The sequence below is a fragment of the Acetonema longum DSM 6540 genome, from assembly GCF_000219125.1.
GTDB lineage: Bacteria > Bacillota > Negativicutes > Sporomusales > Acetonemataceae > Acetonema > Acetonema longum.
The window spans coordinates 1-54,626 of sequence record NZ_AFGF01000005.1; the positions used below are offsets into that span (position 1 = coordinate 1).

The window sequence follows — 54,626 nt, forward strand, 5'->3', positions numbered from 1 at the left end:
ATTGAAAGTAACTATTTTGGCATAGATGAATTGCCAAAGTTAGCAACTGAAAAGAATAATGAGGAGCAAATAAAAATGTGTTTTGAAGCGTATCATTCTAAAAGCTGGAAAACACAGTTCGATTAAGGGGAGAGTATAGGGGACGGGGTTGTGCGCCTTTGGGCGTACAACCCCGTCCTGACATTCCGCGGCACTAGAGGAGAGAAAAAAGCCGGCCAGGCCGGCTATTTAAAATCCTTATACAACAGGCTGGGCTGAATAGAGGTATTGTTCTGATATTTTCCGCTTATATAACGATCATACTCACCTTCAATGGAATGATAATAGATTTGACAAATTTCAACTCCGGAATAGATCCAAACCGGTTGGATGCAGAATATTTCCAAAGTCCAATAGCCGCAAAAACCAACGTCGCCAAAACCGGCCGTTACGTGGATAAACAACCCCAGCCGCCCTACCGATGATCTGCCTTCCAGCATGGGAACATATTTGTCGGTTTTAGTATATTCCAGAGTGCGACCAAGATAAAGTCTGCCTGCTTCCAACATTAGGCCATCGGCAGGGATGGATAAGGTGCTGGTCTTATTAGGCTTTTTCATATCCAGCACCGCATCTTCATAGACGAGCAATTCATTATGCAATCTTAAGTTATAACTATTAGGGTTCAATTGTGACTCGCTATAAGGCTCAATGATAATTTCTTTGCCTAATTTATTACGAATTTCCCTACCTGACAAAATCATGATTTGCACTCCTCATCCCAATGTATTTGCTGTTGCCATTCAGACGATAAGACAAAAACAACTTGCATTCAACTATGTTATACCAGATGAATTTTCCAAAAGCAATCACTTTATCAGGGACAGTGAGCCTGTCCTCTTATGGTAAATCATGTTCACCCGTTAAGCAAAAAAGGAATAGAGCCATTGAAACAGAGGAACCAGGCGGGAAGCAGGGGGGCAGTGTTGGGGACAGGCCGGGTTTTGAGTGGGGACTGCCAACCTACGACAATCAGGACTTAAGCCTTGCGAAATAAACGTAAGAATGATATATAATACCTGTAATCAACGCAAAGCAGGACTTATATATATCTTGTTCTGTTTATATTTTTTCGACATCATATTACTAAGAGAGGTGCAGTAAAAATGGGGAATTTATTTTCAGCGGTAAACCGTCTTAGCCTGGTGCTGTTGGTGATGGGCGCCACGCTCATTAGCGTGAATTACGATGCATTTATTACTTCTTTCCGGCCGCCGGTCAGCTTTGAAGCTTTGCTGGAGGGGCAAGAGGTGAACCCAGGCAGTCATGTTGCAGGAAATGTAGTGAGTGCCTTCCCGCCGTTCGCTTCGGAAACCACCTATACAAAATATAAAAACGGCAGTCAAAGTAAGGAGCGGGCTTCGGGTAGTTTTTATGTCATTCCAACTGCCAAGGGCTTAATTGGCTTAAAAACCAACGAGAATCAGGTTGCCGCTATGGATCAGCTGGTTGAAGAGACATTACAGTATTCCGAAGAAGGCGGTGCGCCGCCGACAACGAAAGTGTACATAGAAGGAGAAGTTCTCCCGATGGAGCCGAAGCTGATCAAGTATTACAAGGAGTACTTGAAGGATAGCGGTTTTACAGCAACGGAAATTAAGGCTATGGGCGAGCCGTTGCTCATACAGTATACGGTATTTCGAAATGTCCAGCTTATGGTTGCCGGCGGCATTATCGTAATTCTGGCAGGCATTGGCTTGATAGTTAGAAGATACAAACAACTTTCCGCCGAGGAGTCGGAGGAATATAACGTTGTCTCCTAATTCCGGGCTATTGCCGATTGGTTCATCTTTAAAGCAGGGCTTTTTGCCTTGCTTATTTTTTCAGATAAGAGTCGACAATGCTGTAAGCAGGAATTTTGTGTATAAAGCAAAAAGGGTAACCCATGATTAATATTTTTATCAATATAAAGTATTGGCAGGCGTAAGTCTGCTTTTCAGGCAGTGCCTACTCGCTGCCGGACAATATCAAAAGGCGGGGAAAACATAGACGCTGGAAAGCATCATGATTCCCGCTGCGCTGGGGCCTTACGAAGCTGCTGAAAAGTTATGCTCCAAGTGCTGCGCATTCGTGAAGAAGAGGGTAAGCAAAAAAACCGGCGATTATTTTTCATGATTTTGAAATAATCGCCGGTTTTTTTTCAGGTTCAAGTGTAAGCGCACAAGAAACGGTTCAAAAATCACCAGTGCCGCTGCTATTATTCAAATAATCAGGAAATCTGTATTGTTTTTTGTTCCCGCTGACTTTGCATGGCGTATTCAATAATACGAATTGTATTCCGTGATTCCTCAGGCAAAACCGGAACCGCACTGCCCGCAGTAAGCGCGTGGCTTAACTGCTCGTAAAACACCTCATACCGTCCCGGCAAAGTTTCAACCGTACCCCGGAACGTCATGCCGCCAATATCGGCTGTTAGCAGGCCATATTGGCCCGGCTCGTCTTCTCCCCAGCCGGGGTCCCCCGGACTCATTCCTTTTTTCAGCTGATCTTCCTGGGAATCAAGGCCATATTTAATAAAACTGCCGCGTGTTCCATGCACCATAACCTTTGGCCCGGGCTCCCTGACGATAGAACCGGCATGCAAAATTACTTTTTTATCGTCGTACCCCAGAACCAGATGAAAATAATCAACGGCTTCGGCCCCCGTACGTTCCGCTTGTACATCAGCCCAAATTGTTTTGGGCATTTGAAACAAAGTCAGCGCCTGATCAATTAAATGTGCGCCCAAATCGTACAGGATACCGGAACCGGGAATATTTTGTTCCCGCCACCGCTGGCGGACATTGGGACGAAACCGGTCATAATGCGCTTCATACATTGATATTTTTCCCAATACTTCCGTTCTTAAAAGTTCCTGGACTGTCAGAAAGTCATTATCCCATCTTCTGTTTTGAAAAACCGTTAAAAGCACGCCCTTTTGCCTCGCCAGATCAATCAGCTCATCCGCCTGCGCGGAAGTCACGGTAAATGGCTTTTCTACTACGACATGCTTGCCGGCCGCTATTGCTTTTTTGGCAAGCTCATAATGAGTCATATTGGGCGTAACAACGACAATGACATCAATATCTTTACGGGATATTACTTCATTCACATCGGACACTACTGCCGCATGGGAATGATTGACCGCTTTGGAACTGTAAATTGCTTGCAACTGCAGACCGACTGCCTTATTAATGAGGGGAATATGGAAGGTCGCACTGGCATAACCATGCCCAATTAAACCAACATGCATCATACTAGTTTTCCTTTCCCGCCGCAATGAACTTGCGGTGCGGATGAGTCCGTGCTGCGAAAAATCAGCGTAAAGAGCAGCCCCGCCGCCTGATTGCTCTTTACGCATTTTACATTTTCATACAAGCTGTTTCTGGCGGCGCTCAGACAGAAAGGATACCCAACCCGTAGCCGACAATACCAATGGCGAACAGACCAAAGATGACCCAGATCGCATTAACCTTCTTTTTCAGTAAGTCCATACAAATAAAAGTCATGATCAGCGGAATTAAGCCCGGCATAAGCTGATCGAGAATATCCTGCACCGTGGTAGTTACCACCTGGCCGTCCTGCATGGTGATCGTGGAAACCACCAGCGGGATATTGACCGATGTCCATTTGCATACCAATGCTCCCAATACAAACAGTCCGAGGATGGCTGCTCCTTCCGTCAATTTTTGCAAACGGTTGCCGGCCACGTCTTTGACCACATCGGTGCCTTTTTTATAGCCGTATTCAATCCCGTACCAGCGAATGGCCAGCCTGACTACATTAAACAGCAGGAAAAAGAGGATGGGCCCGGTGATGCTGCCGCCAAGCGCGAGGGAAGCTCCCAAAGCCGCCACCAGGGGCCGTAAGGTTCCCCAGAAAACCGGATCACCGACGCCGGCCAGCGGCCCCATAAGCCCGACTTTCATTCCGTTAATGGCCCCATCGTCAATATCGGCGCCGTTCGCCCGTTCTTCCTCCATGGCTGCCGTGATTCCCAAAATGGGTGCGGTAACAAAAGGCTGGGTATTAAAAAACTCCAGATGCCGTTTTAAGGCTGTTACCCTGTCCTCTCCCTGATAGAGCCGTTTAATGACCGGCGCCATGCTGAAGCAGTACCCTAACGCCTGCATGCGTTCAAAATTCCAGGAACCCTGGTGGAAATTGGAACGGATAAACATTTTGAAAAGATCGCTCTTCGTTAGACTTTTTTCCTGTTTGGCTGTACTCATTTTCCGGATCCTCCTTTTTAATCCAATTCGTCGTCTAAATCGCCGGCCTGCGCTGATGCCGATTGTTGTGCCGCCAGTCCGCCGGCCGCATATTTCGGATGCAGCTGAATATACAGAATCGCTAATACAATACCAACGACACCGTAAGCCACCAGATTGAGAGTGGTAAATGCCGCTAAAACAAAGCCCAGGAAGAAAAAGGGCATTAAATATTTTGCTTCCATCATGTTAATGACCATGGCGTAACCGACCACCACGATAAACCCGCCTGCAACCTGCAGGCCGCCGGTTACGACCGGCGGGATGGCCGACAGCATGGCCTGGACGGCATGAGTGCCAATAAACACAGCCACCAGCACTGCCGGAATAGCTACCCGCAAAGCCTGCACGAACAAAGCCAGAATGTGGCAGGCATCAATGCCTCTGAAGCTGCCCTTTTGTGCATACCGGTCGGCCTGGTGCTGAAAGAAAACGGTCAGTGTCCTGGCGAAAATCGTCAGTACCTGGCCTGCTGCCGCCAAGGGCATAGCAACTGCAATCCCGGCGCCGACGCTCTGCTTGCCGGCAATCACCAGAATGGTGGAGACGACCGATGCTAATGCCGCGTCCGGCGCCATGGCCGCGCCGATGTTCATCCAGCCTAGCGCAATCATTTCCAGAGTGCCGCCAATGATAATTCCGGTTGTCACATCCCCCAGAATCAATCCAATTAAAGTACAAGCAATAAGCGGCCTGTGGGTTTGAAACTCATCCAGTACACTCCCCATGCCGCAAATGCAGGACACGATAAAAATGAGAACAATTTGGATACCGCTAAGTTCCATAACAAACTCCTCCTTTATATTGGTTGTGTTCTATTTAATGTCCGCCGCCTAAAACAGACATTAAATCCTCTTTGGAATCGGATGTCACCTTTCTGATTTCCAGTTCCACCCCACGGTTGTGCAGTGCCTGAAACGCCTGAACATCCTGTTCGTTAACCGAAATAGCCTTGGTGATCTGCCTTTTTCCCTCCCTGAAACTCATGCCGCCGATATTGACGCTTTTGATGCCGACGCCGCCCTCGACCAGCCGCAGGACATCGGTGGGGTTGGTGAATAACAGCAAAGCGCGGGTTTCGGCATATTTAGGATTCTTATAGACCCGGATCGCCTTGTCGATATCCACTACACTGGCCGTAATTCCGGGCGGGGCTACCTGAATAAGCAACGTTTTTCGAATGGGGTCCTGCGATATTTCATCATTGCAGACGATCATTCTTTCACACTTTGTTTCCTTAGCCCAGGTAGTCACCACCTGTCCATGGATTAATCGGTCGTCAATTCTGGCTAAAACAATGTTCATAATTATAATTCCTCCTTATCGCGATCCTCTGCACTGATCGGCTCAAACGCACGGACTCCTTCTTTGCCGGCTCTTTGTGCAACCTGTTTCGCCTCCTCCAGGGTAAGAGACGGTGAACTTAAAATCTCCAAAAGCATCGGCATATTCAGTCCGGCCACGATAGCGGCGTTTCCCGTTTCCAGGGAAAGACGGCAGGCTGCATTGTACGGACTTCCTGCAAACAGATCGGTCATAAAGATGACGCCATCCCTTAAATCCAGCATCTTTAAAACGGCTCTGTATTTATCCACTAATGTATCCGCACTTTCACCCACATCAAATGTCACGGCTGCAACATTGTCCCTGCTGCCGCAGATCATCTCACACGATTTGAGGATTGCCTGCGAAAAATGACCATGAGAACTTAGCACAACAGCTATCATATTTATCCTCCTAACACAAATGCATTGCTCTTCCTGCCAATACTTGTGCAAGCAGCATGCCAATAGCTTGTATCGAAAGCCGGCTTTCCGGTAATATCACAGTAAAATGCGCTAACATCGGTACGATTTGATACACTGTTTGTTTTTTTAATACACTTATCCGGAAAAATTACCAAGAAGAATATCCTCTTTTTAAAACAAAAAAGGCGATTCTTCCTGCACCAGGCACGAAGAATCGCTAAAATCCGTCATGAGATGTGTAATGACAATCCTATAATATCTCGGCAATAAACAATATCTCATCTTCCGTTAATTCAATACCGATCCTGTTTTTGAAGACCTGCGCCGACCGCTTTACACCTTGCACATGTTCGGGGGGTATACTGTCTTTATCGCCTCTATAAACCAGCCCGTCCTGAATGACCATCCGTTCCAGGGCACAACCGCAATGGATCATCAGCTTGATTTCCATGGTATTGGTAAATTCCCGCTTCAGGGATTTTTTTAATACACTTAAAAATTCTTCTAATACACTAATAATTTTAGCCGGATTCAAATAGGTTAAAAACTCTTTCATACTGTCTTCAGCTAGATTTTTCACAACAATGTTCTGTTTCTTTTCCACTACGGAAAAATGATTCCGGATAATATTCTTGAGAGTTGTTTCACCACGGCTGTTGATCAGGTTCTCCAGCGGCACGAATGGAGCATCAATCCCGGGATTGACAATTCCCACCGATGCCAGGATTTTATGCTTCTGCTGGATTTTTTCCGCATTCTCCCTGACATTTTTACTGCTTAGCGGAATGACTTCAATATGCTCGTCCACCATATTGTCCAAAATATCTTCTACCAGTTCCTTCAATCTGATCGCCGTACCTTCGCCGGAGGCGCAAATGGTTAAAATGACGCCTTCGTTTTTATGGGGGCAGTTCTTCTTCCGGCTGCCGTACCCCTGGAAATTCTGCAGCGAAGTATAGATATCATCCAAATCCTGGCCGAACTCGTTCACCTTCCGGGCCGCTTCCAGCAACAGCGGCGTCGATACCATATCCAGCGTACGCACTTTAACGCGACACTTTGCCGCAATCACATCTTCAAAATTGGTCAGGGAGCCCATATCCACAAGCAGCAATATTCCTTTGAGATCGTGATTAATTTCCTGGACGGACTGGATGATCTTGTCCAGTATATCCTTGGGGCTCGCCTCCAGCGGCATATCCACTGCCGCAATATTGTCATAGCCAAGCAATTTTTGCACTGCATCCACCATGGAACTGGCTGTACTGTTGCCGTGGGCGGCAACGATGACGGCAATTTGCCCGCTTTGGTCAATTTCATGGACCGAACTTAACAGCAGCGTGAAATACTCCAGCTCCTCCTTGGGGATTTCTACGCTATAGTTATCTTCAATGATACCCTTTATTTCCAGAGCCACTTGATACTCGTCGGGATAATCCCGGACAGCGCTTTCGATATTGGCATACTGCAGGGCCTGATTGCTTTCCAGCCTGCGCAGCAAAGCGCTCAGGTGCAGGCTTAACGCGTAGAGAAACCGGTCCTGATAATCCCGTTTTAGCCGCTGCTTGGCCAGCAGTTGGATTTCCTCCGCCAGTTCCAGCAGCTTGCGGTCCACTATTTTCAATATTCTCTGACGGGTGCTCAAATGGGTATTGAACTTATTATAGAATGATTTGATATGCAGATTGATATCAGCCATAATAAAATTTTTGATCAGCTCGTCCGGCACGCCCTCCGCCTTGAGCATGGCGGCCTTGCCTTCAATAATTTTATACAAATTAAACGGCGGTTCATATGGATCATCCTCGGCCAGCACCTTATATTCCTGATGGCTTACTATAATTTGTTCATCGATATACTGATCCAGTTCGATCATTTCCTGCCGCCTGGCTCCCAGGGTCAGCAAGCCGCTTTTAAAATGCTCCGGCAGCGACTTAAAATCAATCTCGATATAATTTCTATGGATTCCGTTTACAAACGCTGTGGCGCAAACCAACTGAATGTTGGATTTTAACTGTCCGATATTACCGTAGGATACACTGGCAATTAACGCTTTGACCGCTTCGGACATGATCCTGATCGGTTTATTCACCCGGTGCGCTTCATTGGTAAGCAGGAATTTAAGGATGTCCACCTGCTCCTGCGTAGGACGCTGCTGCAGGGGAGGAAGGGTAATCACAATCGGGATGCGCCGGACAAAGGTCTTAATCAATGACGAAGTATGTTCTTCCGTGGTTGCCCCGATGATCAGCACCCTGGCCCGGCGTTTGCGGTCCGTTTCCCCCAGTTTATTAAAAGTCCCGGTATCCATAAAGTAAAAGATCATTTCCTGGCCTTCCGGCGGCAGGCGATGGATTTCATCTAAAAATAAAATTCCGCCGTTTGCCTCTTCCACCAACCCCTGCTTGTCGGTGTCCGCTCCGGTAAAAGCTCCCTTGACGTGGCCAAAAATATGGGATACTAGCAGCTGCGGATTATGATAGTAATCGGCACAGTTGAATACCTTGAAGGGGGCATTCTCCTTGAGTCTTTCACAAAATTTTCCGTAGTTGTACATCATATTGACGAACAGGGTTTTGCCTACGCCGGTTTGCCCGACAATTAAAGTATGCAGCCCGTTGGGAGGATATAAGATCGCCGCTTTAGCCTGCTCCACCGGGCCCTTTAAGCTGCCATTGACTCCGATCAAATGCTTGAAGGGATTCGTGTCAAAAAAAACATCTTCATGATCACCAAAAATTTCTTTCAGACTGCCAACTTCCAGCGGTTCCGGCCCAAGCTTCTTCCCGCACAGCCGCTCCAGGGTTTCTTTATCAAAGTACAGAACCGGCCTGCCCTTGATTTTAATAATTTTGCCCATCTTAAACAACACATTCAGTTCCATGCTGACATTGTTCCGTAAAATGCCCAGCCGTTCAGAAATGCCGGAAGCATCCACCCCCGCCGCTCCTGCCAGTTGTTCCAGGGTATACTCGCCCGACCGTTCGCAAATATAGTTATAAATTTTCTCAATTCGCTTCATCCGGATTCACTTCCCTTCGAAAACACGGGGACAGGGATTCTGTTCCGTTAAATCGTGTCGCAGGCTCATGGATTTTATTCTTTATCAATATTCACATTTTGTCAACCGCTTTTGCAGGCGTGGCTAGGAGTACAACAAGCAGGGAGCGACAAATGACAAAAACTCCTGCACATACCAGACATTTTGCAGGAGCTTTGATATCCTGTTCACTCTGCTTGCGTACTAAGCCAGCTTCACCATTACCAATAAAGGCATCGGGAGAACGGCAGGCGATTACCAGTCCCGTCCGGGTGAGGTCCATGCCGGGATTAAATAGAGGAAGAGCCTGACCGTTAAAGCGATCAGGCCCTTTTATGATAGGAATTTACAAGCGAATTGTTAACAGTCCCCAAGCGTGAAATATACAATACGCATATAATCTTTATAGGCTTGAATATCCAGCGAGAGCCGCAGACAACCTTTATGTTCCCTGTGCTTTTGCAGCAGCTCATTCTGAAGAGAATACTGTTTGTTAATATTTTCTTTCTTTCCGTCCGGGTGCAACAGATTAACCGCTCCACTACACTCGTTTACTGTCTGTAAAAAGTTTTTCATGTTAAAAACACTTAGCTTTACCATTGCATACCCTCCATTCAAAAACGGTTATTGTGTGGTGATTGCAATAAGTTGTGCTTCTTTTCGATTGCTCCATCACCTTATGGATATCATTATAGTGCAATCTTTTCGGAATAAATATCCTGTTTCTGCCTTTATATATCACTATTCCGCCACTTTTTACGATACTCTATGGGGGTGCAGCCGATATGCTCCCGAAAAACTTGCCCAAAATAGCTGCTGCTTCCCAATCCGCAGGCATGGCTGATACCTGTAATGGATTCCCGGCTTTCTGCCAGCATACTACACGCCATTTGCAACCGGTAACTTTTTATATATTCCGCAGGCGTCATATGCAGACAGTGCCGGAATGCCCGAAAGCACTCACGTTCACTGGAAAAAGCAGCGGCGGCAATTTCCGCGATTGAGATTTTCTCTGCATAATGTTCGTGAATATAGATCATCATCAATTTTATCTTATCATTTATCTTGTTATAATGTCCCTTTTTCTCCAATGAAGAAAGAGACATAGTAAGAAGATGAAGCCATATGTCAGACAATATTGCACGAAGTTTCATTTCATATCCGAAATCACTTTCGGAAAGGTTGAAAGATTCATGAATTTTATTCAATAATTGAATCTGCGCCAAATGATCGGGATACAGTGCGATGATCTCTATCTGTGGAGCTGCAATGATTGGCGTTATATATCTTTGTTCCATCCGGCTTCCTTGCTTGCCTGCTATAAAAGAGGTATCAAATATATGTAGAAATTGGACCGTGTTCATACTATCCTGCGCCCTTGTCATATGCAGTATATTAGAATTGATAAGTCCACCCGAACCTGCCGGAAATACCGTTTTTCCCTTTGATGTATAGTATTCCAACACACCGCTTTGCAAATAGAACAATTCAACCTCTTTATGCCAGTGCCATGGTACAAAGCATCCTGTGAACTTATCTAATTCAACGCGGGATGCAATATACGGGAAGTCCGGCGTAAGATCAGATAATAGCTCTTGCTTGGTCCCGTTCTGAAATTTTATATCGTGAATATCTTTCAAAGGTCCGACACCTCCTTCTTGCCTATTTTATCATACTTGAATGACCAAGCGTCCTGTTTCTCGATTCTGGCGATGCAGTTCGGATTTTCGCCGCCAGAGAGGATCGCGGGTGTGCAGAGGGATGATTCGAATCTATTTTATCTGTGTGATCCTGAAAGTATCATTTTGATACTAAAAAACTGTCGTAATCGTTTATCCTCATAATAGAAAGCCTGCTGAGCCGACATTCCTCCAAATTCCCTATCATTGGCATGAAATTTGCAATTACTGATCAGCAGAGATCATTTTTGAGAGGAGCAGGGTTATGGCACAGGGGATTGAATGGATAGCGAATCCTATGAAACGAACGGATGGACCGATGGCATCCGTCGAATTTTTGAGCAAGCAGGAAATAGGCAAGGTGCGGAATTTTCACAAGAGCTTTTCAGAGTATCAGGAGACGCCGCTGCGTAGTTTGGATACGCTGGCCGGCGTACTGGGCGTTGCCGGAGTATATGTAAAAGACGAATCGTACCGCTTTGGGTTAAATGCGTTTAAGGTGCTGGGCAGTTCTTATGCTATAGGAAAGCACCTGGCGAAAAAACTGGGCAAGGATATCAGTGCAGTATCTTTTGCTGATTTAGTTTCCCCCCATGTTAAACAGCAACTGGGCGATATCACCTTTACAACGGCTACTGACGGCAATCATGGCCGGGGATTGGCCTGGACGGCCAACCGTCTGCAGCAGAAGTCGGTTGTATATATGCCAAAGGGGTCTTCGGTTAAACGCTTGAATGCTATTAAAGGGGAAGGCGCTGAAGCCTATATTACGGAATACAACTATGATGACGCAGTGAGGTTGTCAGCGTCGCAAGCGCAGAAACACGGCTGGGTCATCGTGCAGGATACGGCCTGGGAGGGATATGAGGATATCCCGGCCTGGATTATGCAGGGCTATGGCACTATGGCGGCTGAAGCCCTGGACCAGTTAAACCGGATGGAGGTTGAAAGACCGACCCATATTTTCGTGCAGGCGGGGGTAGGTTCCCTGGCCGGCGCTGTACAAGGATTTTTCGCCTCGGTATTTCAGAAGAACCGGCCCATTACCGTGATTGTGGAAGCTGACCGGGCCGCCTGTCTGTATAAATCGGCTCAAGTCGGCGACGGCGAGCCCCAGTTCGTCGGCGGTGATATGGATACCATCATGGCCGGACTGGCTTGCGGTGAACCGAATACCATTAGCTGGGAGATACTTCGGGATTACAGCGATTTGTTTGTCTCCTGCTCTGACTGGGTGACGGCCCTGGGTATGCGGCTGCTCAGCAGCCCGGCCGGCTCTGATCCCCGGATTATTTCCGGTGAATCAGGCGCGGTCACCAGTGGTTTGCTGCATCTGATTATGCGGGAGAAGGGGCTGGAGTCTCTGCGAGAGAAACTGGAATTGGATCGGAATTCCCGTGTTTTATTGTTCAGCACGGAAGGCGACACCGATCCTGAAAAATACGCCAGTATTGTCTGGGGCGGAGAGTATCCGGCGCCGCAATCGATTTAAACAAGGAGCGTGCCATTCGGTTCATGCAGCCGGCGGCCCGCTTTTTTGCACATGAGGAAAATCTCCGTCCAGGCTGACAGGATATATTTACCATAGAGACGAAATGATCAGTTGAGGAAGGGGATGATTCCATGTACTGCCTGCGTGATATCCAGGACACGGTACAGCAAACCGCCGAAGCGATTGCGGAGGTGTTAAAGATTGAAGTTGAAATCGCCGACTACAACATGGTGCGGGTAGCTGGAACCGGGAAATACCGCGACCGGTGCGGCCATGTGATGGACGAAGGCTTTGTCTACCGCCATGTCTTAAAGACGGGGAAAGCCATGATTATCCAAAATCCCGGCAGTCACGAATTGTGCGGCCCCTGCCCCCACTGCGGTAATTGTGTTGAAAATGCCGAGGTGGCATCACCCATTCAAGCGGAAGGCAAAACCATCGGGGTCATCGGACTCATCAGTTTTGATGAAGAACAAGCCCGGCGGCTGCTGGACAATACAGAATCCCTGCTCCGGTACCTGGAGAAAATGTCTGAGCTGATCGCCGGTAAAATTGTCGAAAGCCACCGGAACCGTCAGCGGGAAGTCCTGACCAATCAGCTCATGACGGTGGTCAATTTGCTGCATGACGGAATTTTAGTAGTGAATGAATATAAACAAATCACGAATTGCAATATTGTAGCCAGAAAATTGTTGAACATGTCTGAGGGGCAGGAAACTTCGCTAGATGACATAGTCGACAGTAAAAAAATTTGGAAGGTTGTTGGGAAAGACGGCAAATTTTCCGGCCAGGTGAACGGAAAGCGGGTTCCCGGCCAGTTGTTCTGCGATGCTTTCGCTATCAATACCAAAGGGCAGGCGGAAGGCGCAGTGATCGTCCTGAAAGACCCTCAGCAGATCAAAAAGCTGGTGAAGGATGCGACTGTCAGTGAAATCCAAACCGACTTTTCACAGATTTTAGGTGAAAGTCAGCGGATGAAAGATTTGAAGGAAATGGCGTTCCGCGTCGCCCAGAGCAATTCTACCCTGCTGATCCAGGGGGAAAGCGGCACCGGCAAGGAACTGTTCGCCCGGGCCGTGCATCAAAGCAGCAAGCGCAAAACCCATTCCTTTATCGCCATTAACTGCGGGGCGATTCCCGAGAACCTGCTGGAAAGCGAATTGTTCGGCTATGAGGAAGGGGCTTTTACCGGCGCCCAGCGAGGCGGCAAACTGGGTAAATTTGAACTGGCCCATCATGGCACTGTTTTTTTGGACGAAATCGGCGACATGCCGCTGCACCTGCAGGTTAAACTCTTGCGGGTCCTGCAGGAACGCCGGGTGGAACGCATTGGCGGCACCCGCTCCATTCCCATTGATGTCCGGGTCATTGCCGCCACTAACCGGGATTTGGAACAACTGATGGCCACGGGAGAATTCAGGGAGGATTTGTATTACCGGCTGCATGTGATCCCTCTGTTCATACCGCCCCTCAGGGAGCGTAAAGAGGATATTCCCCTGTTGGTCCGCTCTTTTGTAGAATACTACAGCAAACTGGTGGGCAAGGAAATCGCAGCGACGACTCCGGAGGCCATCCACATCTTGTCCCGGTACTCCTGGCCGGGGAATGTGCGGGAATTAGGGAATATCATTGAATATGCGGTGACCATGGCGGCAGGCGACACCATTACGGCCGACATTTTGCCGAAACGGATTAAAGCGCCTCTCCAGCAAGGCGTTAAGCATCACTCCCTCAATCTGGAGGAGTTGGAACGGAAGGCTATCGCTGAGGCGCTGGAGATAGCCAGCGAGTCGGGCAATAAAGAAAAAGCCGCTGAAATCCTGGGAATCGGCCGGGCGACGCTTTACCGGAAAATAAAAGCCTATAAAATTTTGGAAAAGAAAACTTTTTTCTAAGGAATATGTCGATAGATACTGAGTCCAGCGGAAGACAGCCGTAAAATCCGACAAAATAATTGAAAATTCAAATAAATTTTACTGCTTACAAAAGAGGGGGAGACATAGAGTCTCACATTGATACTTAAACACTCATTATAAGATAAACTGGAGCCTGCTGGAAGTATGTATAGTATGAGGATATTATCATTTTGAGACTGCCGGATAACCAGAATAAACCGGGAAGTTATAAAAATCAGGCTCATAATCGCAAATAACGGGTCGGTTTAACTTGGCACGATTGTTGCAATATAAGATGGCAACAGGTCTGGACTCTGATTATCTGAACGCTGGCCTGGACCGAACGCAGATATGCAAAATTGAATTCCGAGAGAAAGGGGATGCAACATTGGAGAGCAATTTTCCCAAGGTATTGGAACTGGCCAAAAAGTATGAACCCGAGATGACCAGGTTCTTACGGGATATGATCGCGATTCCCAGCGAAAGCTGCCAGGAAGAAAAAGTGATTCTACGCATCAAAGCAGAAATGGAAAAAGCAGGATTTGATAAAGTGACCATTGATCCCATGGGGAACATCCTGGGAACGATCGGCCACGGCAAGCATCTGATCGCCATGGACGCTCATATCGACACGGTCGGCGTGGGCAATCCGGACAATTGGCAATATGATCCCTACAAAGGCCATGAAGACAACGAAGTGATTATCGGCCGGGGCGGCAGTGACCAGGAAGGCGGCATGGCCTCCATGGTGTATGCCGGCAAGATCATCAAGGAATTAGGCCTGGAGGATGATTACACGCTGGCAGTAGTAGGCTCGATCCAGGAAGAAGATTGCGACGGCCTGTGCTGGCAGTATATCCTCAAAGAGGATATACTGAAGCCCGAATTCGTGGTGATCACGGAACCGACTGACGGCAAGATCTACCGGGGCCACCGGGGCCGGATGGAAATCAAGGTGACCACCAAGGGAATCAGCTGCCACGGTTCGGCGCCGGAACGGGGCGACAATGCCATCTACAAAATGGCCCCCATCCTGAGCGAGCTCAGAGCGCTTCATCCCAATCTCAAAGACCATCCTTTCCTGGGCAAAGGCAGCCTGACTGTATCGGAAATTTTCCATACCTCTCCCTCCCGCTGCGCCGTGGCCGACAGCTGCTGGATTTCCATCGACCGCCGCCTGACAGCCGGTGAGAGCGGCGAATATGCCATGCAGCAGATCAAAAACCTGCCGGCGGTCAAAGCGGCCGGAGCGGAAGTGACCATGTACACTTACGAGCGTCCCTCCTATACCGGTCTGGTATATCCAACCGAATCCTATTTCCCTACCTGGCTCATCGAAGAAAACCATCCGGTTTGTTCCACCCTGACGGATACTTACCGGGGCCTGTTTAAAACAGAGCCGGTGCTGGATAAATGGACTTTCTCCACCAACGGGGTTTCCATTATGGGCCGGTACGGCATTCCCTGCATCGGTTTCGGCCCGGGACACGAAGACCAGGCTCACGCTCCCAATGAAAAGACCTGGAAGAAGGAACTGGTCCAGGCTGCGGCCATGTACGCCGTCATTCCGTCTCTGTATGTCCGCAGATACGCCGATAAAATGCCTTCCAATACCGAGAATTTGATGAAAATAGGTCAATAGTTTCTCATTAAATAAATTAGGGGGAATTTCATAATGCAATCTATTTTCCGCGGCCGTCATTTTATTAATTTGGAAGATTTCACCAAAGAAGAAGTGGATACCATACTTGAGGTTTCTTTAGACCTCAAGAAAAAATTTGCCATGGGCGAACCGACTCCCTATTTGCTGCACCAGTCGATGTTTCTGATGTTTTTCGAGCAATCCACCCGGACCCGGAACTCCATGGAAGCCGGCTTCGCTCAACTGGGCGGCCACGCGGGATTCCTTGATTCCAGCAGCATGCAGATTTCCCACGGGGAAAGCGCCAAAGACACCGCGATTATTCTGTCCCGTTTCGGTCATGCCATTGCCTGCCGCTACTGCAACTGGGGCTATGGCAACAAATACCTGAACGAAATGGCGAAATGGTCTAGCAAGCCGGTCATGAACCTCCAATGCGACTTGTATCATCCGTTCCAGGCCCTGGCTGACCTGATGACCATGAAAGAAAAAATCGGCGATCTGAAACGCGTAAAGATCTCCATCATCTGGGCCTACGCCGAGAGCCATAAGAAGCCGATCTCGGTGCCTGTATCCCAAGTGCTGCTGTTCCCCCGCTACGGCATGGACGTTACCCTGGCCCACCCCAAAGGCTGGGAACTGCCTGACTGGGTCATTGCCCAGGCCAAAGAGAACGCGGCAAAATACGGCGGCTCGGTGAAAGTCACCGATAACGAAGCCGAAGCTTACGCCGGCGCCCATATTGTCATTCCGAAAAACTGGGGCAACTGGGTGAACGACCAGACCGGTTTGGCCGCTGCCGGCGCCGTTGCGGTGGTGGATGACAAGCTGAAAGCCCACAAGGGCTGGAAGTGCACCGAAGCCAAGATGGTTGCCGCCGACAAAAACGTCATGTACATGCATGCCCTGCCGGCTGACCGGAACAACGAAGTGGAAGATTCCGTCATCGACGGTCCTCACTCCATCGTCTACGATGAAGCGGAAAACAGGCTCCATACCGCCAAAGCAGTTATGACCCTGTTAATGGGCGGCAGATAATCATGGGCAAAAAAGTCGTCATCGCCATTGGCGGCAATTCGCTGATTCAGGATGACAGCCGTCAGAAGGTAGAGGATCAATACCAGGCTGTCTGTGAAACGGCAAAACATATTGCCGGCATGGTTGCTCAGGGTTATGACGTCATTGTAACCCATGGCAACGGCCCCCAGGTGGGTTTCATCCTGCGGCGCTCCGAGATTGCCCAGCAAGTAGCCTCCATGCATGCCGTGCCGCTGTTTATCTGCGGCGCCGACACCCAGGGAGCCATCGGGTATCAAATTCAGCAGGCTTTGGATAACGAGTTTGCCAAACGGGGTCTGGCGAAAAAAGCGATAGCGGTGGTTACCCAGGTAGTGGTGGATCCCCATGACGCCGCTTTTCAGAAACCCACGAAGCCGATCGGCTCTTTTTACACTCAGGAGCAAGCCGCAGCCATTCAGCAAGACCATCCCGACTGGGTGATGGTCAGCGATGCCGGCCGGGGCTACCGCCGGGTGGTAGCCTCACCCCAGCCCCAGGAGATTGTGGAGAAAGACATCATTGCCGGACTGATTCAAAGCGGCTACTGTGTTGTCGGTGTGGGCGGCGGCGGGATTCCGGTGGTCCGGAACGCCGACGGCACTCTGACCGGCGTCGACGCGGTGATTGATAAAGACTTTGCCTCCAGCCTGCTGGCTTCGGAGATTGGGGCCGACGTGCTCATCATTTCCACCGGGGTGGAAAAGGTGTGCCTGAATTTCGGCCGGCCGAATCAAACCACTTTGGATACTGTCAGCCTGTCGCAGTTGAAACAGTATGCGGCGGAAAACCATTTCGCTCCCGGCAGCATGCTGCCGAAAATCCAGGCGATTATTCGCTTCCTGGAAAAGGGCGGCAAGAAGGCGATCATCACCAATCCGGAATCCCTGGAAAAAGCGATCGCCGGGCAAACCGGAACTCATATCCGGGCATGATCAAGTTACGCGGGGAATCCGGCAAGGTTCCCCGCGCAACTTGGCTTTAAAATAATCAGATTATTGCAAAAAGCTTTATATAACTGTTATATGTCACATAGATCTGAGTCAGGCCTCAGCCTGGCCGGGGAGAGATTCGTATGGGTACAGTGTTAAAAAACGGGACCATCATCACGGCAGCGGACTGCTGCCAGGCCGACCTTAGGCTGGAGGGCGAAACAGTCGCTGCCATCGGCCGGGGGCTGGAACAAGCCGGCGACCGGGTTCTGAATGTTGACGGCTGCTATCTTCTACCTGGGGGGATTGACCCCCACACCCATTTTGACTTGCCGGCAGGGGAGTTTTCCACAGCCGATGATTTTGCCAGCGGCACGGCTGCCGCCGTGGTGGGCGGCACCACCACCATTATTGATTTTGCCACGCAGAATAAAGGGGAAACTCTAACCGGGGCCCTGGCCGACTGGCATGCCAAGGCCGCGGCCAAGTGCTGCGCCGACTACGGTTTCCATATGGCCATCACCGACTGGCATCCCGCCGTCCGGCGAGAAATGGCGGACATGGTCGCCAGCGGCGTCACTTCATTTAAGCTGTATATGGCTTATAAAAATGTCCTCCAGGCGGATGACAGCGCCATTTTCGGGGCCCTCAAACGGAGCCGGGAGGTAGGCGCGTTGGTGAGCCTCCATTGTGAAAACGGCGATGTGGTGGCCGCGTTGGTGCAGGAAGCCCTGGATCAGGGGCATACCGCGCCCCGGTATCATTCTCTCAGCCGGCCGGCAGCGGTGGAACGGGAGGCGGTCTCCCGGGCCGTTGCTTTGGCGGAAATGGCCGGGGCCGCCCTTTACGTCGTGCATTTAAGCACCGGAGCCGGCCTGGCGGAGGTGGCGGCTGCCCGGAGCCGGGGAGTGGAAGTCTACGCCGAGACCTGTCCGCAATATTTGTTATTGGACGACTCGGCCTATCTGACCGAGGATTTCAGCGGGGCTAAGTATGTGATGTCTCCTCCCCTTAGAAAGCGGGAAGACCAGACGGCTCTGTGGAATGGCTTGCGCGCCGGGACTTTGGATACGGTTGCCACCGACCATTGTTCCTTTAACTACAGCGGTCAAAAGGACCGGGGCTATTATGACTTCAGCAAAATTCCCAACGGCGCGCCGGGGGTGGAGCACCGGATGGGGCTGCTCTATACTTACGGCGTGCTGACCGGCAGAATCAGCCTGAACCAGTATGTAGCCCTTACGTCTACAAACGCGGCCAGGCTGTTTGGCCTGTTCCCTCGGAAGGGAACCATTGCCGTTGGCAGCGATGCCGACATTGTGGTGTGGGACCCGCAGCGAAGCTTCGGGATTACCGCTGCCGGACAAACCCAGCGGGTGGATTATACGCCCTATGAAGGGATCCGGCAGACCGGCGCGGCGCGGCATGTATTTTTGCGCGGCAGGCAGATTGTAGAAAACGGCAAGTTGGCCGAGAATGACAGGACCGGTCAATTTTTGCGCCGCAAACCCTTTTGGGGAAGGGGTGAACGGATATGTTCACAATGAACTTGAACGGAATACCGGTAACAATAGCGGAGGACCTTAATTTACTGGATTACCTGCGGGAGCAAAATCTGACTTCGGTGAAAAACGGCTGCGGCGAAGGCGCTTGCGGCGCATGCATGGTGCTGGTGGACGGTAAAGCCAGCCGGGCTTGCCTGCTGACCGCCGCCAAGGTTCAGGGCAAAGCGGTCTTGACGGTGGAAGGCCTCTCCCCGCGGGAGAAGGACCTGTATGCCTGGGCTTTTACGGCAGCAGGGGCAGTGCAGTGCGGCTTTTGCATTCCGGGAATGGTTATCAGCGCCAAAGGCTTGATTGACAAAAATCCGGATCCATCCAGGGCCGAGGTCAAGCAAGCCCTCCATGGCAATGTCTGCCGCTGCACCGGCTATGTAAAAATCGAGCAGGCCGTACTCATGGCCGCTAAGGCCTTGCGGGAAAATACTGCGCTGCCGGCAGATATCCCGTATAAGGTAGGAGACCGGATGCCCCGGCTGGATGCGCCGGCAAAAATTCTGGGGACAGCAGAGTATGTCGACGACATGAAGGTCCCCGGCATGCTTTATGGCGCCGTTCTCCGCACACCCAGCCCCCGGGCTTTCATCAAGAGCATCGATATAACGGCGGCCCAGGCCCTTCCCGGCGTAGCGACGGTCATCACCGCCAAAGACATACCCGGACGCCGCAGCCAGGGCCACATCATCCCGGACTGGCCGGCCTTCATCGCCGAAGGGGAAGAATCCCGCTACATCGGCGACGCTTTGGCTGCCGTGGCGGCGGTATCGAAAAAAATCGCCAGGGAAGCTGTCAAACTGATTAAGGTGGAATACGAAGAGCGCAAACCGGTAACCTCGCCCCGGGAAGCCCTGGCCGAAGGTGCGCCGCAAATTCATCCTAAAGGCAACCTGCTGTCCCGGACGGTATTAAGACGGGGCAATGCGGACGCGGCCATTGCCGCCGCCAAATATGTCGTTACCCAGTGTTATGTTACGCCGCCTACCGAACATGCTTTTTTAGAGCTGGAAAGCGCCCTGGCCATGCCGGAGGCTGACGGTACTCTGGTGGTATATACGGGCGGCCAGAATGTATATGACGATCACCATGGCATTGTGTCCCTGCTGGGAGTCGAAGACCACCAGGTGAGAGTGATCAGCAAGATGGTGGGAGGGGGCTTCGGCGGCAAAGAAGACTTGTCGGTGCAGCACCACGCGGCTCTGTTGGCCTGGTACTGCAAAAAGCCGGTGAAACTGACCCTGACCCGCCAGGAAAGCATCAATATTCATCCTAAACGGCACGCCATGGAAATGGAATTTACCACGGTCTGTGATGAAAACGGCATCATTACCGCCATGAAAGCCGAGCTTCTGTCCGATACCGGCGCTTATGCCTCTCTGGGAGGGCCGGTGTTGCAGCGGGCCTGTACTCACGCTGCCGGACCCTACCGGATCGCCAACGTGGAAATTACCGGCCGGGGTCTGTATACCAATAATCCGCCTGCCGGCGCCTTTCGCGGTTTTGGCGTGACTCAGTCCTGTTTTGCCATGGAAACCAATATTAACCTGCTGGCGGAAAAAGCAGGGATTTCTCCCTGGGAAATCCGGTTTCGCAACGCCATTGAACCGGGAGACGTACTGCCTAACGGTCAGATTGCCGACGGAGGGACAGCCGTGAAAGAAACCCTGCTGGCAGTGAAAGATGTCTTTGAGTCCAGCCCTGACGCCGGTATCGCCTGTGCGATGAAAAATACCGGACTCGGCGTTGGCGTACCGGACACCGGCCGGGCAAAAATCAAAATTCAGGACGGCAAGGCCCTGATCCTGACTGCCGCCGCCTGTATGGGCCAAGGTTTGGCCACGGTCATGACCCAGATCGTGTGTGAAACCACCGGGCTCGACTGCCGTCAAACCGCGTTCCACGCCCCGGATACGGCTCTTACGCCGAATGCGGGGACCAGTACGGCGTCACGGCAAACGGTATTTACCGGCGAGGCAGTCCGCAGAGCCGCTCTTAAGCTGAGAGCAGACCTGGAGAATTCCGATCTGGCCAGCCTCAGCGGCCGCGAATACTGCGGCGAGTATACAGGGGTTACCGACCCGATGGGGTCGGATAAACCGAATCCGGTGAGTCATGTGGCTTATAGCTACGCTACCCATGTGGTCCTTTTAGACGACGCCGGTAAACTGGCCAAGGTGGTGGCGGCCCATGATGTAGGCAAGGCCATCAACCCCACAAATGTGGAGGGACAAATCGAAGGCGGCGTAGTCATGGGACTGGGCTATGCCCTTACTGAAGACTTCCCGCTGAAAGACGGTGTACCGATGGTTAAATTTGGCACCCTGGGATTATTCCGTTCCAGCCAGGCTCCCGCAATCGAAAGCCTGATCGTGGAAAAAAATCCAGACGAACTGGCTTATGGCGCGAAGGGCGTAGGCGAAATTACCGCCATTCCCGTAGCCCCGGCAGTGGCCGGCGCTTACTTCCGGCGGGACGGCAGGCTGCGGACTCAGCTGCCTCTGGCCGACACCCCTTACAGCCGTAAAAAATAAGGAGGAGTAATTTATGGGAGATCTGATGCGGCCCATTCCCTTCCGGGAATTAATCTGCCGGATATTCCAGGAATATTCTGCAGGCCGTTCTGTTTTTGCATTGCCGGAAAGCAGCTTTTTCCGCAAGACAGGCGGCAAAGCCGTTTCCATTTTCGGAGAATCCTGCGAAATGCCCCTTGGCCCGGCTGCCGGGCCCCACACCCAACTGGCCCAGAATATTATCACCTCGTATTTGGCGGGGAGCCGGTTTATTGAGTTGAAGACAGTGCAAGAGAAAGAGCCGCCGGTGGAGAAGCCCTGCATTGACGCCCAGGACGAAGGGTTTAACACCGAATGGTCCAGTGAATATACGCTGGAGAAGGCCTATGACGAATATATCAAGGCCTGGATTCTGCTGCATTTGATCGAGGAAGTGTTTGAACTCCGCAGCGGCAAAGACCGCTCCTTTGTGTTCAATATGAGCGTGGGCTACACCATGGAAGGAATCCGGCTGCCCCGCATGGACCGCTACATCAATAGTCTGATCGATGCGGCCGGTCACCCTTCCTTTGAACGTTACCGGCGGGAGCTAAAGACTGCCCTGCAGGACGGCGGTTTTCTCAAGGGCACCGGCCGGGAGAACCGCCTGCCGGCTATTTTGGATCTGCCTGAGCGGATTTCAGCAAAAATCTGCCAATCGGTCACACTCTCCACCATGCATGGCTGTCCGCCGGCGGAAATTGAAAAAATTTGCGCTTACATGCTGACCGAGAAGAAACTGCAAACCTTCGTAAAGCTGAACCCGACCCTGCTGTCCTTTCCGACAGTGCGGCGGATGCTGGATGATCTTGGCTTTGACTATGTACCGCTGAAGCAGGAATCCTTTGACCATGACCTGCAGTATCAGGACGCCATTCCCATGCTGAAGCGGCTGGTCAAGCTGGCCGCGGACCATAACCGCTTTTTCGGCGTGAAGCTGACCAATACCCTGGGAGCGGTGAATTTTAAGAAACAGCTGCCGGGGGGCGAAATGTATATGTCCGGCCGGGCTCTGTTCCCCTTGTCCATCAATCTGGCGGCCAAGGTTTGCCGGGAATTTGACGGCAAGCTGCCGATTTCCTTCTCCGCCGGCATCAGTGAACATAATGTGGAAGAAGTGTTTGCCGCCGGTATTCAGCCGATTACTCTGGCGACTGAACTGCTGAAGCCAGGGGGCTATAACCGGCTGTCGGCTATTGCGGCCAAACTGGAAGCCCGGGAGGACTGGGGAAAAACCAGCATTGATGTGGGAAAAGTGGAGGCCCTGGCCGGTCAATCTCTGAGTGCCGGCTACGTTCGGAAACACTACCGGGACACGGCGAAGATCAGTATTCCCGGCGGTTTGCCCCTCTTTGACTGCGCTGAAGCCCCGTGTAAAGCGGCCTGTCCCATTCATCAGGATATTCCCGAATATATTCAGCTGGTGGGCCAGAAACGCTATGCCGAAGCCCTGGAACTGATTTACGAAAAGAACCCCCTGCCTTCCATCACCGGTCATATTTGTGATCATGCCTGTCAGTACCACTGTACCCGTATGGATTACGAAGGCAGCGTCCTCATTCGGGAGATCAAGCGGATTGCCGTAAAGAAAGGGTTTGACGAGTACCGGAAACGGTGGGGGGCAGCGGCGAAAATCAAGGAAGTCAAGGTTGCTGTCCTGGGAGCCGGCCCCGCCGGATTGGCCGCGGCCTATTTTCTGACCCGGGAAGGCTTCGGCGTTACTGTTTTTGACCCCCGGGAATCAGCCGGCGGCACCGTGCGCCACGTTATTCCCCGCTTCCGTATCAGTGACGCGGCGATTGACAGTGATGTCAACTTTATCAGGGATCACGGCGTGGAGTTTGTGTTTCGCTCGGATCCCGGCCTGACGCCGGCGGCTCTCCGGTCTCAAGGCTATAAATATGTGGTGGTGGCTGTGGGCGCCGACGCCGAGAAGCCTTTCTCCCTGGAAGGCGGTTCAGCCCAAGTCATTCCCGCCCTGAAGTTCCTGGAACAGTATAATAAGGCGGCCGCTTCTCTCCGGATAGGCAAGCATGTGGCGGTAATCGGCGCGGGCAACACGGCTATGGACGCGGCCCGGACGGCCCTGAAAGTGGCGGGGGTGGAAACTTCCTGCGTGGTTTACCGCCGGACGGAAAAAGAAATGCCGGCTTACCGGGAAGAGTATGAGTTGGCTGCAGCCGATCAGGTACAGTTCCACTTCCTGCTGAATCCGGAGAAGCTCGACGGCGAAACCCTGGTCTGCCGGGTGATGAAACTGGGAGAACCGGCTGCCGGCGGCCGGCGCAAACCGGAACCAACCGGCGAGCTGCGGTCTATGAAGATCGACACCGTGATTACCGCCATCGGCGAAGAGGTGGACCAGGCGTTGCTGCAGTCCCTGGGAATCGGGGCCGTGAACCGGGAAACCGGCGAGACTGCTTTGCCGGGAGTATACCTGGCAGGGGATGCCTGCACCGGGCCGTCCTCCATCGTCAAAGGCATTGCCGCCGCCCGGCAGACGGCTGACGCTATCTGCCGGGCGGAGAATCCCGCCTGGAGCCGGAGCGGATTTGTTCCGCCTGCGGCCTGCGCTGAGCAAGTCAGAGGCATCAGGAGCAAGAAACTGGGACTTACCTGGCAGGCCGAAGCGCCGGTAGATAGTTCCGAACCGGTGAACCCGGCTGTGGGCGCGGTTGAAAGCAGCCGCTGCCTGGAGTGCAGCTATGTCTGCAACAAGTGCGTGGAGGTCTGTCCGAACCGGGCTAATATGGCCGTACACCTGGACGGCTTCCATAATTACTATCAGATTGTCCATGTCGACGCCTATTGCAACGAGTGCGGTAACTGCGCCACCTTCTGTCCCTGGGACGGACGGCCTTACACCGATAAGCTCACGTTATTCAGTTTGAAACAAGATTTTGCGGCCAGCAAAAATCCGGGATTCCTGGTACAGGGGGATGCCGTACTGGTGCGTTGCGAAGGCGCGGTCCAGACCCTGCCTCTGAAAAATGGCGTTTTGACGGCAGGCGCTGCAGGCTCTGTATTAGCGAATCTATGCCGGATTTTCAATAAGCTTTACGCCGAACAGAAGGCTTTATTTGGTCCGGTAGACGAATAAAAGGGGGGAGAACCATGCTGATATTAAAAAATGCCACAATTGTTGAATTTCAGCCCCCGGCGGTGAAAGCCGGCATGGATATCGTGATTGACGGGACCAAGATTGTCGAGGTAGGTGCCGGTATTGCCGGCGGCCGTCAGGCCGACCGGGTGATCGATCTGGCCGGTGCAATGGTGATGCCCGGTATCGTCTGCAGTCACAACCATTTTTACTCCGGGTTGTCCCGGGGGGTTATGGCGAACATTAAACCCAGTCCCGATTTTGTCTCAGTGCTGGAAAATCTCTGGTGGCGTCTGGACCGGGCCATTGATGAAGAAATCCTCTATTACAGCGGCATGGTCTGTTCCCTGGAAGCCGTCCGCTGCGGCGTGACCTCGGTTATTGACCACCACGCGTCTCCCGGCTTTATCAAAGGCTCCCTGAAGGTGTTGAAGCAAGCCTTTGAAGAAGTGGGGCTGAGAGGCATTACCTGCTACGAAACTACCGACCGGAACGGCGGGATGCGGGAAGTGGAGGCCGGCGTAACCGAGAATGTGGAGTTCGCCAGGCTCTGTGAACGAGACAAACAGGCCAGCCGGGGCGACTATCTTGTGGAAGCCATGATCGGCGCCCACACTCCGGTCACTGTGCCGGAGGAAGGACTTAGGCTGCTGGCCGAAGCTGTCCGGGAAACCGGCCGGGGCCTCCACATCCATGTGGCGGAAGACCGCTATGACATATCTTTCTCCCATCACCAATACAAAAAGGATCTCATCACCCGGCTCCGCGAATTCGGTCTGGTCAATAACAAAGCCCTGTTCGCTCATGGTGTGTATCTGTCCGATCAGGAGATTGATCTGATCAATCAGCATGACGCCTACCTGGTCCATAACGCCCGCTCCAATATGAACAACAACGTGGGCTATAACCATAAGATATCCTGCTATAAGAACGTTGCCCTGGGAACCGACGGGATCGGCAGCGACATGCTGGAAGAATTCAAATTCGCCTGCTTCAAGCACAAAGACGCCGGCGGCCCTCTATGGCCGGACAGCTACCTTAAATTCCTCCATAACGGCAACGACCTGTTAGGCCGCTATTTCGACGCCAAATTTGGCCAGGTCGCCCCCGGTTATAAAGCCGATCTGACCATTCTGGACTATGACTCGCCGACGCCGCTGCAACCGGAAAACATTGGCGGGCATTTGGCATTTGGCCTGGATTCACGGGATGTGAAGACAGTTGTCATCAATGGTGAGATCATCCTGGAAAACCGGGAATTTGCCTTTGATGTCAAGCTCATTTATGACAAAGCCCGTAGAGCTGCCCAGCGCCTGTGGAACAATATGGATAAACTTCCTTAATGCCGAAATAGAACGGAAAGAGGGCCGTTTCTCTGACAAGGTCAGGAGAAACAGCCCTCTTTTAGTCTCTCTATTTCTGCAGTACTTTTTCGGCTGCTCTGACGATATTCTGATATCCGGTGCAGCGGCACATGTTGCCGGACAGTTCTTTTTTGATCTCTTCCGTGGTGAAGGTTTGACCGCTTTCAGCCATGGCGGTGATGCTCATCACGAAACCGGGAGTGCAAAAACCGCACTGGACAGCGCCTTCGTCCAGCATGGCCTGCTGGACTTTTGACAACCGGCCTTCTTTGGCTTCTCCTTCCACGGTGCGGATTTCTTTGCCGTCAGCCCAGACCGCCAGGTAGATGCAGGTGTCGATAGTCTCCCCATTGATGAGGACGGTACAGGCGCCGCATTCGCCTACGCCGCAGCCTTTTTTCGTCCCCATCAGATTCAGCTTGTTGCGCAATGCTTCTAATAAAGACTCCCGGACGTCCGCCTCCAGGGTGACAGCCTGACCGTTTACCCGAAAGCTGATTTTTTTTGTGTTCATGCCGGATTCCTCCTTTTCGCCACAGCTTCCCGGAAGGCACGTTTGCTTAGCTCTGCCACCAACTGCAGCCGGTATTCTTTGGAGGCGCGCCAGGAAGTCCGGGGATTGACTTCGGTGACAGCGGTCTTGCCTGCGGTTGCTGCCAGTTCTTTGCTGAAAGTTTGGCCTTTTACCGCTGTTTCGGTTTTGAGACAGCGTATGGGAGTGGGCGCCGCTACCCCCAGAGCCAGCCGGAAGTCTTCTACCAGGTTGGCATCGCCTAACTTACAGAGTACGGAGCAGCTCAGGGTGGCGATATCCATGGCATTACGCATGGCGTATTTGATGTAATGGCCGCTGAAGCCCCGATAATCCTCCGGCGCGATCCGAATGGCGGTCAGAATTTCACCCTGAGTCAGAGCCACTTTGCCCGGACCTGTGTAAAAATCCTGAATGGCAATGGTCCGGATTCCGGCGGGTCCGGTGATCTGCAGGCGGGCGTTTAATGCAAACAGGGTGGGGGCGCTGTCGGCGGAGGTGGCTCCGTTACAGATGTTGCCGCCGATGGTCCCCGCATGGCGGGTCTGAGGGCCGCCCACCCAATTCACCGCTTCCCCCAGAAAGGGTAAATGCTCCCGGATTAAAGGGTGGGAGGATACTTGGGTAAAGGTGGTGACCGGCTTAATGACAATGGTACTGTCAGCCTCCAGATGAATTCCCTTTAATTCCGCTACCTCGTGAATGCTGACCAGATGCGCCTCCGGCAGCTTGCCCTCCCGGACATGGAGCAGTATATCGGTGCCGCCGGCCACCAGTTTAGCCCTTGGGTCCTTGGTTAAGAGCTCAATGGCCTGTTCCAGGTCACGGGCTTCTTCGTAGTTGGCGATATCAAACATGACAGCACTCCTCCTGTTCAATCAGCCCTGCCGCTTTAAATCTTTCAAACAGGCGCTGCGGGTTTAAAGGAAGCTCGTTGATGGCGACGCCAGTGGCATCCAGGACGGCATTGCGAATGGCCGGTGCGGCGGAAATGGCGGGTGGCTCCCCTAGAGCCTTGTTGCCGAAGGGCGCGGTAGGATCGTCGGTTTCCACAAAGGCTACGCCGATTTTCGGCGTATCGGCGGCAGTCATCAGTTTGTAATCTAAGAGGTTGTTGTTAAGGGGTTTGCCGCTTTTAGGATCGAACAGCATCTGTTCGTACAGGGCATAACCAAGAGCCATGCTGACGCCGCCGTGGACCTGACCGGTGGCCAAATCCGGATTGATAATTTTTCCTGAATCGTGGATATTATAGATCTGAAGCACATCCACCTTACCGGTGGGAATATCGACTTCCACTTCCACAAAGGTGCAGCCGTAGGCGAAAGCATTGGTGCGGGCCTGGTAAGACACGTCGGCGGTGATGGGGGCGGCAGCCGCCAAGTTGTAGTAGCTGTCCAGGGCGATGCTTTCCAGGGATTTCAGTCTTTCGCGGCTTTGTTTATAGATAACCCAGCCGTCGGCGATGTCCAGGGAATGAATAGGAATATCAGTCATCAAGCGGCAGCGTTCCAGGATTTTCGCCTTGATTTCCTCAGCAGCTTTTTTTACGGCGCCGCCGGATACGTAAGTCTGGCGGGAGGCATAGGAGCCGGTGTCGAAGGGGGTTATATCCGTGTCCTGGACCGAGACCACATGAACCCAGTCCAGGGGGATGCCAAGTATCTCCGCCGTCATTTGGGCAAAGACCGTGTCACTGCCCTGACCGATTTCCGTAGCGCCGACCTGCAGTTGAACCGAACCGTCCTGGTTGAGAACAATGCGGGCCCCGGCCAGTTCCAGTCCTACCGGCCAGGTGGCGGTGCCGTAATAGAAGCAGGCCGCGCCTATGCCCCGGCGTTTCGGACCGGTCTGATTCCTGTTGGCCGCTTTCTGTTCATCCCAGCGGATGAGCTTCCTTCCCTTTTCGACGCACTCCCATAACCCGCTGGTATGGGCCTTGACCCCGTTAAGCGGATCGACAAAGCCGGGTTCATGAAAGTTTTTCAGCCGGAATTCCAGCGGGTCCATACCAATGGCCCGGGCCAAATCTTCCATGTGACATTCCAGGGCGAAAATGACCTGGGGAATGCCATAGCCCCGCATGGCGCCCGCAGCCGGCATATTGGTATATACAGTTGTGACTTCACATTCCACCGCTTTTTGTTTATACTGTACACGTACCGTACCGGAGCATTTGGCGCCGATGGAATGTCCGTGAGAGGCATAGGCGCCGTTGACGGAAATAATCCTGGCTTGGCGGGCTAGCAGCGTTCCGTCTTTTTTGACTCCTGATTTCAGCCAGTAATTCATGGCATGACGGGTACGGGTGGCAATGAAGGTTTCTTCCCTGCTCAATTCCAGTTTCACCGGCCGGCCGTTCACTTTCGTGCTGAGAAAAGCGGCCAGGGGCTCCACCACAACGTCCTGCTTGCTGCCGAAACCGCCGCCCACAGCCGGTTTAATCACCCGGACCTTTCCCCAGGGAATCCCCAGCGCCTGGCCGACAATCCGGCGGCAAATGTGAGGAATCTGGGTGGACGAGCAGATGACGATCCGGCCGGTGGCATCCACATAGGCGAAGGCGCTGTGATTTTCCATGGCGCAGTGTTGGACAACGCTGGTTTTGTAATCGCCTTCCAGAATATAATCCGCTTCGGCAAAGGCTTGTTCCAGGTTGCCTAATTGGTAGCCGGTTTTTTTGATGATATTTTTCGTGCCGGCATGGATTTCCAGTGCGTTTTCTTGCAGGGCGTCTTCGCCATTGAGGATAGGAGAATATTCCTCATACTCCACATCGATAAGCCGGAGGGCCTTTTCGGCGGTCAGTTCATCCGCTGCCACCACAGCGGCAATTTCGTCACCCCACAGCCGGACGCGGCCGGTCAGCAGATGACGGTCAGCCACGTCCTGATGCTTAGGGTCGGTGCTGTAAGGATGTCCGGCTGTGGGAAAGGTATGAAACGGAACATCTTCAAACGTCACCACGGCTTCCACTCCCGGCAGCGTCCCGGCTTTCGCCGTGTCGATCCGCCTAACCCGGCCGTTGGCAATGGTGCTGCGCAAGAGCTTGGCATGCAGCATATGACGGACAAAAATATCATCCACATATTCGGCTTTGCCGCATACCTTGCTGACGCCGTCAATACGGGCGACGCTGCTTCCAATGATTTGCATAGTTTCACTCCTTTGCTTGCCTTTTGCAACTGGTTTTATCGTCCCTCTTTTGAGGCGCAATTTCTTTAGAATGATAAACGAGCAAATTTCATGCCAAGCCCGGGCTGCTGCTTGTAGTGACAGGGAAGCGGGCAGAGTGGTGAAAAATTATATGATAAAAAAAGTAGAAAAAATACAAAAAAATGTATCGTTATGATACTTTTCGTATCGAATTGGAATTGGGCAGAACCTCATGTAAATGGTGATACGACTGAGGATAAGGACTGTGAACTGAAATGGGTACCAATTTGATACAGTGCCGGTGCAGCGGAATATCGCGAAACGTCAAAAAACAAGCAGGTGAGTGCAGTGCCAAAGGGGATTTGAGATGGCACGAATTTTGCTTGATATTTGTGAAGATAGCGCAACCGAAAAAACTGGTCCGATTTGTAGCAGTACCATCGGAAATGCAGACTGGTCAGCTTGTCAGAAGGAAGGTGTAAAACCGGGAGCAACAGAATGGTCTATGATTGCTGATCGTACTTCAATTTTATGAAGAAATGAGGAGATAAAATGAGTGACTCTCGCCATCCGGTAAATGAAATGCTGCCGATGGGGCAGCTGTTTGCGTATGGATTGCAGCACGTTTTGGCTATGTACGCCGGGGCGGTTGCTGTGCCGCTGATTATTGCCAATGCTCTGGGACTGAGTAAGGAACAGCTGATTTATCTCATTAACGCGGATTTATTTACTTGCGGTATCGCTACCATCATTCAGACCATCGGTTTCTGGAAAATGGGTGTCCGCATCCCCTTGATCCAAGGGGTAACCTTTGCGGCAGTAACGCCGATGATTATTATCGGCAAGGCCCACGGCATCACGGCCATCTATGGTTCCATTCTAGTGGCCGGCGCCATGACCTTCTTTGCTGCCCCTTATTTCAGCCGTCTTCTCCGCTTCTTCCCGCCGGTAGTCACCGGGACCATTATCACGACGATCGGGGTGACCCTGATGCCGGTTGCGGTCAACTGGGCCGGCGGCGGCGTGGGAGCTAAGGACTTTGCCAGTCTGTCGAATGTTTCCCTTGCCTTCTTTGTACTCATTCTTGTTTTGGCGTTCAATCGTTATTTGAAAGGCTTCTGGAGCAATATTGCCGTACTGTTAGGTTTAATCGCTGGTACACTCATTTCTATTCCCTTTGACAAGGTAGACTTTACAGCGGTTGTCCAGGCTGACTGGCTGGGGATTACGACCCCCTTCCACTTTGGGATGCCTGTCTTTGACATTGCTTCCATCGTATCAATGGCGCTGGTGATGCTGGTTGTTATGGTAGAGACTACCGGAGACTGTATCGCGGTAGGCGAGATCATCGACAAGGAGATTACCCAGGACGATTTGGCCAGATGCCTGAGGGCCGATGGCTTCTCTACAGTTTTGGGGGGCATTCTCAACAGCTTCCCCTATACTGCTTTTGCCCAGAATGTGGGCTTGGTAGGTCTCACCAAAGTGAAAAGCCGTTTTGTCGTTGCCACCGCAGGGGTCATCCTTGTCGTTCTGGGCCTGCTGCCCAAAATGGCCGCCGTTGTTTCGGTGATTCCTAATGCGGTGCTGGGCGGCGCCGGTATTGCCATGTTCGGCATGGTAGCCGCCAGCGGCATCAAGACGTTATCCAAAGTGGATTTTGACGGGACCTATAATATTCTGGTTGTCGGCATCAGCATAGGCATCGGGATGATTACTCTGGCTGCGCCGGACTTTTACGCCAACTTCCCGGAATGGGCCCAGGTCATGCTCCATAGCGGTATCACGGCCGCCAGCCTTACTGCTATTATACTGAACGTTGTTTTAAATGGTGTAAGCCAGCCGGCCCAGGCGGCTCGAGCGAAAAGCGGTTCAAACTAAAAACTGATTTTTTCTGGTTCAGAACAGGCCATTGAGATAATTTGTTTCAATGGCCTGTTTTCTTTGTGGCTTCACTGGATGCCGGGCGGTTTAAAATGAATACATTCAGGAGGGTATAACCGGGATTTCTGTAATATCAGGCATGATCTGTGGGGCTGGTGGGAAAACTGTTCGGCATGAAGTATTTATCCACCTTGTTTGGCCTGACGGTACTTACCCATCAGATAGGAGCTTTTTTAGGCGCCTGGCTGGGTGGTTTGGCTGTGGTCCATGACGGGAACTATCTGTGGATGTGGTATGCAGATGTTTTACTGGCAAGTTTAGCGGCGCTGGTTAACTTGCCCATTCGGGAGCAAAAAGTAAGTCCAGACATATAAAATTTGTACAGGGCCACGGACAAAATAAGTTCGTTGCCCTGTTTTGGTTTAGAATACCGGGGCGGTTCAAAAATGAATCTGGTGATATATGATATTTTATGGAATATGAATAAACTATGAATGGTTGAATTTGCACAGGCCCATTTAAGTATAGTCAAGCATTTTGACGATATTATATCTGAACGAGAGGTGGCAAGATTGCGGAGCGAAAAGCCAAAGAACCGGATGGCCAGACAGATAGGACTGCCCCCGGGATCCCTGCTGCATATGGATCTGGAGCGGGATGCCAAAAGCAAAATCACATTGTTTCATTATGATGAAGCAAACCTGGTGCGGCGGGAATGCATGCTGTCTCAGGAACTGGCTCCGCCACTGCCGGAGGGCATTACCTGGATCCATGTCACCGGTACTTTGAATCTGCCGCTCATCGAACGGCTGGGAGAGGTTTTTTCACTGCACCCGCTGGTGCTGGAAGACATCGTCAGCAGTGAACAGCGGCCTAAAAGCGAGGATTTCGGCGAATATTATTTCATTGTCACCAAGATCTATATGCTGGAGGGCCGCCGGATTGTCACCGGCCAGGCCAGTTTCATCCTTGGCGGCCATTATGTCATTTCTTTCTTGGAAGAAGACAGTGGCTTATTTGCACCGGTGATCGAACGCCTGACCCACCCCAAAGGCAAGATGCGTAAATTGGGAGCCGACTATCTGGTTTATGCTTTGATTGATACGATTGTGGATCATTATTTTTGCGTGCTGGAGCAGTTTGGCGATGATATTGAGCGTCTGGAGGAAGCCGTCGTTTCTCAAGCTTCCCAGGATAACCTCCAGGAGATCCATGACCTGAAAACCCAAATGCTTGTTTTTCGCAAAGCGGTTTGGCCGCTGCGGGAAATGATCAGCACCCTGGAACGGGGCCAAAGCGGTCTGTTTCGAGAGCCTACCCAGCTCTATATCCGGGACGTGTATGATCATATTACTCAGGTCCTGGACACCTTGGAAACCTATCGGGATGTAGCCCTGGGGCTGTTGGACATGTACATTTCGGGTGCCAGCAACCGAATGAATCAGATAATTAAAGTCCTGACCATTATTTCCACCATCTTTATGCCCCTGACCTTTATCGTGGGTTTGTACGGCATGAACTTTCGCCATATGCCGGAATTGGAATGGAACTGGGGTTATCCGGCGGTATTGCTGGTTATGGGAACCATTGCCGGCGGGATGCTGTGGTACTTTAAGCGCAAAGGTTGGATCTAGTTTTAAATGGCACAAGGTACGAGAAAGGAATGGCCGGGAATATGGCGAAATGAATATAGATGAGTGTTTTCAATTTTAAGGTGGATGTAGATGAAATGGAGCAGCTTGATGTAAAAGCCTTGGATCAGATTATCCGGCAGACAATGGAGGCTGTGGAAAAAGGCAAGGCTCAGATTTTTGACATATATGAAGCCGCCCGCAATGAAATGGAAAATGTCCGTAAAGATGTGGAGCGGATTAAACAGGAAGCGGCTGAAATTATTTTTAAAGTGGACGAACTGACCAAGCGGGAAAGACGCGCCCGTCTGCGGCTGGTGGACGTTCACCGCAACTTCCATCAGTACACCGAGGAACAGACGCGGGAGGTCTATCAGGATGCCGAGAATCTGCGGGTGGAGATTGAAGTGGCCCAGGAACGGGAGGCTAATCTTCGCCGGCGGAGGGATGAGTTGGACCTTAGGCTGCGTTCCTTAAAAACAACGGCTGATAAGGCCGAGATTCTGGCCAGTCAGGTGGGAGTGGCCCTGAATTTTCTCAGCAACCAGATGGGTCATGTGCTGAGTCATCTGGAAAATATTCAGCAGCGTCAGGTTTATGGTGCCCGGATCATCAAGGCTCAGGAAGAAGAGCGGCGGCGGGTCGCCCGGGATATCCACGACGGTCCCGCCCAGGCAATGGCCAATGTGGTATTTCGGGCCGAAGTTTGTGAACGGCTGATTGAAACCGATGTAGACCGGGCCAAAGAGGAATTAAAAGAATTGCGGGAACAGGTGCGAATGGTGCTGCGGGAAACCCGCAAGCTGATTTTCGGACTGCGGCCTATGACCTTGGATGACTTAGGTCTGGCGCCAACCATTAAGCGCCTGTTGGACAATATGAAGGATCGGGGCGACATCAGTACCGAAATCCGTGTGTCGGGCCAGGAAATACGCCTGGACCCCTCGACGGAAGTCGGTATGTTCCGGGTGATTCAGGAAGCCCTGACTAACGTGGAAAAACACGCTAAAGCTAAGATGGTGCGGGTTCGCCTGGATTTCCGGCCTAATGCCGTGTCCGCTTCGGTGGAAGATGACGGAGCCGGGTTTGACTCGATGGAAATTATCAGTAACGAAAGTTTTGGCCTGACCGGAATGAAAGAGAGGCTGTCTCTGCTAGGCGGGGAAGTTTCCGTAAAATCCCAGAAGGGCAAAGGGACCAAGGTGTATATTAATGTCCCGCTGGCTCAGCCGTGAAGCTCCGGGAAACCGGGGAAAAAGGCCTGTGTGGCGCATATTTACGGGTATACTATTAAAATATAAGGTAATATTTAGATACAGGCTGCCAGGATGGCAGCCAGACAGGCAACCTTATTGCCCGGGACATGCCGGTGCCGGTTGCCGCGGAAAAGAGGGATCAGCATTGACATTGCTTAATCAAAAAGATATACCATTATTACAGGCCATGACCCACTATGTCCGGGACCAGGTTACACCCTACCATACGCCGGGACATAAACAGGGCAAGGGGATGCATCCGGCTCTGGGCAATATCCTGGGGCAGGGCACTTTGGCTTTGGATTTGGCTCTGATGTATGAGCTGGACGATCTCCACGAGCCTCACAGTTGCATTAAGGCGGCTCAGGATCTGGCGGCCGAGTTGTACGGCGCTGATCGCAGTTTTTTTGTAGTCAATGGGACAACCGGCGGTATTTATGCCATGATCCTGACCATTGCCGGACCTGGCGATAAGATTATCATACCGCGGAATGCCCACCGTTCGATTATCGGCGGAATTATTTTAAGCGGCGCCATTCCGGTCTTTATGCAACCGGAAGTAGACCACGAACTGGGCATTGCCATGGGCGTAACCCCCCAAACAGTGGAAGGCGCTCTGAAAAGCCACCCGGATGCCAAAGGCGTCCTGATTATCAATCCTACTTATTACGGCGTGGCTACAGATTTAAAACGCATTGTGGACCTGGTCCATTCCTACGGTATGCCGGTGGTGGTGGACGAAGCCCACGGGCCTCATTTGAAATTCAGCCCTCAACTGCCGCTGCAGGCACTGGATGCCGGCGCGGATATTTGCGCTCAGAGTACTCATAAGATTATCGGCGCTATGACCCAATGTTCCATGGTTCACTGCCGCCAGGGACGGATCAATATTCCCCGTCTCAAGGCCATGCTGCAGCTGGTTCAGTCCACCAGCCCCAATTACGTATTGCTGGCGTCCCTGGATGTAGCCCGGATGCAGATGGCCACCCAAGGCTCCGAACTGATTGATCGGGCAATTGAACTGTCCGACGGGATCCGCCGTCAGATCAACGGCATTCCGGGCTTATACTGCTTTGGCGAGGAAAAATTATCCGGACCGGGGGTGTATGGTCTGGACCCCACCAAGCTGACCGTAACTGTCAAGGGGCTGGGTCTGACAGGAACCGAAGCCGAGAGAATTTTGCGGGATAAATACCGAATCCAGGCCGAATTGTCGGATATGTACAATCTGCTGTTTTTGATCACCTTGGGGGATCAGAAACAGGAGGCGCAGGTTTTAGTGGACGCTCTCAGGGATATGGCCACAAACCATTTGGGCGACAGGGACTTTTCCCCGATCTACGACGTATACTCCACCGCCCATTATCCCATGGCGCCGGAGCAGGTGATGTCGCCCCGGCAGGCTCTGTTCAGCAACTCCCGTCCGGTGCGTTTCATAGACTCGGTAGGAAAGGTGTGCGCCGAGATTGTGACCTTTTATCCGCCCGGTATTCCCCTGCTCTGTCCGGGGGAAAAAATTTCCCAGGATGTGGTGGATTACTGTCTGAGGCTGCAGGAGACCGGGTTGCATATTTCCGGCCCGGAGGATTATACTTTACAAACGATAAAAGTGGTGGAATAATGCAGATACGGGGTATGTTTATAACCTTTGAGGGACCTGACGGAGCGGGCAAGACCACTCAGATCGGTTTGCTGTCCCAATATCTTTCCCGCCGGGGAATGGCCGTAGTTACAACCCGGGAACCGGGTGGCACACCTTTGGGGGATGATATCCGCAGGATCCTCTTAGATGTAAAATATAAAGGTATGGACCCCCGGGCCGAGACTCTTTTATATCTGGCAGCCAGGGCACAGCATGCCGCCACGGTCATCCGGCCGGCATTGGCAGAGGGACGGATCATTCTTTCCGACCGGTTTGCCGATTCCACTTTGGCCTATCAGGGCGCGGCCCGCGCCCTGGCAGCTGCCGAAGTGGCCGCAGCCAACGAGTTTGCCACAGCCGGTCTGATACCGGACCTGACCATCCTGCTGGACGGTGATCCGGCTGAACTGCAGACCCGCCGCCAAAGGCGCGGGGCTGGCGACCGGATCGAAGCCGAGGCCATTGCCTTTCACCGGCGGGTAAGGACAGGATTCCTGCAGTTGGCCGGTAAAGAACCGGATCGGTTTCGGATCATCAATGCCTTAGATTCAGTTGAAACGATAAACAGCCAGATTGTTTGCTATATTGATGAGTTTTTGCACAGGAGGGAAAAACAATGAAAGTCAATAAATTGACCACATCCAGCCCACAGCCTATGTCTGACCGGGAAACCGTGGCCAAGGCAGACCCGGCCAATAGTCAATTTGCCTTTGATTTGGGGAAGAACAAGGAAAGATTATCAAAGGAAAAACTAAATGAGTTGTTGGAAGAGATTACCGAACAGGGAGAGAAGCTGGCCAGCATCCCCACTTATGCTGAACTGAAGGCTTACCGGGGTTTAGTCAGCAAGTTTTTGAATGAAGTGGTTACCAATATGTATGCGGTGGACTCACAGAATGGCTGGGACCGTCAGGGCCGCCAGAAAATGTATACCACCATCAAGCAGATCGACCAGGAACTGGCCGGTCTAGCTGAGGATGTCCGGGCGGGCCAGGAAAAGCAGATTGGCATTGCGGCCAAGCTGGATACTATCCGTGGCCTGCTGGTCGACTTATACATGTGAAAACGCCGGAAGAACCGCCAATGCTATGGCGTGATATTATCGGACATGCTGAAGTCATCCGGATATTGAAGAATATGCTGGCCAGCGGCAAAATCCCCCACGCCTTGCTGTTAACCGGCCCGTCAGGAGTGGGCAAAGGGATGATGGCCCGAATTTTCGCTGCTGCTCTCCTGTGCCGGGAAGAAACAGGCGACCGGCCTTGCGGCATGTGTCACTCCTGCCGCTTAATCGGCCGTGATGCCAATCCGGCTTTGTCCGGATTGTATGACGACGACAGCAGCATAAAAATCAGTCAGATCCGCGCCTTACAACATGAGGTTTCTTTGGCTCCCGCCGACGGGTCCCGACGGGTGATCCTCCTGGAAAATGCCCAGCGCATGACAGCCGAAGCCGCCAACAGTCTCCTGAAAATCTTGGAGGAGCCGCCGGAGGGCCTGCATTTTATTTTAACATCCCCTTCGGCCCACCTTTTATTGCCCACAGTTCTGTCCCGCTGCCTCACCCTGGCTCTGGAGCCGCTGCCGCGGGCTCTTTTGACCGAGGCACTGCTGGCCAGAGGGGTAATGCCCGATTTGGCCAAAAGCGCGGCCGGCCTGGGCGGCGGCTGCCTGGGGACAGCTTTGAAGCTTCTGGAGCCGGGCGGACTGGAACCTCGCGTCCGGGCCTTATCCATCCTGACGGCCCTGGCCGGACACGGATCAGCTGTCTGGTGGGATAAAGCCGAGGAGTTTGATAAGCTGGAGCCGGAGGACAGGCGTCAGGTCCTGCGGCATCTTTTATACCTTTTGCGGGATATGGCGCTGGGCGGACAAGACGCCGATCCGTCCTTGGTCATCAATCAGGATATCTGGCCTGAGCTGGCAGCCTGCCGGTATCCTTCCCATACAGCACTTCAGGCCATGAGGGAAACCCAGGCCGCCCTGACAGCCCTGGCCGGCAACGCCAACGCCCGGCTCACGATGGAAGGGCTGCTGCTGAAACTACAGAATTTACGAGAGACTTCTGCGTAATTTTTGTTATAAAATCTTATTTAATAAAATTAGGGCTGTTGTAGAACTCATCTGCGGCCTAGAATCTGGGACCGTTCAAAAAGGTTCAGATGCTAGGTCAGCGAAATGCTTGCGTTTCCGTAGTAGTGAAGAATTCAGGTGATTTTTCGGCATGTGAGAGATCATACGCTACCATCATTCTCCCGAAAAGTCACAAATTCTGATACGGCGCGACGAGGACGGGCGTGAGACTGTACGTTCAGGGTACGTCGAATGCCCGCCCGCAGGAGGCTGAAGTGACGCAGATGGGCCTTTTTCAACGGTCCCTGAGAAGGGGGAGCCTCATGCAAACCGTAGTCGGTGTCAGATTTAAAAAAGCAGGTAAAATATATTATTTTGATCCCGGACAAATCAAACTGGCAGCGGGAGACAATGTGATTGTGGAGACAGCCCGGGGACTGGAATTCGGTGCTGTCGTGATCGGGCCCAGGGCTGTGGGGGAGGAGCGGATCGTATCGCCTTTGAAGCCGGTGCTGCGCAAGGCTACCTTGGCGGACCAGGAAAAAGTCAAAGACAACGAGGCTAAGGAAAAAGAAGCTTTCACGGTTTGCGAGCAGAAAATCGCCGCCCACGGCCTGCCCATGAACCTGGTTGACGTAGAGTATACCTTTGATGTCAACAAGATTATTTTTTATTTTACTGCCGAAGGCCGGATCGATTTTCGTGAGCTGGTTAAGGACCTGGCGGCAATTTTCCGCACCCGCATTGAACTGCGGCAGATCGGTGTTCGGGACGAAGCCAAAATGATGGGCGGAGTAGGGTGCTGCGGCCGCGGATTGTGCTGCGCCACCTTTCTCGGCGACTTCGAGCCGGTGTCCATCCGTATGGCCAAGGAACAAAATTTGTCTCTGAATCCAACAAAGATTTCCGGTATCTGCGGTCGCCTGATGTGCTGCCTGAAATATGAAAGCGACTGCTATGGCGGCTGCTGCAAGAAAGTGATCGCGCCGGCGGTAGGGGCTGAAGTGGTCACAGTGGAGGGTGAAGGTAAGGTAGCAGCTGTGAATCCCCAGAAAAAAATTGCCGTGGTGGTCTTGAACAGCGGCGGCAATATTGATGTTCCCTGGGAAGAAGTGGTGGAAAAAGAATAGATGCAATCTCTGGTGAATCCCGGTGAACGGCTGGATGATCTTCTGATCCATAATTTAAAGATCATCCAGCATCCGGATGAATTTTGCTTTTCTCTGGACGCGATTTTGCTGGCTCATTTTGTCGCGGCGCCGGTCCAGTGCCAGGTCGTGGACTTAGGCGCCGGCACCGGCGTCATTTCCATGCTGCTGGCGGCCCGGGGCGCCAGCCGGGTAACCGGTCTGGAATTCAATTCCCGTATGGTTGATATGGCCAGACGCAGCGTTCGCCTTAACTGTCTGGAAGACAAGGTGGCCATCCTGGAGGCAGATTTGCGGGATTTGAGGGGAGTATTGCCGGCCGGCGAGAGTGATCTGGTTGTCTCCAACCCGCCTTACCGCCCGGTGGGCAGCGGTTATACCAATCCCCGGGATGGGGTGGCCATGGCCAGACACGAATTAACCGCCACTCTCAATGATGTGGTGGCGGCGGCCCGATACCTGGTCAGGTACCGGGGACGGTTTGCCATGGTGCATCTGCCGGAACGGGTGACCGAGATACTAATGGCCATGAACCAGGCTGACTTAGAGCCCAAACGGCTGCAGTGGGTTTATTCAGCCTCTGGCCGCAAGCCTAAGTTTTTGCTGGTGGAAGGCATCCGCGGCGCCAAGCCGGGAGTGGATGTTTTGCCGCCCTTATTTATTTATGACGATAAGGGGCGATACAGTTCGGAGATCCTGGCATACTATCCGAAAGGGGGAGACAGCGGGACCGATGAGTAACGAAACGGGCATTTTATATATCTGCGCTACGCCTATTGGCAATATGGAGGACATGACTTACCGGGCGGTGCGCATCCTGCGGGAAGTGGCAGTCATTGCCGCCGAGGACACCCGCCACAGCCGAAAACTGCTCAGCCATTTTGACATTCATACGCCGCTGGTGAGCTATCATGAGCATAACAAGGGCCAGGCCGGCCGTATTCTGATCGACAGGCTGCTAGCCGGCGAGTCGGTGGCGGTGATCAGTGACGCCGGCATGCCGGCCATCTCTGATCCGGGCGCCGATCTGGCGGCTCTGGCCATCGAACAGGGTATCACCGTGACCCCTATACCCGGCCCTAACGCCGCCTTGTGCGCCCTGGTAGGTTCCGGCATTGACCCGCGGCTGTTTACTTTTGTGGGCTTTCTGCCCAAAACAGCGAAAAAAAAGCGGGAACTATTGCTTCAGTTGGCCGATCACCCCTTCAGCCTGATTTTTTATGAGGCGCCCCATCATCTGCGGGAAACTCTCGGTGAGATACAGAAGGCCTTTGGTGACCGACAGGCAGCCGTAGCCAGAGAAATCACCAAAAAATTTGAGGAATTTGTCCGGGGCAAACTGTCTTTTTTGCGGGAACATTTTGATTGTCGGGAGCCGCGGGGGGAATGTACGCTGGTAATCGCCGGGGCGATGGCGACAGAATCCCCAGTCCAGACAGCGGATTCTGCCGGTCTGGCGGCAGCGGTGGGCCAACTGGTGGCTGAGGGACAAAAGAAAAAAGATGCCATCCGGATGGTGGCATCGGAGTACAACGTAGGACGCCGTACTGTATATCAAGCAGTATTAGAACAAAATCCTTAGCATGCGTTTGTTGTAATAAAAATTTGTTTGTCTGAGCAAGATTCGTCGCGACAAATATGTTGAGTCCAATGCCTTTATTAAACGGCTTTGCTGGACATATGCGTCAGGCATTCCTTGCAGACATTTTTCCCTTTAAAGTTTTGAACATCGTCAGCATTACCGCAAAATACGCAAGCTGGCTCATATTTACGCAGAATGATCTTATCGCTGTCTACGTAAATTTCCAAGGAATCCTTTTCTTCGATGTCCAGTGTGCGGCGCAATTCAATGGGAATTACGACCCTTCCCAATTCGTCTACTTTACGGACGATGCCAGTTGATTTCATAAATTTTGTTTTCCCCACTCCTACATTATTCGACAAAACTTGTCTACCTTGATGATACCAATTATTACAGAAGTTGTCAATCAATTTTTTACCACTTTGGGGTATAATATGTAAAAAAGCAGAAATTACCTAAAAGGCATTTGCCAAAACAAGCGGCTGAAAATTTGACAAATTAAGCCAGACTCATTATAATCGGAGCAAAGCTTTATTCATCGTTCAGAGCTATCTTAGAGGAGGTCCCGTCATGGATCAGAAAACTTTTTATATTACCACGCCGATTTATTACCCCAGCGACCGGCTGCATATCGGCCACGCCTATTGCACGACCATAGCGGATTCCATCGCCCGCTATAAACGGTTGGCCGGCTATGATGTGTTTTTTCTCACCGGCTCGGACGAGCACGGGCAGAAAATCCAGCGTAAGGCAGCCGAAACCGGTGTGACGCCCATCGTCTATGTGGACAAGATTGTCGCGTCGTTCAAAAATTTGTGGGAGAAACTCAATATCTCCAATGACGACTTCATCCGCACCACCGAACAACGCCATAAGGAAGTGGTTCAGACCATCTTCCAGAAAATCTACGATCAGGGCGACATCTATAAAGCCGAGTACGAAGGCTTGTACTGTACACCCTGTGAAACCTTCTGGCTGGAACGGCAGCTGAACGATGGCAAATGTCCCGACTGCGGCCGTCCGGTGGAACTGTTGAAAGAGGAAAGTTATTTCTTCCGTCTGTCCAAATACCAGGACCGCCTTCTCAAATACATTGAAGAAAACCCCGGCTTCATCCAGCCTGTGTCCCGGCGCAATGAGATGATCAACTTCATCAAAAACGGCCTGGAAGACCTGTGCGTATCCCGCACCACCTTTGACTGGGGCATTCCTGTGCCCTTTGACACCAAGCATGTGGTCTATGTCTGGTTTGACGCTCTGGTGAATTACATTACCGCTGCCGGATATTTGCATGACCGGGATAAGTTTGCCAAATTCTGGCCGGCTGATGTGCATTTGGTGGGCAAGGAAATCGTCCGCTTCCACTCGATTATCTGGCCGATTATCCTGATGGCTCTAGGGGTGGAACTGCCGAAGCAGGTATACGGCCATGGCTGGCTGGTGATGGAAGGGGACAAGATGTCCAAATCCAAAGGCAATGTGGTGGATCCCATCGCCTTGATTGACGAGTTCGGCGCCGATGCTCTGCGCTATTTCCTGCTGCGGGAAATTACCCTGGGCTTAGACGGCAATTTCTCTCGTGATGCTCTCATTCACCGCGTTAATTCCGACCTGGCTAATGATATCGGCAACCTGCTGCACCGCACCCTGAACATGATCGGCCGGTTTAACGGCGGCGTCATTCCCGCCGCCGGCGCGGCTGAGCCGATTGACGAGGAACTGGTGGCCCAGGCGCGGCATACAGTAGCTTCGTATGAAACCGCTATGGAAAAACTCGATATTACGACGGCGCTAAAAGTCGTCTGGGCTTTGATCGGACGCAGCAATAAATATATCGATGAAACGTCTCCCTGGGCCCTGGCCAAAGACCCGGCCAAAAAGGAGCGTCTGCATACCGTACTGTATAATTTGGCCGAGATCCTGCGGATGGTGGCTATTCTGATCTCACCGTTTATGCCGTCCACCGGCCCGAAAATCTGGCGGCAGCTGGGCCTGGCGGATGATTTTGCGTCTGTTCGCCTGACCGACGCAAAAAACTGGGGCAGGATCAAAGCCGGTACTGTGGTGGCTAAGCCTGAACCCATATTCCCCCGGATTGAGGAAAAGTCTGAAGGCGAAGCGGCTGCTTCGCCGGCAGTTCCGGCACCGGTACAGCCTAAAGCAGAGACGGCGGCTAAACCGGCGGAGCCGGCGACGTCTGAGGTGACCATCGATGAGTTTGCTAAAATGGACCTGCGGGTAGCTAAAGTCCTGGCCGCCGAGAAGGTCAAAGGCGCGGATAAGCTGCTGCAGCTGACCGTGGACCTGGGAACGGAGCAGAGGATCATTGTCTCCGGCATTGCCAAGCGTTATGAGCCGGAGCAGCTGGTGGGCCGCAACGTGGTCATGATCGTCAACCTAAAACCCGCCAAAATCCGGGGCATTGAGTCCCGGGGCATGGTGCTGGCCGCATCCTGTGACGATAAACTGGCGCTGGTGGAGGCCCCTATGCCGGCCGGCAGCAAGGTCCGGTAGGGGCGGGTTTCAAACCCGCCCGTACACCTCCGCCCCTACACATCAAACCCGCCCGTACACCTGCAGATAAGAAATAGAAAAGGGATAGGGAAGAAATGTTATTTGACTCACACGCTCATTTAGACGATAACCGCTTCGACAGCGACCGGGACGAGGTCATTGCCCGGGCCTGGAGCGAAGGACTGACCGGCATTCTCAACGCCGGCACCGATATGGCTACTTCGGCCCAGGCGATAAAGTACACCGAACACTATCCGTCCATCTATGCGGCGGTGGGGATTCATCCCCATGACGCCAAGGACGCTAAGGACACTGATTATGAGCAGCTGGCTCAGTGGGCCGGTCTTCCCAAGGTAGTGGCCATCGGCGAAATCGGCCTGGATTATTACTATAATCATTCCCCGAAAGAAGTGCAGCAAAAGGTCTGCATCCGTCAGATCGACGTAGCCCGTCAGACCGGCAAACCGATCATCATCCATGACCGGGACGCCCATGGGGATATTCTGGATATTATCAAAAAGGAAGCCAAGGGAGTAACCGGCGTATTCCACTGCTTTTCCGGCAGTCTGGAAATGGCCCGGGAAGTGATCAAATTGGGGTTTTATGTATCTTTCGCCGGTCCGGTTACCTATAAAAATGCGGCCAAGCTGCAGGAAGTGGCGGCTTCTGTGCCACTGAACCGGATACTGGTGGAAACCGATTCCCCGTATCTGACGCCGGAGCCTTTTCGAGGCAGGCGCAACGAACCAGCCCGTGTCCGCCTGGTAGCCGATACGGTCGCCAGACTGAGGCAAATGGAACCGGCGGCATTGTATCAGGCGACGGCCAACAATACACGAGAATTATTTAAAATTATATAGCGACAGAAAATCATTATTTTCGGCGCAAACTGGAAATTGGAAGGGGATTTCGAGTTTGTGCCGAATTTTTTATTGTTGGGGAAGTCTTTCCGCATGCTATCAAACGCACGAATTTCTGAACATTATGCCTATGTGCGTTGTGGCGGCGGGAATGCTTTACGACACAGAATGCTTGCTCAAAAGCCATTGCAAAGGAGGGAGAGGAAAGAACATGTTAAAAGATTTTGGTGGAATCGGTTTAATTATGATTGTGGCTTTTTTGTTCCCGTTTATGGCGCTGATTGCGTCCTCTCTGGTACAGACCAAACGGCTGACCAACGAGAAATTAAGCCCCTACGAATGTGGCATGGACACCATCGGCAAGACCTGGGTCCAGTTTAAAACCAGCTATTTTTTATATGCTCTGGCATTCGTGGTATTTGATGTAGAAACCGTTTTCATTTACCCCTGGGCGGTAAAGTTCCAGCAACTGGGCCCGGCGGCGTTTGTTGAGATGTTCGTGTTTATCGGGATCTTGCTGGTTGCCCTGGTATATGCCTGGAAGAAAGGAGCATTGGCGTGGAAGTAGTAGAAGAAAACAAAGAAAAGAAAGTCATTGTGAAAGAGCCGCTGATTCACCAGGTGCCGGAAGCCTTGCGTCACAATATTCTTTTAACCACGGTGGATTCGGTGCTGGCCTGGGCCAGAGGCAACTCGCTCTGGCCGCTGACCTCGGGTCTGGCCTGCTGCTCCATTGAGATGATGTGTGCGGCGGCCTCCCGATTTGACTTAGCCCGGTTTGGTTACGAAGTATTCCGGCCCTCGCCCCGGCAGGCCGACTTACTCTTATGCACCGGCACTCTGACCTGGAAAATGGCGCCGGTGCTAGTTCGGTTGTACGAACAAATGCCGGAGCCTAAATATGTTATTGCCATGGGCAGCTGCGCTATCTCAGGCGGCCCATTTGTAGATTCTTACTCCGTTGTGCCGGGTATTGACAAAGTCCTCCCGGTGGATGTGTATATTCCCGGCTGCCCGTCCCGGCCGGAGGCTTTGATCGCCGCTATGGTCAACCTCAAGGCCAAGATCAAAGACCCCAAGGTCGCTCTGGAAAGCGAGGTGGCCAACCATGGCTAAAGTAAACGGCCTTGCTGCCGGTCTGCTCACCAGACTGAAGGAACAATATGGCGACAGCATCCTGCTGGTGGAAAACCAGCCTATGGTATATATCGCTGCGGATAAGCTTACGGATCTCCTGGGATTTGTAAAAACCGACGGGTCCTACGGCATGGACTGGCTGAGCAATCTGACCGCCGTCGACTATCCCGCCTACGTCGAGGTTGTCTATCACGTGAACTCCCGGACTTTATACCATAACCTGACCGTAAAAGTGAGGCTGGAGAAAAGCGGCGAGGTTCTTCCGTCCGTGGCCTCGATTGTGTCCCTGTGGCCGGGAGCGGATTGGCAGGAACGGGAGGTTTACGACCTGATGGGCGTAACTTTCACCGGGCATCCCAACCTGACGCGGATCCTGCTGCCGGAAGATTTTGAGGGGCATCCTCTGCAAAAAAATTACAAACTGCCGTCCCGTCAGGAAAATGTGTCCCGGGGCGAAGAGCGGGGAAGTAAGGTGAGAGTATGCTGAAGACTGAAGTTTACAGTCTGAATATGGGCCCCCAGCATCCCAGCACCCATGGGGTCCTGCGGGTAGTACTGGATTTGGACGGCGAAATCGTGCAGCATGCCAGGCCGGATATCGGCTTCTTGCACCGGGGCATCGAAAAACTGATGGAGTCCCGGACCTATGCTCAGGTGAATCCCTATACCGACCGGCTGGACTATGTGTCCTCCATGAGCAACAACCTGGCCTATTGTCTGGCCGTGGAAAAACTGCTCCAGGTGGAAATCCCGGAGCGGGCCGAGTATCTGCGGGTGATCATGGCCGAACTGAACCGGATTGCCAGCCACTGCATCTGTCAGGGATCCGTGGCCAACGACCTGGGGGCGATCACTGCTTTCATCTATGCTTTCCGGATCCGGGAAAGAATCCTGGACCTGTTTAACATGGCCTGCGGCGCCCGCATGACCTATCACTATATCCGGATCGGCGGCGTGATGGCCGACATAACCGAGGATTTTATCAAGGCTGCCTGGCAGTTTGTGAATGATTATCCCGGGCTGATCGGCCTGTTTAAGAATCTGGTAAGCGACAACGAGATTTTTCGTCACCGCCTGATGGGCACCGGCGTCATCTCCGGCGAACGGGCTCTGGCCCTGGGCATTTCCGGCCCGGTGCTGCGGGCTTCCGGTGTGGGGTTTGACCTTCGCAAAGAGGATCCCTACAGCATCTATGACCGGTTCGACTTTGATGTGCCTGTGACCCAAAACGGAGATAACTGGGACCGATATATACTGCGTCTGGACGAAATGGACCAAAGCATCCGGATTATCCGCCAGGCTTTGGAGAAAATGTCCGAGGGGCCGGTTATGGCCAAAGTTCCTAAAATTATCAAACCCCCTGCCGGCGAGGTTTATCACCGCATCGAGAGTCCCCGCGGCGAGCTGGGCTTCTATATCGTCAGTGACGGCAGTACCAAACCCTACCGGATCCATGTCCGCCGCCCCTCCTTTATCAATCTGAGCGGAGTGGACGACATGTGCCGGAGCGGCAAACTGTCCGATGTGGTAGCGGTATTGGCCACAGTAGACCCGATTTTGGGGGAAGTGGACTGCTGACAGCAGGGAAGGAGAGGTAAGCATGAGCGGAGACAGTCAATTGCATTTCCTGGCTAACTGGCTGCGACACATCCTGGGACAGTTTCTGCCTGACGCAGGCTGGGTGGACCTGGTTATGCTGCTGGTGAATATTGGAGCCATTTTGGGCCTGATCAGTTCATTGGCGATCGTCCTGGTATATATGGAACGTAAGGTCTGCGCCTTTATGCAGCTGCGGATCGGCCCCAACCGGGTAGGTCCCCTGGGTTTGCTGCAGACGACGGCTGACATGCTCAAACTTTTGGCCAAAGAAGACATTGTTCCGGCTAAGGTGGATAAATGGGTATGGGCGCTGGCGCCGGTCCTTCTTTTGGTACCGTCGATAGCGGCCTATGCCGTGATTCCTTTTGATAATCAGGCGGTTTATTCCGACCTGAATATCGGCATCTTTTATTTTGTGGCCATATCGGCCCAGACTTCCCTGGCCTTTCTCATGGCCGGCTGGGGTTCCAACAACAAATACTCTCTGCTGGGCGGTATGCGCGTTGTGGCTCAGACCATCAGCTACGAAATCCCCCTGGTATTTTCGTTGGTAGGGGTGATTATGCTGACGGGCTCTCTCAGGATGAGCGATATTGTGGCGGCCCAGAAAGGCCTTTGGTTTATCTGCCTGCAGCCGGCGGCTTTTTTAGTGTATGTGATCGCCGCTACGGCTGAAACCAACCGGGCGCCCTTTGACCTGGCGGAAGCCGAGTCTGAGATCGTGGCCGGGCCTTTTACCGAATACAGCGGCATGCGCTGGGCCTTGTTCTTTCTGGCGGAATACGCCAACCTGTTCGCCGTGTCGGCCATTGCCGCCACCTTATTTTTAGGCGGTTGGAATGGGCCGGTGCTGCCGGGCTGGCTTTGGTTCGCCATTAAAACCACGGTGATGGTTTATCTGTTTATGTGGTTCCGCTGGACCTTCCCGCGCATCCGGGTGGATCAGCTGATGTCCTTCGGCTGGAAGCTGTTGCTGCCGGTGGCCTTGGCCAACATCGTCATCACCGGTATCGGCATTTACGCATTCAAAATGATATAGGTTTGATATAGGAGGTGGGAGACGTGTACGGAAAAGGCTTGCTTAAAGGCATGGCCCTTACGCTGAAGGTTTTTTTCAGTAAAAAAGACACCGTGCAGTATCCGGAACAGAAGCTGACCATGAGCCCGCGCTATCGGGGCGGTCAGTTGCTTCTGGATACCGGCAAATGCATTGCCTGCGGCCTGTGCGCCATGTCGTGTCCCAATGCGGCCATTGTCCTGGCCGCTGAAATGAATCAGGAGACCAAAAAGAAACAGCTGACAGAGTACCGTTATCTGTCCGGCTATTGTCTATACTGCAATCTGTGTATGGAAGCTTGTCCCACTCACGCCATTGCCTGGGACAGGGATTATGAAATAACCTCGTATCATAGCCATGATCTGGAATATGACTGCCTGAAGCAGAACTGCCCGGCAGCAAAGGAGGGTGTCCTATGCCAGGAGAAGTGATCTATACGGCAGCTTTCTATGTTTTGGCCGGGATAGCGCTCCTGGCGGCGGCCGGCGTGGTTTTCATGCCTAACCTGGTCCACAGTGCCCTGCTCTTAGCTCTGACCTTTATTGGCGTAGCCGGGCTGTATGTGCTGCTCCAGGCTGATTTTCTGGCGGCAGTACAAGTCCTGGTTTATAGCGGCGCCGTGGCGGTCATTGTGGTTATCGGAGTCATGCTGACCCAGCGGGGTGAAATGAAACAATCTAACCCCCATAACCGGCTGGCGGCAATTGCCGCTGTTGTGACCGGCCTGCTGACTGCGGTTATCGTTTGGGTGGTCTTGGCCACTCCCTGGCAAATATCAACCGCCGCAGCACCGGAGGAGACCATACCGGCCATTGCCACGGCTTTGTTCCGGGATTACGCCGTGCCATTTGAAGCGGCGGCGGTTCTCCTGCTGGTAGCCATGATCGGCGCTATCATTCTGGCGAAAGGAGCGGTGGAACGATGATCGGACTGGAGCATTATCTGGTGGTCAGCGCATGTCTCTTCAGCCTGGGGCTGTATGGCCTCTTTACCAAACGCAACGCGGTGGCTGTCCTGATGTGCATCGAACTCATGCTGAATGCGGTGAACCTGAATTTTGTGGCTTTTTCCCGTTTCATTACCCCCGGCGGCTTCACCGGCCAGATTTTCGCCATTTTCAACATCGCGGTGGCGGCAGCCGAGGTCGCTGTCGGTCTGGCCCTGATATTCGCCATTTATCGCGACCGGGCCACCACCAATGTGGATGAACTGGACTGGATGAAATGGTAATACATATCATTCCGGCGGTTCCTTGTACCTTGAGAGAAAGGGGTGTAGCATACGATGCTTGATTATGCGCTTCATCACGCCTGGCTGATTCCCTTGCTGCCGGCTATCGGTTTTGTGCTGATTGTCAGCCTGTTTTACCGGTTGCCCCGGATGGCGGCATTAACGGCTGTCAGCCTGCTGTTTGTCAGTTTTCTGCTGGCCCTGGGAGTGGTCGGTGCGGTGGTGAACGGCAATATTACCGTGGAACAGCCGTTTATCACCCGCGCCGAGTGGTTTTCCCTGCCGGGCTTGCATATCGATATGGGAGTTCTGATTGACCCGGTTTCGGCCATGATGTTGTTCGTGGTGACTCTGGTGGCTACTCTGGTGGCGATTTATTCGGTGGAATACATGGGGGATGACCCCGGTTTCACCCGCTTTTTCGCCTACATTTCCCTGTTTGCCGCTTCCATGCTGGGAATGATCATTGCGGTCAATTTCCTGCAGCTGTTTGTCTTCTGGGAGCTGGTGGGGCTTTGTTCTTATCTCCTGATCGGCTTCTATTTCTATAAAGTCTCGGCCCGGGAAGCGGCCAAAAAGGCCTTCATGACCACCCGCATCGGCGACTTCGGGCTTCTTCTGGGCATCCTGCTGCTGCAGATCACTTTCGGCACGCTGGATTTTGCCCAGCTGTCAGACAAGATTCCGGCCTATATCAGTCAGCACGGGGGTGGACTTTTGACCCTGGCTGCTGTCCTGGTGTTTGTCGGACCCATCGGCAAATCCGGCCAGTTCCCGCTGCATGTCTGGCTGCCGGACGCCATGGAAGGCCCCACGCCGGTATCGGCCCTGATTCATGCCGCTACCATGGTGGTGGCCGGGGTGTATCTGGTGGCCCGCGCCTTTATGCTGTTCAGCGCCTTGCCTGGCGCTATGACAGTAGTGGCCTGGGGGGGCGGCTTTACGGCCCTGTTTGCCGCCAGCATTGCCCTGACCCAGAGAGAGATTAAACGGATTCTGGCTTACTCTACTGTCAGCCAGCTTGGTTATATGATGCTGGCCCTGGGAGTCGGCAGTCTGACTGCCTCGATGTTCCATCTCATGACTCACGCTTTCTTTAAAGCCCTGCTGTTCCTGGGGGCTGGCGCGGTCATGCACGCCTTGCACGACCAGGCGGATATCTTCAAAATGGGGGGCCTGCGGCACAAGATGCCGGTTACCTGCATCACCATGGGCATCGGCGTCCTGGCCATCGCCGGTATTCCGCCCTTCGCCGGCTTCTTCTCCAAGGATGAAATCCTGCTGGCAGTGTCCCATGTGAGTATGCCGCTGTACATCATCGCTTCACTGACGGCTTTTATGACCGCCTTCTATATGTCCCGGCTGTACTTTGCGGCTTTCTTCGGACCGGAAAAACCGGAGAATCATCCCCATGAACCGGGGGGGTTCATCCTGCTGCCGCTGGTGGTGTTGGCTTTCCTGGCCGTGGTGGGGGGCATTGTGCCTTACCTCTGGGGTTTTGGCGACTGGGTCCGGTTCGGTCCGGCGCATCATGCCGGTATTGATCCGATGGTAGCCGGTGTTTCCACCGTTTTGGCGGTTCTGGCTATCGGTTTCGCCTGGATGGTTTACGGCTCAGGCGCGATTTCTTCCGACAAGCTGGCCTCACAGCTTCGCCCTCTGTACACCCTGAGTTTTCACAAATACTATATAGACGAGATCTACCAATGGTTTAACCAAACGGTAGTGACCGGAATCGGCAAGATCCTGTACTGGGTCGACCTGTATATCGTCGACGGCGTCGTCAACAACCTGGCGGCGGCAGCCGGCGTGACCGGGAATATCCTGCGCCGGGCCCAAACCGGACAGGTACAGCATTATGCTCTGGTGTACTTTGCCGCAGCCGTAGGCCTGGTCCTGCTGATGGTATTCTCCGGGCAGACCGCCCAGACGGCGTTTGCTTGGCTGGGAGGTGCACTATAGATGATGCCTGTGTTATCAACGATTTTGCTGGCGCCTGTTCTGGGCGCTCTGGTAATCTGCTTTCTGCCCAAAGAGGCGGAAAAAGCCATTAAGACCGTTGCCGGTCTGGCTACCGGCGTGATGCTGGCCTTGGCTCTGTATGCCTTTATTGCCTATGATTTTACAGCCGGCGGCATGCAGTTCACGGAATTCATTCCCTGGATCCGGGACCTGGGCGTTAATTACTCCCTGGGGGTAGACGGCATCTCTTTGCCCATGGTGCTTCTTACCGCTCTGATCGGGTTCTCCTCGGTGTTTGCCTCTTACGGGCTCCAGGAGCGGCCCAAGGAATTTTTCCTGCTGCTGCTGCTCCTGATCACCGGAGTTATGGGCACCTTCATTACCCGTGACCTGTTTATCTTCCTGTTGTTCTATGAAGTCGTGGTCATTCCGATTTACATCATGGTCATCATCTGGGGTTCTTCCAAGCGGGTGACCAAGGAATACGCCGGCATCAAGCTGACCATTTACCTTCTGCTGGGATCGGCTTTCATGCTGGTAGGGGTTGTGGCTCTGTATCTGATGGCGTATCCTGCCGGGGAGCGGACCTTTGACATGGCCCTTTTGGCCAAGGCTCACGAACTGGGCCGACTGTCGGCGGACTTCCAGATATTCGCCTTCTTCCTGCTGTTACTGGGTTTTGGCTCCCTGCTGTCCATGTGGCCGCTCCACAGCTGGTCGCCGGACGGTTACGCCGGAGCGCCTACGGCAGTGTCCATGATTCACGCCGGGGTTCTGAAAAAGATCGGCGGCTACGGCCTGATCCGGCTGGGACTGTTGGTTCTGCCCCTGGGGGCCAAGTTCTGGGCGCCGCTGATTGCCTTTTTGGGTGTGGCTAACGTGGCTTATGCCGCCTTTATCGCCATTGTGCAAAAAGATCTGAAATATGTGGTCGGCTACTCGTCGGTGTCTCACATGGGCTATGTTCTGCTGGGCTTCGCCGCCCTGAATCCCATTGGCATCAGCGGTGCTGTCGCCAACATGTTCGCCCATGGCGTCATGGCCGCTTTGTTCTTCTCCATGATCGGCTATGTCTATGAAAGAACCCATATCCGGGCCATTCCCGATCTGGGCGGCCTGGCTCACCAGATGCCCCGGGTGGCTGTGGGCTTTATGCTGGCCGGCATGGCCTCTCTGGGCCTGCCCGGTCTGATCAGCTTCGTGCCTGAGTTTACGATCTTCCTCGGTTCCTTCAGCGTATATCCGGTCCTGGCTCTCCTGGCCATCGCCGGTATCATCCTGACCGCCCTATATGTGCTGCGGGCTCTGGCCAATGTACTGTTTGGCCCCCGTAAGGCCGAATTTGACCATTACCCGGATGCCGGGGGGGTGGCTCTGATGCCGCTGGTAGTGCTGGGAACGGCTCTCATCGTATTCGGCGTCTTCCCCAACCTGTTAATGCGCATGATCGCAAGCGGCATGGACCCGATTCTGCCGCTCCTGGCCAAGCTTTCAGCCGGGCCTGGTCTGCTGACCATGCTGTTGGGAGGGAATTAAGCCATGAATTTTACTATGAATCTTTCGGCTTTGACAACTGAGATCTCTATGGTTTGCCTGGCTGTACTGATCATCCTGCTGGATTTGTTCCTGCCGGACAAGGCCTCCCGCAAGGGGCTGGGCTATCTGACCGTGGCCGGCCTGCTGGTGGTTTTCGGCTGCAGCTTTGCCCGGTACGGTCTGGAAACGACTTTTTACCAGGGCATGTTTGTGGTCGACGACTATGCGGTGTTCTTTAAACAGCTGTTTTTGGCGGCCACCGTGCTGACTCTCCTTTTTTCCTTCGAGTATGTGGAAAGGCTGCCCCGCGGGCGGGGTGAATTTTACGCCATGACGGTTGTTGTGGCTCTGGGCATGATGCTCATGGCTTCGGCGAATGACTTTTTGACTCTCTACATTGCCATGGAGCTCATGACTATAACCTTCTTCATCCTGGTGGCTTATATCATCGGCAACGGTAAATCCAGTGAGGCCGGCATGAAGTATTTGATCATCGCCGCTTCCTCCAGCGCGGTGCTGTTATACGGCGTCAGCCTGGTGTACGGTACTACCGGTTCCATCCTGCTGAGCGAGATTGTTCAGAAGATGACATCCAGCCCGGCGGCTCTGGCCGGCGCGGCCCTGATCATAGTGGGCTTTGCCTTTAAGATCTCGGCAGTGCCTTTCCACATGTGGTCGCCGGACATTTACGAAGGCGCGCCGGTGCCGGTCACAGCTCTGTTGGCTATGGGCTCCAAGGCCGCCGGTTTTGCCGTGCTGGTCCGGGTCATGACTGAAGCCTTTCCGCTGCAGACTGTCAACTGGCTGCTGCCGGTGGCCATTCTGGCGGCAGTCAGCATCCTGGCCGGCAATCTGGCCGCCATTCCTCAGACCAATATCAAACGGATGCTGGCTTATTCCTCCATGGCTCAGGCCGGCTACCTGCTGACCGGCTTAGTTGCCGCCAGCGCCGCCGGTGTCAAAGGCATCCTGTTCTATGGCATGCTCTATGTGTTTGCCAATGCCGGCGCCTTTGCCGTGGTCACGGCTGTGCATCTCGAAACCGGCTCGGACGACATCGCTTCTTACGCCGGTCTGGCCCAGCGGTCCCCCATGCTGACCGCTGTCATGACCATATCCCTACTGTCCATGGCCGGCATTCCGCCTCTGGCCGGATTTACCGGCAAGCTCTATCTGTTCACCGCAGTAGTGGACCAGGGCTATATCTGGCTGGCGTTCCTCGGCTTCATCATGTCCATGATCTCTGTTTACTATTATCTGATGGTAGTCAAGACCATGTTCCTGCAAAAGCCGACTGTGAATACGCCGTTGGTTTACAGCAACTCCCTCGCTTTGGCTGCCTTTCTGGCTATGGTGCTGACGATAGGCTGCGGCATTTATCCGGCGCCGTTGGCTGAGCTGGCGAATATGGCGGCTGGGTCGCTGTTTTAGTGCAAGCATAATGAGTAATTAAGTGTTATAAGCAAAAACGGAGCATCAGGCTTT

At 52.8% G+C, this 54,626-nt stretch carries 47 protein-coding genes and 2 pseudogenes; 36 read left to right on the plus strand and 13 right to left on the minus strand.

The window, feature by feature from the left end; genetic code table 11:
- A pseudogene (locus ALO_RS23880) lies at positions 1–126 on the plus strand (ADP-ribose pyrophosphatase); the annotation flags it as partial.
- 98 nt (positions 127–224) lie between these two features.
- Here ALO_RS23880 and dcd read toward each other — a convergent pair.
- Positions 225–743 carry a dCTP deaminase gene (gene dcd / locus ALO_RS00045; RefSeq protein ID WP_004091566.1) on the minus strand — a complete coding sequence of 173 codons (519 nt, stop codon included), beginning with the start codon at positions 741–743 and terminating at the stop codon, positions 225–227.
- Positions 744–1,145: 402 nt separating this feature from the next.
- On the opposite strand from dcd, the gene ALO_RS00050 reads away from it, so the two are divergent.
- Positions 1,146–1,802, plus strand: coding sequence for a DUF6709 family protein (locus ALO_RS00050; protein ID WP_004091568.1), 657 nt, complete (start codon positions 1,146–1,148; stop codon positions 1,800–1,802).
- A 446-nt stretch (positions 1,803–2,248) separates the two neighbouring features.
- Here the strand turns inward: ALO_RS00050 and ALO_RS00055 are convergent, their stop codons facing one another.
- From ALO_RS00055 to ALO_RS00090, 8 genes are all read right to left on the minus strand, one after another.
- Positions 2,249–3,379 (minus strand): oxidoreductase, encoded by a 1,131-nt coding sequence (locus ALO_RS00055; protein WP_202945709.1) that lies wholly within the window; start codon positions 3,377–3,379, stop codon positions 2,249–2,251.
- Positions 3,380–3,413: 34 nt separating this feature from the next.
- On the minus strand, positions 3,414–4,250 hold the full coding sequence (manZ, locus tag ALO_RS00060) for a PTS mannose transporter subunit IID (RefSeq protein WP_004091571.1): 837 nt from the start codon (positions 4,248–4,250) through the stop codon (positions 3,414–3,416).
- 17 nt (positions 4,251–4,267) lie between these two features.
- On the minus strand, positions 4,268–5,074 hold the full coding sequence (locus ALO_RS00065; RefSeq protein ID WP_004091573.1) for a PTS mannose/fructose/sorbose transporter subunit IIC: 807 nt from the start codon (positions 5,072–5,074) through the stop codon (positions 4,268–4,270).
- 34 nt (positions 5,075–5,108) lie between these two features.
- Positions 5,109–5,594 carry a mannose/fructose/sorbose PTS transporter subunit IIB gene (locus tag ALO_RS00070; RefSeq protein ID WP_004091574.1) on the minus strand — a complete coding sequence of 162 codons (486 nt, stop codon included), beginning with the start codon at positions 5,592–5,594 and terminating at the stop codon, positions 5,109–5,111.
- Positions 5,595–5,596: 2 nt separating this feature from the next.
- Complete coding sequence (locus ALO_RS00075) at positions 5,597–6,016, minus strand: PTS sugar transporter subunit IIA (RefSeq protein WP_004091575.1); 420 nt, start codon at positions 6,014–6,016, stop codon at positions 5,597–5,599.
- 271 nt (positions 6,017–6,287) lie between these two features.
- Entirely contained in the window at positions 6,288–9,059 is a 2,772-nt protein-coding gene (locus ALO_RS00080) for a sigma-54-dependent transcriptional regulator (RefSeq protein ID WP_004091576.1), read from the minus strand.
- Between the two features lie 378 nt (positions 9,060–9,437).
- On the minus strand, positions 9,438–9,677 hold the full coding sequence (locus ALO_RS00085; protein WP_004091577.1) for a hypothetical protein: 240 nt from the start codon (positions 9,675–9,677) through the stop codon (positions 9,438–9,440).
- A gap of 131 nt (positions 9,678–9,808) precedes the next feature.
- Positions 9,809–10,717, minus strand: a complete 909-nt coding sequence (locus ALO_RS00090) for an AraC family transcriptional regulator (protein ID WP_004091578.1) — start codon at positions 10,715–10,717, stop codon at positions 9,809–9,811.
- Between the two features lie 304 nt (positions 10,718–11,021).
- On the opposite strand from ALO_RS00090, the gene dpaL reads away from it, so the two are divergent.
- The 9 genes from dpaL to ssnA all read left to right on the plus strand — a co-directional run bounded on the left by dpaL (position 11,022) and on the right by ssnA (position 26,321).
- On the plus strand, positions 11,022–12,248 hold the full coding sequence (dpaL, locus tag ALO_RS00095; RefSeq protein WP_004091579.1) for a diaminopropionate ammonia-lyase: 1,227 nt from the start codon (positions 11,022–11,024) through the stop codon (positions 12,246–12,248).
- 131 nt (positions 12,249–12,379) lie between these two features.
- The gene (locus tag ALO_RS00100; RefSeq protein ID WP_004091580.1) at positions 12,380–14,143 is read left to right on the plus strand and encodes a sigma-54-dependent Fis family transcriptional regulator; all 1,764 of its coding nucleotides are present in this window, start codon (positions 12,380–12,382) and stop codon (positions 14,141–14,143) included.
- A gap of 388 nt (positions 14,144–14,531) precedes the next feature.
- On the plus strand, positions 14,532–15,785 hold the full coding sequence (locus ALO_RS00105) for a YgeY family selenium metabolism-linked hydrolase (RefSeq protein WP_040292411.1): 1,254 nt from the start codon (positions 14,532–14,534) through the stop codon (positions 15,783–15,785).
- A gap of 33 nt (positions 15,786–15,818) precedes the next feature.
- Complete coding sequence (locus ALO_RS00110) at positions 15,819–16,823, plus strand: ornithine carbamoyltransferase (RefSeq protein WP_004091582.1); 1,005 nt, start codon at positions 15,819–15,821, stop codon at positions 16,821–16,823.
- A gap of 2 nt (positions 16,824–16,825) precedes the next feature.
- The gene (arcC, locus tag ALO_RS00115) at positions 16,826–17,776 is read left to right on the plus strand and encodes a carbamate kinase (protein ID WP_004091583.1); all 951 of its coding nucleotides are present in this window, start codon (positions 16,826–16,828) and stop codon (positions 17,774–17,776) included.
- A gap of 140 nt (positions 17,777–17,916) precedes the next feature.
- Positions 17,917–19,320, plus strand: a complete 1,404-nt coding sequence (gene hydA / locus ALO_RS00120; RefSeq protein WP_004091584.1) for a dihydropyrimidinase — start codon at positions 17,917–17,919, stop codon at positions 19,318–19,320.
- On the plus strand, positions 19,308–21,860 hold the full coding sequence (gene xdh / locus ALO_RS00125) for a selenium-dependent xanthine dehydrogenase (protein ID WP_004091586.1): 2,553 nt from the start codon (positions 19,308–19,310) through the stop codon (positions 21,858–21,860). The genes hydA and xdh overlap by 13 nt, the downstream gene beginning before the upstream one ends.
- A 13-nt stretch (positions 21,861–21,873) precedes the next feature.
- Positions 21,874–24,978 carry a putative selenate reductase subunit YgfK gene (gene ygfK, locus ALO_RS00130; protein WP_004091587.1) on the plus strand — a complete coding sequence of 1,035 codons (3,105 nt, stop codon included), beginning with the start codon at positions 21,874–21,876 and terminating at the stop codon, positions 24,976–24,978.
- A 14-nt stretch (positions 24,979–24,992) separates the two neighbouring features.
- Positions 24,993–26,321 carry a putative aminohydrolase SsnA gene (gene ssnA / locus ALO_RS00135; protein WP_004091588.1) on the plus strand — a complete coding sequence of 443 codons (1,329 nt, stop codon included), beginning with the start codon at positions 24,993–24,995 and terminating at the stop codon, positions 26,319–26,321.
- Between the two features lie 70 nt (positions 26,322–26,391).
- Here ssnA and xdhC read toward each other — a convergent pair whose 3' ends face one another.
- The 3 genes from xdhC to xdhA are packed head-to-tail and all read right to left on the minus strand — an operon-like array spanning position 26,392 to position 30,030.
- Positions 26,392–26,856: a xanthine dehydrogenase subunit XdhC gene (gene xdhC, locus ALO_RS00140; protein WP_004091592.1), complete on the minus strand. Its 465-nt coding sequence runs from the start codon at positions 26,854–26,856 to the stop codon at positions 26,392–26,394.
- Complete coding sequence (gene xdhB / locus ALO_RS00145; RefSeq protein WP_004091593.1) at positions 26,853–27,731, minus strand: xanthine dehydrogenase subunit XdhB; 879 nt, start codon at positions 27,729–27,731, stop codon at positions 26,853–26,855. Before xdhB ends, xdhC begins: the two co-directional genes overlap by 4 nt.
- Positions 27,724–30,030: a xanthine dehydrogenase subunit XdhA gene (xdhA, locus tag ALO_RS00150; RefSeq protein WP_004091595.1), complete on the minus strand. Its 2,307-nt coding sequence runs from the start codon at positions 30,028–30,030 to the stop codon at positions 27,724–27,726. Before xdhA ends, xdhB begins: the two co-directional genes overlap by 8 nt.
- A 367-nt stretch (positions 30,031–30,397) precedes the next feature.
- Here xdhA and ALO_RS22275 point away from each other — a divergent pair, with 367 nt between their 5' ends.
- The 12 genes and pseudogenes from ALO_RS22275 to rsmI all read left to right on the plus strand — a co-directional run bounded on the left by ALO_RS22275 (position 30,398) and on the right by rsmI (position 41,246).
- Positions 30,398–30,565 carry a hypothetical protein gene (locus tag ALO_RS22275; RefSeq protein ID WP_169313109.1) on the plus strand — a complete coding sequence of 56 codons (168 nt, stop codon included), beginning with the start codon at positions 30,398–30,400 and terminating at the stop codon, positions 30,563–30,565.
- Positions 30,566–30,582: 17 nt separating this feature from the next.
- A complete protein-coding gene (locus ALO_RS00155) occupies positions 30,583–31,911 on the plus strand; it encodes a nucleobase:cation symporter-2 family protein (protein WP_004091597.1) in 1,329 nt (442 codons plus the stop codon).
- A gap of 146 nt (positions 31,912–32,057) precedes the next feature.
- Positions 32,058–32,288, plus strand: a pseudogene (locus ALO_RS00160) (MFS transporter); the annotation flags it as partial.
- A gap of 189 nt (positions 32,289–32,477) precedes the next feature.
- On the plus strand, positions 32,478–33,548 hold the full coding sequence (gene corA, locus ALO_RS00165; RefSeq protein WP_413788486.1) for a magnesium/cobalt transporter CorA: 1,071 nt from the start codon (positions 32,478–32,480) through the stop codon (positions 33,546–33,548).
- Positions 33,549–33,607: 59 nt separating this feature from the next.
- On the plus strand, positions 33,608–34,780 hold the full coding sequence (locus ALO_RS00170) for a sensor histidine kinase (protein ID WP_004091603.1): 1,173 nt from the start codon (positions 33,608–33,610) through the stop codon (positions 34,778–34,780).
- 166 nt (positions 34,781–34,946) lie between these two features.
- Positions 34,947–36,422, plus strand: coding sequence for an aminotransferase class I/II-fold pyridoxal phosphate-dependent enzyme (locus ALO_RS00175; protein WP_004091612.1), 1,476 nt, complete (start codon positions 34,947–34,949; stop codon positions 36,420–36,422).
- Entirely contained in the window at positions 36,422–37,063 is a 642-nt protein-coding gene (gene tmk, locus ALO_RS00180) for a dTMP kinase (RefSeq protein WP_004091614.1), read from the plus strand. The genes ALO_RS00175 and tmk overlap by 1 nt, the downstream gene beginning before the upstream one ends.
- Positions 37,060–37,506, plus strand: a complete 447-nt coding sequence (locus ALO_RS00185; RefSeq protein WP_004091616.1) for a YaaR family protein — start codon at positions 37,060–37,062, stop codon at positions 37,504–37,506. The genes tmk and ALO_RS00185 overlap by 4 nt, the downstream gene beginning before the upstream one ends.
- 20 nt (positions 37,507–37,526) lie before the next feature.
- A complete protein-coding gene (locus tag ALO_RS00190) occupies positions 37,527–38,516 on the plus strand; it encodes a DNA polymerase III subunit (RefSeq protein WP_004091618.1) in 990 nt (329 codons plus the stop codon).
- Positions 38,517–38,839: 323 nt separating this feature from the next.
- Positions 38,840–39,646, plus strand: a complete 807-nt coding sequence (locus ALO_RS00195) for a PSP1 domain-containing protein (protein WP_004091620.1) — start codon at positions 38,840–38,842, stop codon at positions 39,644–39,646.
- On the plus strand, positions 39,647–40,405 hold the full coding sequence (locus ALO_RS00200) for a tRNA1(Val) (adenine(37)-N6)-methyltransferase (RefSeq protein ID WP_004091622.1): 759 nt from the start codon (positions 39,647–39,649) through the stop codon (positions 40,403–40,405). It begins immediately after the preceding gene.
- Entirely contained in the window at positions 40,398–41,246 is an 849-nt protein-coding gene (rsmI, locus tag ALO_RS00205; RefSeq protein WP_004091623.1) for a 16S rRNA (cytidine(1402)-2'-O)-methyltransferase, read from the plus strand. Before ALO_RS00200 ends, rsmI begins: the two co-directional genes overlap by 8 nt.
- Positions 41,247–41,323: 77 nt before the next feature.
- On the opposite strand, the gene ALO_RS00210 is transcribed toward rsmI, so the two are convergent.
- Complete coding sequence (locus ALO_RS00210; RefSeq protein WP_004091625.1) at positions 41,324–41,572, minus strand: AbrB/MazE/SpoVT family DNA-binding domain-containing protein; 249 nt, start codon at positions 41,570–41,572, stop codon at positions 41,324–41,326.
- A 244-nt stretch (positions 41,573–41,816) separates the two neighbouring features.
- Between ALO_RS00210 and metG the strand changes: the two genes are divergently transcribed.
- The 13 genes from metG (at position 41,817) to ALO_RS00275 (ending at position 54,572) form a co-directional block, all read left to right on the plus strand.
- Complete coding sequence (gene metG, locus ALO_RS00215) at positions 41,817–43,760, plus strand: methionine--tRNA ligase (RefSeq protein ID WP_004091627.1); 1,944 nt, start codon at positions 41,817–41,819, stop codon at positions 43,758–43,760.
- A gap of 95 nt (positions 43,761–43,855) precedes the next feature.
- A complete protein-coding gene (locus tag ALO_RS00220) occupies positions 43,856–44,620 on the plus strand; it encodes a TatD family hydrolase (protein ID WP_004091630.1) in 765 nt (254 codons plus the stop codon).
- 211 nt (positions 44,621–44,831) lie between these two features.
- A complete protein-coding gene (locus ALO_RS00225) occupies positions 44,832–45,188 on the plus strand; it encodes an NADH-quinone oxidoreductase subunit A (protein ID WP_004091632.1) in 357 nt (118 codons plus the stop codon).
- Positions 45,189–45,214: 26 nt separating this feature from the next.
- Positions 45,215–45,736, plus strand: a complete 522-nt coding sequence (locus tag ALO_RS00230) for a NuoB/complex I 20 kDa subunit family protein (RefSeq protein WP_193760798.1) — start codon at positions 45,215–45,217, stop codon at positions 45,734–45,736.
- Positions 45,729–46,244 (plus strand): NADH-quinone oxidoreductase subunit C, encoded by a 516-nt coding sequence (locus tag ALO_RS00235; protein WP_004091634.1) that lies wholly within the window; start codon positions 45,729–45,731, stop codon positions 46,242–46,244. Before ALO_RS00230 ends, ALO_RS00235 begins: the two co-directional genes overlap by 8 nt.
- Complete coding sequence (locus tag ALO_RS00240; protein ID WP_004091635.1) at positions 46,238–47,335, plus strand: NADH-quinone oxidoreductase subunit D; 1,098 nt, start codon at positions 46,238–46,240, stop codon at positions 47,333–47,335. The genes ALO_RS00235 and ALO_RS00240 overlap by 7 nt, the downstream gene beginning before the upstream one ends.
- 22 nt (positions 47,336–47,357) lie before the next feature.
- Positions 47,358–48,395, plus strand: coding sequence for an NADH-quinone oxidoreductase subunit NuoH (nuoH, locus tag ALO_RS00245; RefSeq protein WP_004091636.1), 1,038 nt, complete (start codon positions 47,358–47,360; stop codon positions 48,393–48,395).
- A 23-nt stretch (positions 48,396–48,418) separates the two neighbouring features.
- The gene (locus tag ALO_RS00250; protein WP_004091637.1) at positions 48,419–48,844 is read left to right on the plus strand and encodes a NuoI/complex I 23 kDa subunit family protein; all 426 of its coding nucleotides are present in this window, start codon (positions 48,419–48,421) and stop codon (positions 48,842–48,844) included.
- Complete coding sequence (locus ALO_RS00255) at positions 48,829–49,338, plus strand: NADH-quinone oxidoreductase subunit J family protein (protein WP_004091638.1); 510 nt, start codon at positions 48,829–48,831, stop codon at positions 49,336–49,338. The genes ALO_RS00250 and ALO_RS00255 overlap by 16 nt, the downstream gene beginning before the upstream one ends.
- The gene (gene nuoK, locus ALO_RS00260; protein ID WP_004091639.1) at positions 49,335–49,643 is read left to right on the plus strand and encodes an NADH-quinone oxidoreductase subunit NuoK; all 309 of its coding nucleotides are present in this window, start codon (positions 49,335–49,337) and stop codon (positions 49,641–49,643) included. The genes ALO_RS00255 and nuoK overlap by 4 nt, the downstream gene beginning before the upstream one ends.
- A gap of 54 nt (positions 49,644–49,697) precedes the next feature.
- Positions 49,698–51,605, plus strand: coding sequence for an NADH-quinone oxidoreductase subunit L (gene nuoL, locus ALO_RS00265; RefSeq protein WP_004091641.1), 1,908 nt, complete (start codon positions 49,698–49,700; stop codon positions 51,603–51,605).
- The gene (locus ALO_RS00270) at positions 51,606–53,141 is read left to right on the plus strand and encodes a complex I subunit 4 family protein (RefSeq protein ID WP_004091643.1); all 1,536 of its coding nucleotides are present in this window, start codon (positions 51,606–51,608) and stop codon (positions 53,139–53,141) included.
- Positions 53,142–53,144: 3 nt separating this feature from the next.
- A complete protein-coding gene (locus ALO_RS00275) occupies positions 53,145–54,572 on the plus strand; it encodes an NADH-quinone oxidoreductase subunit N (RefSeq protein WP_004091645.1) in 1,428 nt (475 codons plus the stop codon).
- Positions 54,573–54,626: the final 54 nt, after the last annotated feature.

Bases quoted from the DNA above. Each gene is read 5' to 3' on its own strand.
- ALO_RS00270 (WP_004091643.1), top strand. From the start codon at position 51,606: ATGATGCCTGTGTTATCAACGATTTTGCTGGCGCCTGTTCTGGGCGCT.
- xdhA (WP_004091595.1), bottom strand. From the start codon at position 30,030: ATGCAAATCATTGGAAGCAGCGTCGCCCGTATTGACGGCGTCAGCAAG.
- tmk (WP_004091614.1), top strand. From the start codon at position 36,422: ATGCAGATACGGGGTATGTTTATAACCTTTGAGGGACCTGACGGAGCG.
- xdh (WP_004091586.1), top strand. From the start codon at position 19,308: ATGTTCACAATGAACTTGAACGGAATACCGGTAACAATAGCGGAGGAC.
- ALO_RS00185 (WP_004091616.1), top strand. From the start codon at position 37,060: ATGAAAGTCAATAAATTGACCACATCCAGCCCACAGCCTATGTCTGAC.
- ALO_RS00055 (WP_202945709.1), bottom strand. From the start codon at position 3,379: ATGCGTAAAGAGCAATCAGGCGGCGGGGCTGCTCTTTACGCTGATTTT.
- ALO_RS22275 (WP_169313109.1), top strand. From the start codon at position 30,398: ATGGCACGAATTTTGCTTGATATTTGTGAAGATAGCGCAACCGAAAAA.
- ALO_RS00210 (WP_004091625.1), bottom strand. From the start codon at position 41,572: ATGAAATCAACTGGCATCGTCCGTAAAGTAGACGAATTGGGAAGGGTC.
- ALO_RS00110 (WP_004091582.1), top strand. From the start codon at position 15,819: ATGCAATCTATTTTCCGCGGCCGTCATTTTATTAATTTGGAAGATTTC.
- ALO_RS00235 (WP_004091634.1), top strand. From the start codon at position 45,729: ATGGCTAAAGTAAACGGCCTTGCTGCCGGTCTGCTCACCAGACTGAAG.
- rsmI (WP_004091623.1), top strand. From the start codon at position 40,398: ATGAGTAACGAAACGGGCATTTTATATATCTGCGCTACGCCTATTGGC.
- ALO_RS00065 (WP_004091573.1), bottom strand. From the start codon at position 5,074: ATGGAACTTAGCGGTATCCAAATTGTTCTCATTTTTATCGTGTCCTGC.
- dcd (WP_004091566.1), bottom strand. From the start codon at position 743: ATGATTTTGTCAGGTAGGGAAATTCGTAATAAATTAGGCAAAGAAATT.
- hydA (WP_004091584.1), top strand. From the start codon at position 17,917: ATGGGTACAGTGTTAAAAAACGGGACCATCATCACGGCAGCGGACTGC.
- xdhB (WP_004091593.1), bottom strand. From the start codon at position 27,731: ATGTTTGATATCGCCAACTACGAAGAAGCCCGTGACCTGGAACAGGCC.
- ALO_RS00070 (WP_004091574.1), bottom strand. From the start codon at position 5,594: ATGAACATTGTTTTAGCCAGAATTGACGACCGATTAATCCATGGACAG.
- ALO_RS00155 (WP_004091597.1), top strand. From the start codon at position 30,583: ATGAGTGACTCTCGCCATCCGGTAAATGAAATGCTGCCGATGGGGCAG.
- ALO_RS00050 (WP_004091568.1), top strand. From the start codon at position 1,146: ATGGGGAATTTATTTTCAGCGGTAAACCGTCTTAGCCTGGTGCTGTTG.
- ALO_RS00170 (WP_004091603.1), top strand. From the start codon at position 33,608: ATGAGTGTTTTCAATTTTAAGGTGGATGTAGATGAAATGGAGCAGCTT.
- ALO_RS00275 (WP_004091645.1), top strand. From the start codon at position 53,145: ATGAATTTTACTATGAATCTTTCGGCTTTGACAACTGAGATCTCTATG.
- nuoH (WP_004091636.1), top strand. From the start codon at position 47,358: ATGAGCGGAGACAGTCAATTGCATTTCCTGGCTAACTGGCTGCGACAC.
- ygfK (WP_004091587.1), top strand. From the start codon at position 21,874: ATGGGAGATCTGATGCGGCCCATTCCCTTCCGGGAATTAATCTGCCGG.
- ALO_RS00225 (WP_004091632.1), top strand. From the start codon at position 44,832: ATGTTAAAAGATTTTGGTGGAATCGGTTTAATTATGATTGTGGCTTTT.
- ALO_RS00085 (WP_004091577.1), bottom strand. From the start codon at position 9,677: ATGGTAAAGCTAAGTGTTTTTAACATGAAAAACTTTTTACAGACAGTA.
- ALO_RS00190 (WP_004091618.1), top strand. From the start codon at position 37,527: ATGCTATGGCGTGATATTATCGGACATGCTGAAGTCATCCGGATATTG.
- manZ (WP_004091571.1), bottom strand. From the start codon at position 4,250: ATGAGTACAGCCAAACAGGAAAAAAGTCTAACGAAGAGCGATCTTTTC.
- ALO_RS00075 (WP_004091575.1), bottom strand. From the start codon at position 6,016: ATGATAGCTGTTGTGCTAAGTTCTCATGGTCATTTTTCGCAGGCAATC.
- dpaL (WP_004091579.1), top strand. From the start codon at position 11,022: ATGGCACAGGGGATTGAATGGATAGCGAATCCTATGAAACGAACGGAT.
- ALO_RS00220 (WP_004091630.1), top strand. From the start codon at position 43,856: ATGTTATTTGACTCACACGCTCATTTAGACGATAACCGCTTCGACAGC.
- nuoK (WP_004091639.1), top strand. From the start codon at position 49,335: ATGATCGGACTGGAGCATTATCTGGTGGTCAGCGCATGTCTCTTCAGC.
- nuoL (WP_004091641.1), top strand. From the start codon at position 49,698: ATGCTTGATTATGCGCTTCATCACGCCTGGCTGATTCCCTTGCTGCCG.
- ALO_RS00100 (WP_004091580.1), top strand. From the start codon at position 12,380: ATGTACTGCCTGCGTGATATCCAGGACACGGTACAGCAAACCGCCGAA.
- ALO_RS00080 (WP_004091576.1), bottom strand. From the start codon at position 9,059: ATGAAGCGAATTGAGAAAATTTATAACTATATTTGCGAACGGTCGGGC.
- ssnA (WP_004091588.1), top strand. From the start codon at position 24,993: ATGCTGATATTAAAAAATGCCACAATTGTTGAATTTCAGCCCCCGGCG.
- ALO_RS00200 (WP_004091622.1), top strand. From the start codon at position 39,647: ATGCAATCTCTGGTGAATCCCGGTGAACGGCTGGATGATCTTCTGATC.
- xdhC (WP_004091592.1), bottom strand. From the start codon at position 26,856: ATGAACACAAAAAAAATCAGCTTTCGGGTAAACGGTCAGGCTGTCACC.
- ALO_RS00195 (WP_004091620.1), top strand. From the start codon at position 38,840: ATGCAAACCGTAGTCGGTGTCAGATTTAAAAAAGCAGGTAAAATATAT.
- ALO_RS00255 (WP_004091638.1), top strand. From the start codon at position 48,829: ATGCCAGGAGAAGTGATCTATACGGCAGCTTTCTATGTTTTGGCCGGG.
- arcC (WP_004091583.1), top strand. From the start codon at position 16,826: ATGGGCAAAAAAGTCGTCATCGCCATTGGCGGCAATTCGCTGATTCAG.
- ALO_RS00240 (WP_004091635.1), top strand. From the start codon at position 46,238: ATGCTGAAGACTGAAGTTTACAGTCTGAATATGGGCCCCCAGCATCCC.
- metG (WP_004091627.1), top strand. From the start codon at position 41,817: ATGGATCAGAAAACTTTTTATATTACCACGCCGATTTATTACCCCAGC.